The 56,041-nt window shown below is 67.1% G+C and carries 48 protein-coding genes and 1 pseudogene; 24 read left to right on the top strand and 25 right to left on the bottom strand.

Annotated features, from left to right (window positions below; genetic code table 11):
- The 9 genes from ACSFA5_RS00005 to ACSFA5_RS00045 all read left to right on the top strand — a co-directional run.
- A partial coding sequence (locus ACSFA5_RS00005; protein WP_435441947.1) for a ShlB/FhaC/HecB family hemolysin secretion/activation protein occupies positions 1–493 on the top strand: 493 nt, incomplete at its 5' end.
- A gap of 280 nt (positions 494–773) precedes the next feature.
- Positions 774–1,109, top strand: a complete 336-nt coding sequence (locus ACSFA5_RS00010; protein WP_435441948.1) for a hypothetical protein — start codon at positions 774–776, stop codon at positions 1,107–1,109.
- Between the two features lie 339 nt (positions 1,110–1,448).
- Positions 1,449–2,474, top strand: coding sequence for a glycosyltransferase family 2 protein (locus ACSFA5_RS00015; protein WP_435441949.1), 1,026 nt, complete (start codon positions 1,449–1,451; stop codon positions 2,472–2,474).
- Positions 2,471–3,316: a ChbG/HpnK family deacetylase gene (locus tag ACSFA5_RS00020; protein WP_435441950.1), complete on the top strand. Its 846-nt coding sequence runs from the start codon at positions 2,471–2,473 to the stop codon at positions 3,314–3,316. The genes ACSFA5_RS00015 and ACSFA5_RS00020 overlap by 4 nt, the downstream gene beginning before the upstream one ends.
- 56 nt (positions 3,317–3,372) lie before the next feature.
- On the top strand, positions 3,373–4,938 hold the full coding sequence (locus tag ACSFA5_RS00025) for an ArnT family glycosyltransferase (RefSeq protein ID WP_435441951.1): 1,566 nt from the start codon (positions 3,373–3,375) through the stop codon (positions 4,936–4,938).
- A gap of 160 nt (positions 4,939–5,098) precedes the next feature.
- Positions 5,099–5,542, top strand: coding sequence for a hypothetical protein (locus ACSFA5_RS00030; RefSeq protein WP_435441952.1), 444 nt, complete (start codon positions 5,099–5,101; stop codon positions 5,540–5,542).
- Positions 5,543–5,549: 7 nt separating this feature from the next.
- Positions 5,550–5,930 carry a hypothetical protein gene (locus ACSFA5_RS00035; RefSeq protein ID WP_435441953.1) on the top strand — a complete coding sequence of 127 codons (381 nt, stop codon included), beginning with the start codon at positions 5,550–5,552 and terminating at the stop codon, positions 5,928–5,930.
- Positions 5,923–6,402 (top strand): hypothetical protein, encoded by a 480-nt coding sequence (locus tag ACSFA5_RS00040; protein ID WP_435441954.1) that lies wholly within the window; start codon positions 5,923–5,925, stop codon positions 6,400–6,402. The genes ACSFA5_RS00035 and ACSFA5_RS00040 overlap by 8 nt, the downstream gene beginning before the upstream one ends.
- A complete protein-coding gene (locus ACSFA5_RS00045) occupies positions 6,402–6,719 on the top strand; it encodes a hypothetical protein (RefSeq protein WP_435441955.1) in 318 nt (105 codons plus the stop codon). The genes ACSFA5_RS00040 and ACSFA5_RS00045 overlap by 1 nt, the downstream gene beginning before the upstream one ends.
- A 47-nt stretch (positions 6,720–6,766) precedes the next feature.
- On the opposite strand, the gene ACSFA5_RS00050 is transcribed toward ACSFA5_RS00045, so the two are convergent.
- Entirely contained in the window at positions 6,767–8,629 is a 1,863-nt protein-coding gene (locus ACSFA5_RS00050; RefSeq protein WP_435441956.1) for a sensor histidine kinase, read from the bottom strand.
- Between the two features lie 122 nt (positions 8,630–8,751).
- Between ACSFA5_RS00050 and ACSFA5_RS00055 the strand changes: the two genes are divergently transcribed.
- Positions 8,752–9,771 (top strand): phosphotransferase enzyme family protein, encoded by a 1,020-nt coding sequence (locus tag ACSFA5_RS00055; RefSeq protein ID WP_435441957.1) that lies wholly within the window; start codon positions 8,752–8,754, stop codon positions 9,769–9,771.
- A gap of 137 nt (positions 9,772–9,908) precedes the next feature.
- Positions 9,909–10,883 (top strand): alkaline phosphatase D family protein, encoded by a 975-nt coding sequence (locus ACSFA5_RS00060; RefSeq protein ID WP_435441958.1) that lies wholly within the window; start codon positions 9,909–9,911, stop codon positions 10,881–10,883.
- Positions 10,884–10,946: 63 nt separating this feature from the next.
- On the opposite strand, the gene ACSFA5_RS00065 is transcribed toward ACSFA5_RS00060, so the two are convergent.
- Positions 10,947–14,501: an indolepyruvate ferredoxin oxidoreductase family protein gene (locus ACSFA5_RS00065; protein WP_435441959.1), complete on the bottom strand. Its 3,555-nt coding sequence runs from the start codon at positions 14,499–14,501 to the stop codon at positions 10,947–10,949.
- Between the two features lie 275 nt (positions 14,502–14,776).
- Between ACSFA5_RS00065 and ACSFA5_RS00070 the strand changes: the two genes are divergently transcribed.
- Both ACSFA5_RS00070 and ACSFA5_RS00075 read left to right on the top strand, forming a co-directional pair.
- Positions 14,777–15,664, top strand: a complete 888-nt coding sequence (locus tag ACSFA5_RS00070) for a LysR family transcriptional regulator (RefSeq protein WP_435441960.1) — start codon at positions 14,777–14,779, stop codon at positions 15,662–15,664.
- Between the two features lie 566 nt (positions 15,665–16,230).
- Entirely contained in the window at positions 16,231–16,500 is a 270-nt protein-coding gene (locus ACSFA5_RS00075; RefSeq protein ID WP_435441961.1) for a hypothetical protein, read from the top strand.
- 287 nt (positions 16,501–16,787) lie between these two features.
- On the opposite strand, the gene ACSFA5_RS00080 is transcribed toward ACSFA5_RS00075, so the two are convergent.
- The 11 genes from ACSFA5_RS00080 to ACSFA5_RS00130 form a co-directional block, all read right to left on the bottom strand.
- Positions 16,788–17,411: a tRNA-uridine aminocarboxypropyltransferase gene (locus ACSFA5_RS00080; protein ID WP_435441962.1), complete on the bottom strand. Its 624-nt coding sequence runs from the start codon at positions 17,409–17,411 to the stop codon at positions 16,788–16,790.
- Positions 17,412–17,600: 189 nt separating this feature from the next.
- On the bottom strand, positions 17,601–17,837 hold the full coding sequence (locus tag ACSFA5_RS00085; RefSeq protein ID WP_435441963.1) for a hypothetical protein: 237 nt from the start codon (positions 17,835–17,837) through the stop codon (positions 17,601–17,603).
- Positions 17,838–18,008: 171 nt separating this feature from the next.
- Complete coding sequence (locus tag ACSFA5_RS00090; RefSeq protein ID WP_435441964.1) at positions 18,009–18,905, bottom strand: NAD(P)-dependent oxidoreductase; 897 nt, start codon at positions 18,903–18,905, stop codon at positions 18,009–18,011.
- A 4-nt stretch (positions 18,906–18,909) separates the two neighbouring features.
- On the bottom strand, positions 18,910–20,358 hold the full coding sequence (locus ACSFA5_RS00095) for an aldehyde dehydrogenase family protein (RefSeq protein WP_435441965.1): 1,449 nt from the start codon (positions 20,356–20,358) through the stop codon (positions 18,910–18,912).
- A gap of 43 nt (positions 20,359–20,401) precedes the next feature.
- A complete protein-coding gene (locus ACSFA5_RS00100) occupies positions 20,402–21,802 on the bottom strand; it encodes an amidase (RefSeq protein ID WP_435441966.1) in 1,401 nt (466 codons plus the stop codon).
- Between the two features lie 4 nt (positions 21,803–21,806).
- Positions 21,807–23,300, bottom strand: coding sequence for an ABC transporter substrate-binding protein (locus ACSFA5_RS00105; RefSeq protein WP_435441967.1), 1,494 nt, complete (start codon positions 23,298–23,300; stop codon positions 21,807–21,809).
- Positions 23,301–23,360: 60 nt separating this feature from the next.
- The gene (locus tag ACSFA5_RS00110) at positions 23,361–24,179 is read right to left on the bottom strand and encodes an ATP-binding cassette domain-containing protein (RefSeq protein WP_435441968.1); all 819 of its coding nucleotides are present in this window, start codon (positions 24,177–24,179) and stop codon (positions 23,361–23,363) included.
- A complete protein-coding gene (locus tag ACSFA5_RS00115; RefSeq protein ID WP_435441969.1) occupies positions 24,176–25,192 on the bottom strand; it encodes an ABC transporter ATP-binding protein in 1,017 nt (338 codons plus the stop codon). The genes ACSFA5_RS00110 and ACSFA5_RS00115 overlap by 4 nt, the downstream gene beginning before the upstream one ends.
- 5 nt (positions 25,193–25,197) lie before the next feature.
- The gene (locus tag ACSFA5_RS00120; RefSeq protein ID WP_435441970.1) at positions 25,198–26,073 is read right to left on the bottom strand and encodes an ABC transporter permease; all 876 of its coding nucleotides are present in this window, start codon (positions 26,071–26,073) and stop codon (positions 25,198–25,200) included.
- Positions 26,070–27,020, bottom strand: coding sequence for an ABC transporter permease (locus tag ACSFA5_RS00125; protein WP_435441971.1), 951 nt, complete (start codon positions 27,018–27,020; stop codon positions 26,070–26,072). The genes ACSFA5_RS00120 and ACSFA5_RS00125 overlap by 4 nt, the downstream gene beginning before the upstream one ends.
- A gap of 39 nt (positions 27,021–27,059) precedes the next feature.
- Complete coding sequence (locus ACSFA5_RS00130; protein WP_435441972.1) at positions 27,060–28,154, bottom strand: tartrate dehydrogenase; 1,095 nt, start codon at positions 28,152–28,154, stop codon at positions 27,060–27,062.
- Between the two features lie 357 nt (positions 28,155–28,511).
- Between ACSFA5_RS00130 and ACSFA5_RS00135 the strand changes: the two genes are divergently transcribed.
- Positions 28,512–29,996 carry a sensor histidine kinase gene (locus ACSFA5_RS00135; RefSeq protein WP_435441973.1) on the top strand — a complete coding sequence of 495 codons (1,485 nt, stop codon included), beginning with the start codon at positions 28,512–28,514 and terminating at the stop codon, positions 29,994–29,996.
- Between the two features lie 31 nt (positions 29,997–30,027).
- Positions 30,028–30,885, top strand: a complete 858-nt coding sequence (locus tag ACSFA5_RS00140; protein ID WP_435441974.1) for an aldo/keto reductase — start codon at positions 30,028–30,030, stop codon at positions 30,883–30,885.
- A gap of 7 nt (positions 30,886–30,892) precedes the next feature.
- Here ACSFA5_RS00140 and ACSFA5_RS00145 read toward each other — a convergent pair whose 3' ends face one another.
- The 5 genes from ACSFA5_RS00145 to ACSFA5_RS00165 form a co-directional block, all read right to left on the bottom strand.
- Positions 30,893–32,389, bottom strand: coding sequence for a nucleobase:cation symporter-2 family protein (locus tag ACSFA5_RS00145; protein WP_435441975.1), 1,497 nt, complete (start codon positions 32,387–32,389; stop codon positions 30,893–30,895).
- Between the two features lie 170 nt (positions 32,390–32,559).
- Complete coding sequence (locus ACSFA5_RS00150) at positions 32,560–34,329, bottom strand: EAL domain-containing protein (RefSeq protein ID WP_435441976.1); 1,770 nt, start codon at positions 34,327–34,329, stop codon at positions 32,560–32,562.
- Positions 34,330–34,371: 42 nt separating this feature from the next.
- Positions 34,372–35,136, bottom strand: a complete 765-nt coding sequence (locus tag ACSFA5_RS00155; RefSeq protein ID WP_435441977.1) for a GntR family transcriptional regulator — start codon at positions 35,134–35,136, stop codon at positions 34,372–34,374.
- Positions 35,137–35,150: 14 nt separating this feature from the next.
- Complete coding sequence (locus tag ACSFA5_RS00160) at positions 35,151–35,888, bottom strand: aspartate/glutamate racemase family protein (protein ID WP_435441978.1); 738 nt, start codon at positions 35,886–35,888, stop codon at positions 35,151–35,153.
- A 26-nt stretch (positions 35,889–35,914) separates the two neighbouring features.
- A complete protein-coding gene (locus ACSFA5_RS00165) occupies positions 35,915–37,408 on the bottom strand; it encodes an NCS1 family nucleobase:cation symporter-1 (protein WP_435441979.1) in 1,494 nt (497 codons plus the stop codon).
- Positions 37,409–37,678: 270 nt separating this feature from the next.
- Between ACSFA5_RS00165 and ACSFA5_RS00170 the strand changes: the two are divergent.
- Positions 37,679–37,834, top strand: a pseudogene (locus ACSFA5_RS00170) (IS5/IS1182 family transposase); the annotation flags it as partial.
- 46 nt (positions 37,835–37,880) lie between these two features.
- Here the strand turns inward: ACSFA5_RS00170 and rho are convergent.
- Entirely contained in the window at positions 37,881–39,146 is a 1,266-nt protein-coding gene (gene rho / locus ACSFA5_RS00175) for a transcription termination factor Rho (RefSeq protein ID WP_435441980.1), read from the bottom strand.
- A 327-nt stretch (positions 39,147–39,473) separates the two neighbouring features.
- Here rho and ACSFA5_RS00180 point away from each other — a divergent pair, with 327 nt between their 5' ends.
- A complete protein-coding gene (locus ACSFA5_RS00180; protein WP_435441981.1) occupies positions 39,474–40,595 on the top strand; it encodes a sensor histidine kinase in 1,122 nt (373 codons plus the stop codon).
- A 48-nt stretch (positions 40,596–40,643) separates the two neighbouring features.
- Here ACSFA5_RS00180 and ACSFA5_RS00185 read toward each other — a convergent pair whose 3' ends face one another.
- Entirely contained in the window at positions 40,644–42,146 is a 1,503-nt protein-coding gene (locus ACSFA5_RS00185) for a GGDEF domain-containing protein (RefSeq protein ID WP_435441982.1), read from the bottom strand.
- A gap of 251 nt (positions 42,147–42,397) precedes the next feature.
- Here ACSFA5_RS00185 and ACSFA5_RS00190 point away from each other — a divergent pair, with 251 nt between their 5' ends.
- The 3 genes from ACSFA5_RS00190 (at position 42,398) to ACSFA5_RS00200 (ending at position 46,544) form a co-directional block, all read left to right on the top strand.
- Complete coding sequence (locus ACSFA5_RS00190; protein WP_435441983.1) at positions 42,398–43,966, top strand: methyl-accepting chemotaxis protein; 1,569 nt, start codon at positions 42,398–42,400, stop codon at positions 43,964–43,966.
- Positions 43,967–44,017: 51 nt separating this feature from the next.
- Positions 44,018–44,260, top strand: coding sequence for a hypothetical protein (locus tag ACSFA5_RS00195; protein WP_435441984.1), 243 nt, complete (start codon positions 44,018–44,020; stop codon positions 44,258–44,260).
- A 253-nt stretch (positions 44,261–44,513) separates the two neighbouring features.
- The gene (locus tag ACSFA5_RS00200; protein ID WP_435441985.1) at positions 44,514–46,544 is read left to right on the top strand and encodes a putative bifunctional diguanylate cyclase/phosphodiesterase; all 2,031 of its coding nucleotides are present in this window, start codon (positions 44,514–44,516) and stop codon (positions 46,542–46,544) included.
- Positions 46,545–46,598: 54 nt separating this feature from the next.
- On the opposite strand, the gene ACSFA5_RS00205 is transcribed toward ACSFA5_RS00200, so the two are convergent.
- From ACSFA5_RS00205 to ACSFA5_RS00220, 4 genes are read right to left on the bottom strand one after another with little or no spacing between them, the layout of a single operon-like run.
- Positions 46,599–47,825 carry a M20 family metallopeptidase gene (locus tag ACSFA5_RS00205; protein ID WP_435441986.1) on the bottom strand — a complete coding sequence of 409 codons (1,227 nt, stop codon included), beginning with the start codon at positions 47,823–47,825 and terminating at the stop codon, positions 46,599–46,601.
- 25 nt (positions 47,826–47,850) lie between these two features.
- On the bottom strand, positions 47,851–49,638 hold the full coding sequence (uraD, locus tag ACSFA5_RS00210; protein WP_435441987.1) for a 2-oxo-4-hydroxy-4-carboxy-5-ureidoimidazoline decarboxylase: 1,788 nt from the start codon (positions 49,636–49,638) through the stop codon (positions 47,851–47,853).
- Positions 49,635–50,597 carry an allantoinase PuuE gene (puuE, locus tag ACSFA5_RS00215; RefSeq protein ID WP_435441988.1) on the bottom strand — a complete coding sequence of 321 codons (963 nt, stop codon included), beginning with the start codon at positions 50,595–50,597 and terminating at the stop codon, positions 49,635–49,637. Before puuE ends, uraD begins: the two co-directional genes overlap by 4 nt.
- A gap of 6 nt (positions 50,598–50,603) precedes the next feature.
- Positions 50,604–51,278, bottom strand: a complete 675-nt coding sequence (locus ACSFA5_RS00220; RefSeq protein ID WP_435439488.1) for a GntR family transcriptional regulator — start codon at positions 51,276–51,278, stop codon at positions 50,604–50,606.
- 91 nt (positions 51,279–51,369) lie between these two features.
- Here ACSFA5_RS00220 and uraH point away from each other — a divergent pair, with 91 nt between their 5' ends.
- Positions 51,370–51,720, top strand: a complete 351-nt coding sequence (uraH, locus tag ACSFA5_RS00225) for a hydroxyisourate hydrolase (protein WP_435441989.1) — start codon at positions 51,370–51,372, stop codon at positions 51,718–51,720.
- A gap of 2 nt (positions 51,721–51,722) precedes the next feature.
- Here uraH and ACSFA5_RS00230 read toward each other — a convergent pair whose 3' ends face one another.
- Positions 51,723–52,232 carry a hypothetical protein gene (locus ACSFA5_RS00230; RefSeq protein ID WP_435441990.1) on the bottom strand — a complete coding sequence of 170 codons (510 nt, stop codon included), beginning with the start codon at positions 52,230–52,232 and terminating at the stop codon, positions 51,723–51,725.
- 53 nt (positions 52,233–52,285) lie between these two features.
- Between ACSFA5_RS00230 and xdhC the strand changes: the two genes are divergently transcribed.
- The 3 genes from xdhC (at position 52,286) to ACSFA5_RS00245 (ending at position 55,926) form a co-directional block, all read left to right on the top strand.
- On the top strand, positions 52,286–53,095 hold the full coding sequence (gene xdhC, locus ACSFA5_RS00235; protein WP_435441991.1) for a xanthine dehydrogenase accessory protein XdhC: 810 nt from the start codon (positions 52,286–52,288) through the stop codon (positions 53,093–53,095).
- A gap of 216 nt (positions 53,096–53,311) precedes the next feature.
- Complete coding sequence (locus tag ACSFA5_RS00240) at positions 53,312–54,520, top strand: urate hydroxylase PuuD (protein WP_435441992.1); 1,209 nt, start codon at positions 53,312–53,314, stop codon at positions 54,518–54,520.
- A gap of 65 nt (positions 54,521–54,585) precedes the next feature.
- A complete protein-coding gene (locus ACSFA5_RS00245; RefSeq protein WP_435441993.1) occupies positions 54,586–55,926 on the top strand; it encodes a glycerate kinase type-2 family protein in 1,341 nt (446 codons plus the stop codon).
- Positions 55,927–56,041: the final 115 nt, after the last annotated feature.

Raw genomic sequence — 56,041 nt, forward strand, 5'->3', positions numbered from 1 at the left:
GCGCATTGCGCCGGAAGAAGAGTTCGGCGAAGGCACCTCGCGCCTGAAGCTGTACACGGCCGACATCAGCCTCAATGCGCCGTTCAAGCTGGGCGAGCAGAAGCTGCGCTACTCCGGCCTGATACGCGCGCAGTGGAACCGCACGCCGCTGACGCCGCAAGACCGCTTCTCCATCGGTGGGCGCTACACGGTGCGTGGCTTCGATGGCGAGACAAGCCTGCTGGGCGAGCGCGGCTGGCTGCTCCGCAACGAGATCGGCTGGGCCATGGGGCAGAGCGGCGCGGAGCTCTATGCGGGCATGGACTACGGCCACGTTGGCGGCCGCTCCACGGTCGATCTTCTCGGCCGCAGCCTGGCGGGCGCCGTCATCGGCGTGCGCGGCCAGTGGACCCAGCTCAGCTACGACTTCTTCGTCGGCGCGCCCGTCAGCAAGCCCGAGGGCTATCGCACTGCGAAGGTCACGCTGGGCTTCAATCTGAACGCGAGCTTCTGAGTCTGTTGCTCCGACAGCCATTTCCTTCTAACCCCTGATGCGGACGCCCTAACCGCTGCTCGGTAAGCGTCTTGGCAACAAGGTTTGGCGCTCAGGGGATAGCGCACTGCAGTCCTGAGCGTCGGTACGATATGGAACTGATTTAAGGCGAGGCCAACGAATGGGAAGCTCTTTTGTGCACATCGGTGGCAACGGATTCTGGATGCGCGACGGAATGCTCTAACTCTGGCTGCGTCTTGCAGCTTTGCATCTTGAAGATCAGATCGATGATCACTCTGCCGTGCACACGATTCGCAATGAATGGCTGCTTGCATCGCGAGGATTTTTCGGTGGAGCCATCCCGTTTCATCTGGCGGACAACATCGCCACCTCAGAGGGGCGAAAGGCTGTGGTCAATGCCATTGAATCATTGCAGACCGAATTGAAAAAGAGTCCCATGCAGCTGGAGCCCTCCGTGCTGAACCTTTTGGGTATCTCCGGCAGCTTCAGGGGGAAATTGGAATCGGGACAGCTTGCCGAGGTCGGCGAATCGTTGTTGGCACTGATCAATGGTCGACAGTTCGGAAGCGCGGCTGACTCCGCCTTCATGCCCGGGCTCGGGCGCAGCGATTCATAGCGCGCCTGCCCATGATCAGGCACCACCTCGTCGATGCGCAGCACCCGCGTCTTCCAACGATGCTGACCGCCCACTGACCCCGCGAGATGCGTCTTTTGAGGCAAGGTCTTTGCGCTGTTTTCTATTACGAAAGTGATAATTTCCAGCTAAGTCTTGGGTGCTAGCAGCAGAGCGATTGCCCCCGCGACGAGCCGTGATGTCGGCTGTCCGTACATCGTATCTGGAGCATTCGCTGGTGATGACCGCTGCCTTTCCCACGCGTGCCTGCACGCCCCTCGTTGCATCCGCGATGCGCCTGCACGGCAAGCTCGCAACGGGGCGCCGGCCATGAGCGCGGTGATGCGCGAAGCACCCCAGCTGGTACAGGTGCAACACGTGCAGCAGTTGCATCAGGCAGAGGCGACCGCCCCATCGCCGCGCGCACGCAGCCTGTCGTGCGTGGTGCCCTGCTTCAACGAAGCGCTGAACCTGCGTCAGCTGCTGCCGCAACTGCAGGCGATGCTGCGCGCCACGCAGCTGCGTTGGGAAATCATCGTGGTCGACGACGGCAGCACCGACGACACGGAAAGCGTTGCGCGCGAGTGGTGCGCAATGTCGGGCTTTCGCTGCATTTCGCTGTCGCGCAATTTCGGCAAGGAGGCCGCCATCACGGCGGGCCTGGCCGCCGCCTCGGGCGACGCGGTGGTGCTGCTCGACGGCGACATGCAGCATTCGCCGGCGTTGGTGCGCGCCATGGTCGACCACTGGCTGGCAGGGGCCGAGGTGGTCTACGCGGTGCGCGACGACCGCAGCGGCGAAGGCCGCCTGAAGAAGCTCGGCACGCGCTTGTTCTACAAGCTGCTGAACGCGTCGGACCGTTTCGACGTGCCCGAGAACGCGGGCGACTTTCGCCTGATGGACCGCAAGGTGGTGGACGTGCTCACCAGCCTGCCCGAGCGCAGCCGTTTCATGAAGGGCCTGTATGCGTGGGTCGGTTTCCGGGCGGTGGCATTGCCGTACACGCCCGCTCCGCGCGCCCAGGGCCGCAGCCACTTCAACGGGCGGCGGCTCGTCAAGCTGGCGCTCGACGGACTGACCGCCTTCACGACCTGGCCGCTGCGCATGGTGAGCGTGGTGGGGCTCATGCTCGCATTGCCTGCCTTCGCCTACGGCACCTACGTGGTGATCGACCACATGGTCTTCGGCAACGAGGTGTCGGGCTGGGCCACCATCGTGGTGAGCCTGATGTTCTTCATCGGTGTGCAGATGATTTCCACCGGCATCGTCGGCGAGTACGTCGCGCGGATCTTCGAAGAGGTCAAGGGCCGTCCCGTGTACGTGGTCCGGGAGCGGCGCGGCACCGGGCTCGACGTGGAAGAGGCATGACGGCGCGCGCGCCCGGCACGCAGTACCTGTGCATCTGTGCCGACGATTTCGGAATGAGCCGCGGCATCAATGCCGCGGTGCTCGACCTGATCGAGCGGCGCAAGCTCACCGCCACCGGCTGCCTCGTGCAGCGCGAGGCGTGGGGGCTGGGGCTGCTGTCGCTGCGGCGCGTCGAGCCCGAGCGCGCGGATGTCGGCCTGCACCTGGACCTGACGCCGCCGCGCGTACCGGGCGGCGATGAGCCCGGGCTCGGCGCCTTGCTGCTGCGCACCTACACCCGCAGTGCATCCCGGCGGGGCCTGCAGCATGTCATTGCCGATCAGCTCTCGCGCTTCGAAGACGGCATGGGCCGGCCGCCGGCATTCGTCGACGGGCACCGGCATGTGCATCAGTTTCCGGTGGTGCGGCGCGCGCTGCTGGACGAACTGTCGAGCCGCTACGGCGCCGCGCTGCCGTGGCTGCGCGACACCAGGCCGCGCATGGCGCAAGGCAGCGGCGCGCTCAAGGCGCACGTCATCCACGCGCTGGGAGGCCGGGCGTTGGCCCGCGAGGCCGCGAGAAGATCAGCGCCGATGAGCCAAGCGCTCCTGGGTGTCTACGACTTCGCGGGCGATGCCGCCGGCTACCGCCGGCGCATGCTCGGATGGCTGGCTGCCGCGCGCAGCGGCGATGTGCTGATGTGCCACCCTTCCCTGGACGGCACACCCGCAACGCCGCACGGCGAGGCGCGAATCGCCGAATACACGGTGCTCGCCACCATGGATTTCCCGTGGACCTCGCCCACGGGCGACAGCGTGGCGCTCGCGCCGTGGTCCCGTCACGCGAGGCGCGCGCAGGCATGAAGTCGGTCTTGGAGAACATGGCGTCAGCGCGCGGTCTTTCAGGAACGCGTTCCGTCGTGCCTGCCTGTGCGCCGTCGAGCGACCAGCCACGCATCGTGCTGGCCTTGCTGGCGATGGCCCTCGTGTGGACCTTGTCCGTTGCGTTCTTCTGTCCGACGCCGCCGTGGGACAACGTCGAAGAACTGTTCTGGGCCGGCAGCTTCGAGTTCGGCTACTACAAGCACCCGCCGCTGCCGAGCTGGATCATGGGCGTGCTGGTGCGGCTCGCGGGCCGCCAGCCGTGGCTGACCTATGCCGCCGGCGTCGCGTGCGGCGTGGGGGCGCTGTTCATCGTGTGGAAGTGGGCGCGCGAAATGGTGACGCCCCAGCGCGCCGCGCTGGCGCTCGTGCTGGGCACGCTGGTGACCTATCACGTGCAGCGCGCCACCATCTACAACCACAACACCGTGCAGCTGGTGTCGCTGGCCGGCTATTGGTGGATGTTGTGGCGCGTGCTCCGGGCGCCGTCGTCCCGCTACAGGGACTGGGTGTGCCTGGGGTGCTTTGCGGCCCTGGCGTTCCTGACCAAGTACAGCGCGGTGGTGCAGTTCGCGGTGGGCTTCGTGTTCATCGTTCGGCACGGCCTGTGGCGCGCCAGGCAGGTGCAGGCCGGCATGGCGCTCGCCGGCGCCGTGGCCCTGTTGCTGCTGGCGCCGCACTTCGTGTGGATGTTGCGCCATCCGGATCTTTCGGTCGCCTACGCGCTGCACTCGGTTCATTCGAAGACGCCCGATGTCTACAGCTACCGCAGCCTGCTTCATGTAGTGACGCAGCAGGTCGGCCGGTTGTTGCCCATGGTGCTGCTCGCCGCCTGCCTGTGGCGCACGCGTTCGAATGTAAGCCCTGATAACCGGCGTGCAGCGGTGGCTGCGGGCAACGCCTTCGACAGGCGCTTTCTGGCCTGGGCGACGTTCGGCCCCGTGTGCGCTGTGCTGCCGCTGGCGGCCGTTCTGCAGATCACGCTGCTGCCTTCGTGGCTCACCACGTTCTTCCTGCCGGCCGCGTTGTGGGCCGTGGTGCACGTGCCGGGCCTGGACGCGGAAAACTGGCCGCGCCGGCGCTGGCGCATCGTCGTTGCCGCAACGGTTTGCGTGCATGTCGCCGCGGCGCTGGGGCAGGGTTGGGTCGAAGGTGTGTGGAGCAAAAGGCTCGGCTACATGACCCGCGCCAATCTCCCTGCGCAGGAAGTCGCGCTGGCCCTGGACAACATCTGGCAAAGCCGCGTCGGCCGTGTCAGCGGTGTGCCCTTCAAGCTGCTGGTCGGCGACACCTGGTTCGCTGGCGCGGTGGCGCTGAAGATGGACCCGTCCATGCAGCTCCTTGTCGACGCGCAGGAGCGCGATTCTCCCTGGTTGCGCCCGGGGGCCCTGGCACGCGAAGGCGGCATGGTGGTGATTCTCGACAACCCCGATTTCCTGTCGGAAGGCGTGATGCTGGAGCCGCTGCTCGGCACAGCCGACTGCCGCGGGTCGCTGCAGGTTCCCTGGACGGGGACTGGCGAAGGGCAGAGCGTGCGCCTGCGCTGGGGCATCCTGCTGCCGCGCGACCACGCGGTGCGCCAGTGCGCCCCCTTGGTTCCCTAGCCGGTCAGCGCTTGCAGGAAAGCATGTGCGCCCCCGCGGCCTCGCGCCGCAGGCGTTGCTTTCGCCTACACGCGCTGCCAGCCCAACCCGACACCGCAGGCGCCGGGGTTTTGCACAAATAACGTCTTCGCAATTTGTTGCTCACTCTCGAAAGACCGCCATGGCAGAAGACGCAAAGACCCCCTCCCAACTGGCCGACGAAGCCAGGCAGACCGGCCAGGACGCCGCCAAGGCCGCCAGCGGGCTGGCCGGCGAGGCCAGGGCTATCGGCAGCGACGCTGTGCATACGCTGCGCGCTACCGCCGCCGATGCCAAGTCTGCCGCCGGTGAAGCACTGGACACGGCGCGCGGTGTCGCCGCCGACGCGAAGGACGTGGCTGCGGACGCCGTGGACACCGGCAAGGCCTATGCCCGCAACGCAGTGAACGAATCGGGCAAGAAGATCGCCAGCTTCAAGGAGCATGCGGCGCAGTGGCAGGAGTCTTGTTCGAAGCAGATCGCCGCCGAGCCCGTGAAGTCGGTGCTGGTGGCTGCGGCCGGTGGCGCGCTGCTGGCCGGACTGCTGCTGGCGTTCGACCGTTCACCGCGCCGCTATTTCAACTGACGGGCCGATGATCCACCCCCTCTTCATGGCCGTGCTGCGGCGGCCGGGTTTGCTGGTCAGCCATGTCGCCAACTACGTGGCGCTTCTCAGGGAGAGCACGACCGACGTGGTTCGCGGCCTGGTTGCGAAAGCGGTGGCATGGGTGGTGGTCGGCGTATGCCTTGTTTTCGGCCTTGGGTTCACCGGCGTCGCGGCCATGCTGGGCGTTCTTGGCGGGCGTTTTCATTGGGTGCTGGCGGCCGTGCCGGGCGTCGCTTTTCTGCTGGCCTTGATCTCGGCCATGTTTGCGATGCGTTCGGTGGTGAAGAAGGAGATCCACGACGTGGCCGTGGAACTCGAGGCCGACCGGCGTGCCATGAATCTTGTGCGAGACAACCGAAATGACTGAAGTGCTCACCCCTAAAGAAAAACTGGCCTTGTCCCGCGCCAGCCTGCTGGCTGCGATGGGCTACCGAAATGTGCCCACCGACGCCGGTGAGCAAATGGTTCGCGTGGCCGAGGAGCCCGCCGAGTCCGCCGCTACATGGGCCGGGCGCGTCGAGGACAAGATCGAGCGCAGCGTGGTCGGGCGCTGGTGGCGCCGGAGCCATCTGAGCACGGTGACCGAGTTGGGCCGGCCGTTTCTTCAGGACTACGCCGCCAGGCACCCTGCCAAGCTGATGGCCTGTGCGGCGGGCGCCGGCTCGCTGGTGGTGCTGGTCAAGCCGTGGCGCCTGCTGTCTCTCGGCATGATCGTGGGGCTGGTGGTGCGAAGCACCGACATCGCCGGCATGGTGACCGACTACCTGGTTCCGCAGTTGGGCGACACCGACCAGCCCCGAGACGATTTTCTCGACCAGGCCCCGAACAGAAGCGCGTGATGGAACCGATGAAGCCCATGAAGCCGATGCAGGAAATGGCGCCGATGAAGCCGATGGCTGCACCCGACGACACCTGGTGGCCCGAAGGCTTGTGCAACCCGTCCAGCACTGGCGGGCAGAACGGCGTTCGCTATGCGTTCTTCCCTGAACAGCGCCGACTCGTGGTGGAGCAGAACGGCCGCGTCAGGCAGTACGACACCCAGAGCCATCGCATTTCGGGCGTTAGCCAGCAGCAGCAAAACGCCGAGGGTGGGGCACCTACCTTCGCCAGCCAGGACGGGCCGGTGTATCTGAGTTCCTTGAAAGAAGTCAGCTAGAGCTGGCCAGCAGCCGAGCGAGGCGCTGTCGCTCCACTGGTCTTTCTTCACTCCACGAACGACGCCGTGGCACGCACCGGCAGGTGCAAATGCATCGACGATGCGCCGGCAGCAGATCGCAAAGTCAGTGTGCCGCCCAGCGCCACGGCGCGCGCGCGCATGTTCGTCAGCCCCCGTCCCGCGGACTTTGCGCTCACGTCGAAGCCCTTGCCGTTGTCGCACAGCATGACTTCGATCGTCTCTTCCACCGGCTCGGCAGTGCCACCGAGATGCATGCGTCGCGCGCTCAGGCTGGCCCGCGTCGCGCCGGAGTGCGCCGTCATGTTGGCGAACGCCTCGAACAGCAGCATCTGAAGCTGGTGCGACTCGCGCGCGCTCCATCCGGCCATGGGCGGCAGGCGGCCGACATCCCAGCGCAGATCGATGCCGGCGGCCTGCAGGCGCGGTCCCAGCCGGTAGCGCACGCTGCCCAGGGTCGATGCCACGTCGCCCTCGTCGGCATGCATGGCGTCCACCGTGAGCTTGAGCTGGTCGACCGCGTCGCGCAGGTGCAGCGTGACGTCGTCGCGTGCCGCCCCCGGCTGCTGGGCCATCCGCAGCAGCCCCACGAGTTGTCCCCCCAGGCCGTCGTGCAGGTCCTGCACCAGGCGCTGGCGTTCCTCGAGCGCGCCGCGCGCCTTTTCTCCCTCGCGTTCGCGTGCGAAGGCGGCCTCCAGGGCGGCGTTGCGCCCGGCGAGTTCGGTCTCCAGCGAGGCGTTCATCTGCAGCATGGAGCGGGCGTCCTTGCGCATGCGCTCGGCGATGACCCAGGCCAGCGTGACGGCGAACCCGACCCAGGCGAAGCGGATCCAGGGCACCATCGCGTAGGCCTGCGGCGAGGTGCGCATGACCCACACGTCGCGCACGCCGCACAGCACGATCAGCACCACGGCCAGGCCCAGCACGCGATGTTCCAGCACGGCGCTGCGCAGCGCCACGCGCAGCACGACGACCATCATCGCCAGCGCGGCCAGCAGGCCCAGGCCCCGCCACAGCGGCATCAGCCACAGCCAGGGCACCATGATGCCCAGCACCGCCGCCACCGGCGCCAGCCAGGCCATGACGCCCAGCAGCCGCGCCAGCCGGCTGTCGCCGCGACCCACCACCGTCAGGGCGAAGCGGCACAGCAGCGGTATCGCGGCCTGGAACGCCGCCAGCGGCAGCACGCCCCACCAGGGCCAGGGCAGCGGTGCATGCGTGAACAGCACCCGTGCCGTCTGCAGCGACCACAGCAACTCCCCGAGGCCGTAGTAGAGATAGATCGATTCGCGCTGGCGCACCCACACCAGCAGCGACAGCGCGCCCAGCACGCCACTCACGATGGCGATGAAGCGCCCACCGCTGACCTGCCAGAACAAAGCGCTTTCGTACAAAGGAAGAATCTCGGCCTCGCTGCCCGCCACCACCGGCGACAGCCCGCCCTGGCGCGCGATCTGCGCTGCAATGGCAATTTCCACGCGCCGCGGGGCCGTGGCGCCGGTGGCCGGCAGCACGAAGTACTGCGGCGTGGTGGAGGCATCGTCGTAGGGCCCGGGCGGAAAGGCGCCGAAGCGCGCCAGCTCGCGGCCGTCCACCGACAGACGAAAGCTGTTGCCTACGCGCGGCACGAACAGCGCCATGGGCGCGGCGGGGTCGGCCACCGGGAGCTCGAAGGTGAAGTGCGCCTCGCCGTCGACCGCGTCCCGATGATCCCAGTCATAGGGCAAGGCCACGGTCTGCGGGGCTTGGGCCTGTGCGCGCACGGTCAGCGTGAGCCGGGCCTGGTCCACCACCGTCAACGCCTGGGTGGAAACGTGCCACCCCAGTCCCACCACCGCGATGAGGATCATCAACAGCAGGCGCCCGCCGAGCGCTTCATTTCGTGGATCCATGACGCGGGCAACTGTAGCAACATTTGTTTGCAAATGGCTGTCGCGAAGGGCCCTGTGACCGGCGGCCGGGGCACTGTTGGTTCTACCACTGCATAATCGCGCCCTTTTCCCTTGGAAGCCGGATGCAAATCGAGATCGCGCAATCCACGCCCACGGCCGCCAGCATTGCGATGCTCGTGCAGGCGGGCTATGACTTGGGCGAGGTCGTCGAGAGTGAATTTCTGCGGCGCAGCTTCAATCAGGTCTACCGACTGAGTTTCGCGAGCGGGCAACGCGTGGTGGCGCGGCTGTGCGCCGACCGGCCCCGGGGTGCGCCCAACGGGTTGTTCGAGTCGGCCGCGCTGCGGCATTGGGCCGGGGCGGGATGCCGCGTCTCGCGCTGCCTGCCGGCGGCCAACGGCGAGGTGGCCATCCAGGTGAAGCTGCCAGAGGGCTCGCGCGCGCTCATGCTGTTCGAGCATCTGGACGGCGAGTTCACCAGCGAAGCGGGTGAGGACATCGAGGCCTTCGCGCGCGGGCTGGCCGCCCTGCACATCGCCGGCGAGAGCTACCAGGGCCCGAGCAGCGCCTATTGCCTGGACCTGGACTACCTGCTGCTGCATCCGCTCGAAGGCCTGCTGCGCGCCCCGACCATGACGGCCGAGTTGCGCCCCCAGTTCGAGGCCCTGGCGCGGCGCCTGCAGGACGACATCCTGTCGCTGGGCGAGCTCAGCCGCGTGCTGTGCCACGGCGATGCGCACGGCAGCAACAACTTCGTGGTGGACGGCATCGGCGCGCAGAAGGGCCGACGCGAGGCGGTGTTCTTCGACTTCGACGAGGCCGGCCCCGGCTACCTGGCCTATGAACTGGCGGTGTACCCGTGGAGCCTGCATCCGCACACGCCCGACGGTGTGGCGAGCGACAAGGCCAAGGCCAAGTGGCTGCACTTCATCTCGGCGTATCGCGAGGTGAGGCCCGTGGCCGATGTCGATCTCGCGGCCATCGCACGCTTCATGTCGATCCGGCAGTTCTGGCTGCTGGGCGAGTATTCGGGGCGCATCGACGTCTGGGGTTCGCAGGCCATTCCCACGGACTACCTGCGCCGCCAGATCACCATGCTGCGCAATTGGCAGACGCTGGCGCTGCCGCTGCAACAGAGCTAGCTGGCCGATGCGGTCGACCCGCACCGGCGCGCCATGAACACCGCGAGCGTCAGGCACTGCCTCCCATGAATCAGGGAGGCCGAATGCCGCGTTGGGGCCCTAGCATTCGCTCCCCCCACCGATCAGGTTGACTCATCATGCGAATTGCCTTCACGTCATGCTTCAGCGCCCAGAGTTTCAAGGTGCAGCCCGTATGGGATCAGATCGGCGCGGTCGACCCCCAGCACCTTCTGTTGCTCGGCGACTCGGCCTACTACGACGCCGACGGCGCGAGCATGTCGCAGGTCAAGGACATGGGCGCCGACGCCTTCGCGCGGCATGCCATGGGGCGGCTGCGCGATCAGCTGAATCAGCCGCAGTTCGCCAAGCTGGTCAGGCGCGCCGACGTGAGGGTGCACCCGATCTGGGACGACCACGACTTTCTGTGGAACGGCGCTTGCGGTGCCGAGATTGCAGGGCAGAACTCGCTGAAGCACCTCATCCCGCCGACCCGTGCGGCGTTTCAAGCCTATAGGGAGGCCTTGGATGCGCATGATCCCGCAGTCTTTCCCAAGGCCGCCGACCCGTGGGCCTCGAACATCGCCGAGCCCGGCTATCGTGTGATGGACATCGGCGACACCGACAACCCGGTGCGGCTGCATCTCACCGACGGGAGGAGCTACAAGACGCGTGGAGGCAACGATGCGGTGCTGGGCGCCGCGCAGATGGACCAGCTGGCGTCCGCCATCTCGACTTCGTCGAAAGACACCGTGCACCTGGTGACCAGCGGGCTGGTCTTCGAAGCCCGCCACGGCGAAACCTGGATGGCGTGCCAGGCAGAGCACGACAGGATGCTCGGGTTGGCCGAGGACCGCCGCATCCTCATCCTGAGCGGCGACGTTCACGAGAACCGCTTCGCGGCGCCGTACCCGGCCGGCGAATGGAGCCTGTTCGAGGCGACGTCTTCAGGGGCCGCCCTGCGCACGGCGGTCACCATCGGCGCACTTCAGTGCAACTGGGGGCTCGTGGACATCACACAGCAGACGGTGACGGTACAGCTGTCGCAGTTGAACCTGCCGCCGCGGGTCCGCGTGATCGATCGCAAGACCTGGCAACTGGTGCCGAATCCTTGAGCGAACCGGCATCCTCCCGTGCACGGGAGCGAGGTTGCGAGGCTCCGGTTCACTGCGCGCGCTTCATGCCGCGATGGCGGATGGGCGCGGGGCGGGCGACGGCTTGACGGCAACGGGCACATCCAGCTGCTGCGCCAGCGCGCTCCACCGCACCCGGGCCGACACCACGCTTTCTTCCTTCACGTGCCCGAACCCGCGAATCTGCTCGGGCAAGCGTGCCAGCGCGAGCGCGGTGTCGAAGTCGACGCGGTCGAAGCGGGTCAGCACGTCTTCGACCATCGCGCGGTAGTCGGCGATCAGCTGTCGCTCCATGCGCCGCTCGGCCGTGCGACCGAACACGTCGAGTGCGGTGCCACGCAGCCCGCGCAACTTCGCGAGCACGCGAAACGCAGTCATCATCCACGGCCCGAAGCTCGTCTTCACCGCATGGCCCTGCGCATCGCGGCGGCCCAGCACCGGCGGTGCCAGGTGAAAGCGCAGCACGGACTTGCCTTCGAACTGTTCGTTGAGCTGTTCCATGAAGCGCTTGTCGGTGTACAGGCGCGCGACCTCGTACTCGTCCTTGCAGGCCATGAGCTTGAAGAGGCCCGATGCCACCGCCTTTGCGAGCAACGTGGTGCCGCGCTCGCGCTGCTCCAGCACGCGCACGCGCTCCACCAGCTCGGCATAGCGTTGTGCATAAGCCGCGTTCTGGTACGCGGTGAGGAACGCGGTGCGGTCTTTCACCAGCGCCTCGAAGCTCTGCGGCCGCTGCAGCGCCACCACCTTCTGCGGCGCGGCCTCGCGCGTCACCGCCGCAAGGTCCAGCGCCGCCTTGCGGCCCCAGCGGAAGGCCGACTGGTTTGCCTTAACCGCCACGCCGTTGATCTCGATGGCCTTGTTCAGCGCCTCGGCGGACAGTGGCACACAACCCTTCTGGAACGCGAAACCCAGCAGGAACAGGTTGGCCGCGATGGCGTCGCCCATGAGGCGCGTCGCCAGCTGCGTCGCGTCGATGAAGTCCGCGTGGCCTTCCACCGATTCGTCGATCAGCGTGCGCACCTGCGCCGACGGAAATTCCCAGTCGGGCTGCTGCGCGAAATGGCCGGTCGGCTGCTCGAAGGTATTGACCAGCGCATAGGTGCGCCCCGGCCGCATGCGCGAAATGGCGTCAGGCGCGCCGGCCGTGAGCATGTCGCAGCCGAGGACCAGGTCGGCCTCGCCCGTGGGAATGCGCTGGGCCTTCAGCTGCGCTGCGTCGCGTGCGATGCGCACGTGCGAAGTGACGGAGCCGTTCTTCTGCGACATGCCCGTCATGTCGAGCACGCTCACGCCCTTGCCCTCGAGGTGCGCCGCCATGCCGATCAGCGCGCCGATGGTGATGACGCCCGTGCCGCCGATGCCGGTGATCAGGATGTTGTGCATGCCCTCCAGCGCTAGCGTGGGCGGCACGGGCAAGAGCGGCTCTTCGGCCGCCGTCTGGGCCGCGACCGGCGCCTGCTTGCGCGGCTTCACGCCTTCCACCGTCACGAAGCTCGGGCAGAAGCCCTTGATGCACGACTCGTCCGCGTTGCATGCGCTCTGGTCCACGCTGCGCTTCAGGCCCAGGTCGGTCTGCTTGGGCAACAGTGCGGTGCAGTTCGACTGCTCGCCGCAATCGCCGCAGCCCTCGCACACCGCGTCGTTGATGAACACGCGCCGCGCGGCCTGCGGGAACTCGCCCTTCTTGCGGCGGCGGCGCTTCTCGGCCGCGCAGACCTGGTCGTAGACGAGCACCGACACGCCCTCGAACTCGCGCAGCTCGCGCTGCACCGCGTCCATGTCGTCGCGGTGGTGCACGGTGAGCACGAAGCCGTCGCGGTCGGCGGGCAGGGGGCCGCGGTCGGCCCAGCGCGTCGGGTCCTCGGCCACCAGCGCCAGGCGCTTCACGCCCTCGGCGGCCATCTGGTGCGCGATGCGCGGCACGTCGATCGGCCCGTCGACCGGCTGTCCGCCGGTCATCGCGACCGCGTCGTTGTAGAGGATCTTGTAGGTGATGTTCACGCCCGCCGCCACCGCCGCGCGGATCGCCATCGAACCCGAGTGGTAGTACGTGCCGTCGCCCAGGTTCGCGAACACATGCTTGCGCCTGGAGAACCACGCCTGGCCGAGCCACGGCGCGCCTTCGCCGCCCATGTGCGTGGTCGTCTTGTTGTGCTCGGGGTAGATGGCCGTGGCCATCACGTGGCAGCCGATGCCCGCGAGCGCCAGGCTGCCTTCGGGCACCTTGGTCGAGGTGTTGTGCGGGCAGCCGGCGCAGTACCACGCTGGCCGAGACGGCGTGGCCACGGCCTTGCCGAGCACCACGTCCTTCGCGTCGAGGATCGCCAGCCGCATGCGGATGCGGTCGCTGGTGTGAAAGCGTGCCACGCGCCCGGCAATCACGCGTGCGATCTGCGCCACCGAGAAGTCCGCCGTGGCCGGCAGCAGCCATTTGCCGCGTGGATGCGCGCCCCACTCACCCTGCTCGTCGAACTTGCCGATCACGCGCGGGCGCACGTTTTCACGCCAGTTGTACAGGTGCTCCTTGAGCTGGTACTCGACGATCTGGCGCTTTTCCTCGACCACCAGAATCTCTTCGAGCCCTTCGGCGAACTCGCGAATCGAGTCCGGCTCCAGCGGCCAGGGCATCGACACCTTGAAGAGGCGAATGCCGATGCGCGCGGCCTCGTCGGCGTCGATGCCCAGTTCTTCCAGCGCCTCCAGCACGTCGCGGTACGACTTGCCCGAGGCCACGATGCCCAGCCGTGCCTTGGGCGAGTCGATGGTCACGCGGTTGAGCTTGTTGGCGCGCGCGTAGGCGATGGCGGCGTAGATCTTGTAGTCCTGCATCAGCGCCTCCTGCTTGCGCGCCTGCACGCCGAGCGTGTCGCTCGACAGGCGCGCATGCACGCCGCCGGGCGGAAACACGAAGTCGGCGGGCAGGCGCGTGTGCACGTCGAGCGCGCCGGCCGCGATGGAGCCCGACGACTCCACCGTGTCGGCCAGCGCCTTGAAGCCGACCGGCAGGCCGGCAAAGCGCGACATCGCAAAGCCGTGCAGGCCGAGTTCGATGTACTCCTCCACGCTCTGCGGGTAGAGCATCGGGATCATCGAGGCCGCGAACAGGTGGTCGCTCTGGTTGGGCAGCGTGGAAGAAGACGCGCCGTGGTCGTCGCCCGCCACGAGCAGGATGCCGCCGTTCGGCGAGGTACCCGCATGACTCATGTGCTTGAACACGTCGCCGCAGCGGTCCACGCCTGGCGCCTTGCCGTACCACATGGCGAACACGCCGTCGACCGCGCTTTCGCCGGTCAGGTGCACCTGCTGCGTGCCCCACACGGCGGTGGCGGCCAGCTCCTCGTTCACGCCGGGCAGGAACTTGACGGCGTTGGCCTCCAGCTGCGGCTGGGCCTTCCACAGCGCTTCGTCGAGCCCGCCGAGCGGCGAGCCGCGGTAGCCCGAGACGAAGCCCGCGGTGTTGAGCCCCGCCTGCTGGTCGCGCCATTTCTGCACGAGCATGAGGCGCACCAGCGCCTGGATGCCGCTGAGGTAGATCCGGCCTTCGGTGGCCGTGTATTTGTCGTCCAGCGCAACGCTGGCCAGTTCGTGGAATGCCATGGTGTCAAAAGACTGGTAGGACTCGTGGGATGCGGGCGTGGCCTCGGTAGAGGGCCGGCCTGCCTTGTGCCGCGCCGGGGTAGACGGCGGGGCAGCAACGATTCTTCAGTGTTGTGGGCGGAAAGTGCTTCTTCTTTTTGGCGAAGCGGGCGGCGTTACGGAAGATCTGTCTTTTGAAGGCGCCATCTGCCGAAAGGATTTCGGCGATGGCCGGCCAGCTTGGTGGCCCGACAATGGCGACCCCCGCCGACCGACCGGAACCCGACCCCACACCGATGAGACCCGACCTCGATTCGCTCGCCCTGTTCCTGCGCGCCATTGAGCACGGCAGCCTGTCGAAGGCCGCCGCCGAGAGCCACATGGTGCTGTCGGCCGCGAGCCGGCGCTTGTCCATCCTCGAAGGCCACCTGGGCGTGGCGCTGCTCAACCGCAGCTCGAAGGGCGTGACGCCCACGGGCGCCGGCGAGTCGCTGGCCATGCATGCGCGCCAGATCCTGCGCGACGTCGACCGCATGCGCGCCGACCTGTCCGACTACGCGCAGGGCGCCACAGGCCGCGTGCGCCTGCATGCCAATGCATCGGCCATGGGCCAGTTTTTGCCCGACGACGTGGCCAGCTTTCGCCAGCGCTACCCCGAGATCCGCGTGAGCGTGGAGGAGCACCGCAGCGTCTACATCGTGCAGGCCATTCGCGACCGCCAGGCCGACGTGGGCGTGATCACCAGCGAGGCGGCAGACCCCGCGCTGCACTTCATTCCGTACCGCACCGACCGGCTGGTGGCCATCGTGCGGCAGAAGCACCCGTGGCGCGGGCGCGAGGTGTCGTTCGAAGAGTTGCTCGACTTCGATTTCGTGGGGCTCGAGGACGACTCAGCGATTTCGCGCACCATGGAAGACGCCGCGATGAGCGCGCGCAAGGTGCTGCGCTTGCGTGCGCGGGTGAAGAGCTTCGAGGCGGTGTGCCGGATGATCGAAGCGGGCATGGGAGTGGGCATATTGCCCGAGGGGGCGGCGGTGACTTACCGCAAGGAAATGAAGCTGCGCTTCATCAACCTCACCGACGCATGGGCTTCGCGCCGCATGTACCTGTGCACGCGGCAGGAGGCTTTGAGCTTTCCGCAGCGGCGGCTGGTCGATCATTTGCTGGCGCGGGGGATGCCTTAGGGATCGGGTTCGGTATCGGGTCCGGGATCGGGATCGGGTTCATTCAGGGCGATGCTCACGCCGACGGGGTGCCTTGCTCCGCGAATGTCCCCCGGGGCTCCGCCCCTCCTCCTTTATTTCGCTGCGCAAGGCACCCCATCGGCATGAGCGTTCAACGCCGTCGTTGAACTCCGGTCGCGTGTCGGGTCAAGACTTTTGAGTCTTGCGTGCAAGCAAATGTGGCCTTGCGTGACACGCCGGCACCGCGCCCATGAAGCCCGCACGCGGCGCGTTGCGGAAGCTGCATTTGTTCGCGGTTGCCGAGACTTCACGCCGTAGGGAAACGGCTACTTTGCCGGGCTCTTCACTAAAGTGGATGCCCCTGTCACTCAACACCCAACAAGGGAACACGGAAGGCGCAACACACACAGCCACTGAATGTTTGAAGGCTGCTTGCCTCGCGGCAGGTTGTCGGTGCGAAAGCAGCGATGCGAATGCGAGGTATCAAAAGGCGACGGTCGGGGTGTAACGAGCACCCCGACCGTCTAACCAGATCAGTGCAACTACCTCTAAAGGAACGCACAAAAATGGCTACCAAGACTATAGCCCGGCCACCCACGCCCGGCACTTCCGAAGACAACGCCCAAGACCCGGCGGATCGTCTCGAAAACACCCTCTCTCAACTCGAAGCCCTCCTGTGGGTCTGCCACGGGGAAGGCATCGATTGGTGCAGCGGCAGCGGGCCTCGACAACTGGACAACCTGTTTTGGCTTGCGGCTGAGCTTGCGCGCAAGGCTGGAGAACTATTTCAGGTGAGCGAGAAGGCGCGGCGCGGAACGCCTGAGACCGGCAGTTAGCGGCTGGTCCGCGGGCCGCGGATTTCGCGGCCCGCCTGGAGAGAGGGGCGCGATGGCTGGGGCTTTCTCGATGAACCGATTTCGACTCCGTCGAGGTTGTTTGTCAGGGAGGTTTCAGTGGCAGCCATGCGCTGCACTGGTGATCGTCGACAGACGATGCGAGCGTCTGCTTTGCCAGCGGATGCGGGCTGTCGTTGGTCGAGGCTGGACTTCCGGGTTCGGCCACAACCAGCCGTACAGCGGGTCACTTGCATGAACCCCGCAACCCTTGGTCGAGGGCAGGACTGTCAGTTTGCGCAGCTTCGCTGCCCGCCAGCCTGCTCCAGGTACGCCACAAACCCGTCGAAGGCATCCAACACGGGCTGGAACCGCTTCGCATCGTCTTCCAGTTGGCCCAAGGCGTAGCAGGTCGCCTCCAGCGTGGACAGTTGGTCGGGCCGATGGGCTTTGCGGATACGGTAGTGCGAAGGCGGCAGGTTGTGCAGGGCCAAGCGGGGCAACTGTTGCAGTGGCGGGCTTTGGTAGAGCATCTTTCGGCTTTTGCGCCAGGTGCCGTCCAGCACGACCAGGCGCAGGCGCGACGGGGCTTGCGGCCACTCGGGCGGTAGCGGCGCTAGGACCCGCAGGTCCGGGGCGGTATCTTGCAGACTGTCCGGGTACAGCAGCAGCGTGTGCTTGCCGTCCACCGGCCAGACTGGCACGGCAAATGCCTCACCCACCACCCAGCGGCAGTGCGCCAGGCTGAGGTGCAGCAGGCGGGCACTGCCTTTGGCCTGTTGTACCTCCAGCGGGTGCTGCAGCACCAGGACCTCCACCGCGTGGGCGGTGGGCACGACCCAGCGGCAAATGCAGGCGCTGAGCGGGCGCAGGCAAGCGGTGCACTGTGGGCGTGAGACGGAAGCGGCGGACATGGCCGGATTTTATTCAGCGTGCCTGGTCAGACAATGCGCGGAAGTAGATGTCTCTTGGCTTTGGCGCGACGACCGGCAGCTTTGGACAATGTCGGAAGACCGCGCCGTCAGACGCCGAGGCGACGCGAAGGACTGCTTCGCAGCGAACGGCTGCCGCACAACTGCATATCGGCCGACTATTTTTTGCCGTCAGGGAAAGGTCAAATCCAAACCGAGCATGCTGCCAAGGCCGAAGGTGAGGAGCGCGAGTCCCAGGAGCGATAGCACGAAGACTGCGGCCACCTTGCCGCCCGCGCGCAGCACCGCGCTCTGCTTCTCCTTGTCCTTCTTCCCTTTCTCATAGTGCCACTTGATGGCGAAGAACATGCCCGTGCCGAACACAAGAACCTTGAACGCAATGAAAACTACAGGGACCCAATCCATCATTTAGAGCATTTCCAGGCGATTACTTGACACTGTCCATCGTGAGGAGAACTGGTTTGCAACCAGTCTGAAGCAGACATTTGAACGCAGCCCCGGGGGACATTCGCGATGGGGATTACCCGGCATCCCGTGCACACGCCCTGAACAGCGACGCGTGCAACGACTCAAAAAAGATCAGCGCAGCGCTTCGACCAGGTCCAGCACCATCCGGTCGCCACCGAATTTCTCGACACCCTGGGTCAACAGCGCGTCGACAGCCAGCGCAATGCCGTGGCCGGAAGCAGACTGCTCCGCCATGTCGTTGTAGTACCCCAGGTCCTTCTTCGCATTGGCCATCGAGAACTTCAGCGAATCGGTGCTGCCCGTCAGCAGCTTGGGCTTGACGCGTTCCAGCGCCACGCCGTTGCCACCGCCCTTGGCCAGCACGTCCACGAACACATCGGGCTTCACGCCCGCGCGCTCGGCACAAGCAGCTGCTTCGCACAGCAACGCCACCGTGCCCAGCGACACGAAGTTGTGCAGCAGCTTCATCGCATGGCCCGCACCCGTGCCGCCCACGTGCGTGATGTTCTCGGCAAAGCAGCGCAGCAGCGGCAGGCACGAGTCGAGCACGTCGGCGTCGCCACCCACCAGCAGGTTCAACCGGCCTTCGGCCGCTTCCTTGGCGGTGCGCGTCATCGGCGCATCGAGAAACTTGCCGCCCCTGGCGCTCACCGCTTCGGCCACCTTGGCGGTGGAGGCAGGCACGGCGGTGGAGCAGTCGATCACCACGGTGCCCGGGCGCAGCGCGCTCAAGGCGCCCTTGTCGCCCAGCATCACCGCCTCGACCTGCGGCGTGCCCGTGACGCACAGGATCAGCACGTCGACCTGCGCGGCCAGCGCGGCCACGTCCTTCACCGACGTGGCGCCGGCCTTCAGCAGGCCGTCGATGGGCTGGTTGCCCGCGTGCTCCAGCACTGTCAGCTGGTGGCCGTGCTTGACGATGTTGCTGGCGATGCCGTGGCCCATCAGGCCGACGCCGACGAGGCCGACGCGGCGTGGCGTTTGTTGTTGTTCAGTGGTGGTGGTCATGGTGTCATCCGTGCTTGATTGCAATCGTCTTGAGGGTCGTGAAGCCGAGCAGGGCCTCGAAGCCCTTCTCGCGGCCGAAACCGCTGGATTTCACGCCGCCGAAGGGCAGTTCTACACCACCCGCCGCACCGTAATTGTTCACGAAGACCTGGCCGCAGTGCAGCTTGTGCGCCATGCGCAGCTGGCGCGCGCCGTCGCGCGTCCACACGCCGGCCACCAGGCCGAAGTCCGTGCCGTTGGCCAGGCGCACCGCCTCGGCCTCGTCCTTGAACGGCATCACCGCCAGCACCGGGCCGAAGACCTCGCGCTGCGCAAGGTCGCTGTCGTGCGGCACGTCGCGAAAAAGCACCGCCTCCTGGTAGTACCCGGTGGCCGATGCGTTCGGCGACACAGTGCCGCGCGCCGCCACCTTCAGGCCGCTGGCCTCGGCCGTCGCGACCATGTCGCGCACCTGGCGGAACTGCTTTTCGTTGATGAGCGGGCCCATGTCCAGGTCTTCCGCCGGCGTGCCCGCGCGCACGGCCGCGAAGCGCCTGGCCAGGCGCTGCACCACTTCTTCGTAAATCGACTGCTCCACCAGCACGCGGCTGCCCGCCGAGCAGGTCTGGCCCGCGTTCTGGACGATGGCGTTCACCAGCACCGGCTCGGCCGCGTCCAGGTCGGCATCGGCGAACACGATCTGCGGCGACTTGCCGCCCAGCTCCAGCGTCACCGGGCAGTGGCGCTCGGCGGCGGCCAGGCCCACGCTGCGGCCGGTCAGGGTCGAGCCGGTGAACGAGATGTGGTCGATGCCGGGGTGCGCGCACAGCGCCGCGCCGGTTTCCTTGCCGTAGCCCGTCACCACGTTGAGCGCACCGGCCGGAAAACCCACCTCGGTCGCGATCTCTGCCAACCGCAGCAGCGAGAGGCTCGCGTCCTCGGCCGGCTTCACCACGCAGGCATTGCCTGCGGCCAGCGCCGCGCCCACGCTGCGCCCCGCAATCTGCATCGGGTAGTTCCAGGGCACGATGTGGCCCGTCACGCCGTGCGGGTTGCGCACCGTCAGCACGGTGTAGCCGCGCTCATAGGGCAGGGTGTCGCCGTGCAGCTTGTCGCAGGCGCCGGCGTAGTACTCCATGTAGCGGGCCAGCGCGGTCGCGTCGTTGCGCGCCACGCGCAGCGCCTTGCCGGTGTCGCGGGCTTCGAGCTGCGCGAGCTCTTCGTGGTGCTGCAGCACGGCGGCGCCGAGCTTGGCGAGCAGGCGGCCGCGCTCCAGCGCGGTCGTCGCGCCCCAGGGGCCGTCGAAGTTCTCGCCCATGGCCCGGCGCGCGGCGCGCACGGCGGTGTCGACGTCGGCGGCGGTGCCGCGCGCGATCTCGCCGAATTTCTGGCCGTCGCTCGGGTCGATCACGTCGATGGTGGCCTGGCCTTCGGACGGCGCGCGGCGCCCGTCGATGTAGTGGGTTGCGGTCATGTGTGTTGTCTCCTTGCGGTCGGCGTCGTTGGACGCCGCGATGTCACTTCGGTTCCGGCCAGGCGCGCTGTGCTTCGCGGATCTGCTCGAACGCGCGGCTGAACTGCAGCACGCCCAGGTCGTCGAAGCGGCGCCCTGCAACCTGCAGGCCGATGGGCAGGCCCTCGGCCGAGTAGCCGCAGTTGATCGACGCGGCCGGCTGCTCCGACATGTTGTACGGCACCGTGAAGCCGATGTGCTCCAGCGGGCGCATCGGGTCGTTGGTTGGCGAGGCGTGGTCCGCGGGCGCGGGCAGGTTCGGCGACACCGGCGAGAGCACGAAGTCGTAGGCCTTGGTGGCCGCGACCGTGGCCGCGCGCGTGGCGATGAACTGGCTGTAGGCGTCGAAGATGTGCGCGCCCGAAAAGCCGGCCGCGCTCTCTGCCCATGCGCTGATGTACGGCAGGATCTTCGCGCGCTTGTCGGCCGGCATCGCCTGCATGTCCAGGCACGAGCGCATGCGCCAGAAGTGGTCCATGCCCTGCAGCATCTCGGGCGTCATGAAGGCCGGGATCTCTTCGATGTGCGCGCCCGCGGCCTCGATGCGCTGGGCCGCGCGGCGAACGGCTTCGGCGATCTGCGGGTCGAGCGGAAGGCCGCAGCCCGCGTCCATGTGCAGCGCCACGCGCTTGCCCTTCAGGAACGACGGATCGACCTCGAAGGCGTTCCAGTCGATGGTGGGCGCGGGCAGCTCCGAGTAGTCGCGGTCGTCGGGCTGCGCGACCGAGGCCATCATCAGCGCCGAGTCGGCCACGGTGCGCGTCATCGGGCCGGCGCATCGGCCCATGTACGGCGTGCTCAGTGGAATGCGTCCGAAGCTGGGCTTGAGCGTGTAGATGCCGCACCAGCTCGCCGGCAGGCGCAGCGACCCGCCGATGTCGGTGCCCACGTGCAGCGGCCCGTAGCCGGCCGCCGCCGCCGCACCGGCGCCCGCGCTGGAGCCGCCGGGTGTGCGCGACAGGTCCCACGGGTTGCGCGAGAGCGCATGAAAACTCGACAAGCCCGACGACAGCATGCCCAGGTCGGGCATGGTGGTCTTGGCGACCAGCACGGTGCCGTCTGCCTTCAGGCGCGCGGCAGGAGGCGAGTCTTGCGGCATCGGCACGAGGTCGTAGGCGGCGGTGCCCAGCGGCATCGGGTCGCCCTCTGTCGCGAGGTTGTCCTTGATGGTGACGGGTACGCCGTCGAGCGTGCCGCGCGGCGTGCCGGCCAGCCAGCGTGCTTCGGACGCGCGTGCTTGCGCGAGCGCGAGCTCGGGGCGGAACAGCCAGGTCGCGTGCAGCTCGGGCTCATAGGCCGCGATGCGCTCGTTGACCGAACGCGTCACCTCCACCGGAGACAGTTCGCGGGCGGCGTAGGCTGCGTGCAGTTCCTGCACGCCGAGGGCATAGAGGGGTCGGGTCATTTCATCAGCTCCAGGAGATCGCGGCCAGGTCGTTCACCACGATCGGCATGCTCGGCCACAGGCCCTTCACTTCCTTGCGCGCGATGGTCGGAAACACGGCTTGGTACAGGAAGCCGTTCACCGCATCGTTCGCCAGCTGGCGCTGGGCCTCGGCCAGCAGGTCGGCGCGGCGCTTCTTGTTCTCTTCGTTCTGGATGGACACGAACAGGTCGCGGAACTTCTTCGAGTCGTAGCCCCAGTAGTAGTCGGGCTCGGTGTACTTCACCAGGTCGAAGGGCTCGACGTGGGCCACCATGGTCAGGTCGAAATCGTGTGCGCCGCCGAAGGTGCCGCTGAGCCATTGGGCCCACTCCACGTTCTGGATCTTCACCACGATGCCGATCTGCGCCAACTGCGCCGCGATCATCTCGCCGCCTTGCCGCGCATACGAAGGCGGGGGCAGCTGCAGGCGCAGTTCGAGCGGCGTTTTCACGCCGGCCTCGGCCAGCAGCTTCTTCGCCTTCTCGATGTCGAAAGGGTTGATTGCCGTGGTGTCGATGAAGCCCGGCGCGCCCATGGCGTAGTGGCTGCCCAGGGGCTTGCCGAAGCCGTCCGCCGCGCCCTGGACGATCGCGTTGCGGTCGATGGCCGCCAGAATGGCGCGGCGCACGCGCACGTCGTCCAGCGGCTTCTTGCGGTTGTTGATCGTCAGGATCACCTTGCCGCGCGTGCCCACCTCGATCACCTGGAAGCGCGGGTTGCCCTTGAACTGCGCCACCGAGCGCGTGCCCGCGCGCGGGAAGATGTCGATGTCGTTGGCCATCAGCGCGGCGGTCTGCGCCGCGGTGTCCGACATGAAGCGGAACACGAAGCGCTCGGTCTTCGCCAGGTTCGGGTCGCGGTAGGTCGGCGACTTCACCAGCGTGCACGAGGCGCCGCGTTGCCAGGCCGCGAGCTTGTAGGGGCCCGTGCCCACCGGCGCGGTGGCGTTGGTGTCGGCGCTCCTGGGCTCGACCAGGCAGGCGGTCGACTGACCCAGCATGAAGGGCAGGTCGGGGTTGGGCAGCGTGCTGTTCACGCCCACCGTGTGCTCGTCGAGCACCACGGTGCCGATTTCGCTGAAGAAGCGCTTGTCCTTGTTGGTGCTCTTGGCGCCGCCCGCGCGGTCGAAAGAGAACTTCACCACCGACGCGTTGAAGGGCTGCCCGTTTTCAAAGCGCACACCCTTGCGCAGCTTGAACACGAAGGTCTTCATGTCGGGCGACGACGACCAGCTCTCGGCCAGCATCGGCGTGACGGAGCCGTCGGCGTTCACCTTGGTGAGCGTCTCGAAGATGTTGTATTGCGTGATCTCCGCGATGGCCGACGCGGCGCCGGTGGTCGGGTCCAGACCCGGCGGTTCGAGCGGCATGCCGATCGTCAGCGTGTTCTTGCCCGCCTGCGCGCGCGCCTGGGGCAGGAAGACACCCGGAATCGCCGCGGCCATGGCGGAAGTCATGAGTGTGCGTCGCTTCAACATGCGGTAGCTCCTGGAGGTGGGGTGAAAGAAGAACGGGAAGAACGAAGAGAGCCCGTCCGCCTAGCGGGACGGCGTGTGCAGCACGGCGGACAGCAGGGTGCGCGTGTACTCGTGCTGCGCATGGGCGAACAGGTCGGCGGGCCGGCCGCGCTCCACGATGCGCCCCTTGAAGACCACGCAGACCTCGTCGCACAGGTGGTTGACCACCGCAAGGTCGTGGCTGATGAGCAGGTAGCTGACGCCGAACTGCTGCTGCAGGTCTTGCATCAGGTTGAGTACCTGGGCTTGCACCGACACGTCGAGCGCGCTCACCGGCTCGTCGGCCACGATGAGCTTGGGCCGCGTGATCAGCGCACGCGCGATGGCGATGCGCTGGCGCTGGCCGCCCGAGAACTCGTGCGGGTACTTGTCCATGTCGGTGGTGCGCAAACCCACGGCGGCAAGCGCTTCGGAGGCGCGCTCGCGCTGCTCGGCGCGGCGAGTCTCGGCCAGCGCCTCGAGCGGCTCGGCCACGATGCGCGCCACGGTCTGGCGCGGGTCGAGCGAACCGTAGGGGTCCTGGAACACCATCTGGAAGTCGCGGCGCGCGGTGCGCAGCGCGTCTTTCGACAGCGTGTGCAGGTTGCGGCCTTCGAGCGAGACGGTGCCCGATGTCGGCGTATCGAGCGCCATCACCAGCCGCGCGATGGTCGACTTGCCCGAGCCCGATTCGCCGACGATGCCCACGCTCTGGCCGGCCTTCACGTCGAAGCTCACGCCGTTGAGCGCCTTCACGGTGGGCGGCGGGCCGAAGAGCTTTTCGCGCGGCAGCGCGTAGTGGCGGTAGAGGTTGTTCACGGACAGCAGGGGCTGGCCGGGCTTGATCGTGGGCTGGCTCATGCGGAGAGAACCGTGGTGGCGGCCTGGGCGGTCCTGGCCTCCATGGCTGCAATTTCACCCAGACGCAGGCAGCGCACCGTGTGGTCGTTCGGCAGCAGCGTGGGCTGCGGCCGCGTGCTGTGGCACAGGTCGATGGTGTGGGCGCAGCGCCCCGCGAAGGCGCAGCCGCGCGGCATGTCGACCAGCTCGGGCACGCTGCCGCGGATGGTCGGCAGCCGCCCGGCGCGCACGGCGCCCAGGGCAGGGCGTGCCGCGAACAGGCCGCGCGTGTAGGGGTGAGCCCGGCCGGCGAACACGGTGTCGGTCGGCCCGCTTTCCACGGCGCTGCCGCCGTACATCACGAGCATGCGTTGCACGCTGTTGGCGATCACGCCCAGGTCGTGCGAGATCAGGATCAGCGCCATGCCCATTTCCTTGACCAGGCCCTGGATCAGGTCGAGCACCTGCTTCTGGATGGTGACGTCGAGCGCCGTCGTCGGCTCGTCGGCAATCAGCAGGTCGGGCCCGCAGGCCAGCGCCATCGCGATGCCGATGCGCTGGCGTTGTCCGCCGGAGAACTGGTGCGGGTAGGCGTCGAGCCGCGAAGCCGCATCGGGAATGCCCACGCGGTCGAGCAGGCCCAGCGCTTCCTTGCGCGCCTGCGCCTTCGTCAGCCCACGGTGCAGCTGCAGCGGCTCGCCGACCTGGCGCGCGATGGTGTGCACCGGGTTCAGCGCCGTCATCGGCTCCTGGAAGATCATGCCGATGCGGTTGCCGCGCACCTGGCACATCTGCTTTTCGGGCAGGCCGACAAGCTCCTGCCCGTCGAGCTTGATGCTGCCCGTGACGTTGGCGCTGGAGGGCAGCAGGCCCATGAGCGACATCACGGTGATCGACTTGCCGCAGCCCGATTCACCCACGATGCCCAGCGTGTCGCCACGCTCCAGCGAGAACGAGATGCCGCGCACGGCCTGCGCCGGCCCGCGCTGGGTCTGCAGGCCGATCTGGAGGTTGTTGACTTCGAGAAGTGGCATGGTGCTTACCTGGCGCGAGCGAGGCGGGGGTCGAGCAGGTCGCGCAACCCGTCGCCGAGCAGGTTCAGCCCCAGCACCGCGAGGGCGATCGCCATGCCGGGGAAAACGGCCAGCAGCGGCTGCTGGAACATGAGGGTCTGCGCCTCGCTGAGCATGCGGCCCCACGAAGGCTGCGGCGGCTGCGTCCCCAGGCCCAGGTAAGACAGCGCGGCCTCGGCCAGGATGGCGATGGCGAAGCGGATCGTGATCTGCACGATCAGCACCGCCGAGATGTTCGGCAGCACGTGCTGCACGGTGATGGCGAACGGCCCCTTGCCGCAGGCACGCGCCGCGGCCACGTACTCGCGCGACCAGATCGCGTTGGCCGAGGCGCGCGTGATGCGTGCGAAGGTCGGGATGTTGTAGATGCCGATGGCCACGATGGCGTTCACGATGCCCGCGCCGAACACGGCCGTCATCATGATGGCCGATAGGATCGCCGGGAAGGCGAGCGTGAAGTCCGACAGGCGCATCACCGCTTCCTCGACCCAGCCGCGCTTGGCGGCTGCGAGCAAGCCCAGCGCGGTGCCGACGACCAGGCCGATGCCGACCGCGATCACACCCACGAGGATGGATGCGCGTGCGCCCACCAGCAGCAGCGAAGCGACGTCGCGACCGAATGCATCGGTGCCCAGCCAGTGCGACGCCGAGGGCGCCTGCATCTTGTTGGGCATGTCCATCGCATAGGGCGACCACGGCGTCCACACGAAGGAGACGAGCGCGGCAAGCAGCAGCAGGGCGGCGAGCACGCCGCCGATGACGAAGCTGCGGTGCTGCAGCGCACGGCGCCAGAAGCCCGGCACCTTGAGCGCGGCGGCGCTCGGAGCTGTGATGCTGCTCATATGTCGCTGGCCTTGATGCGCGGGTCGATCACGGCGTACAGCACGTCGACCACGAAATTCACGATGACCACCATGGCCGCGAGCAGCATCACGCAGTTGCGCACCACGATCAGGTCGCGGTTGCTGATGGCCTGGAAGATGAGACGGCCAAGACCGGGAAGGTAGAACACGTTCTCCACCACGATGGTGCCCGCGAGCAGCTCGGAGAATTGCATGCCCATGACGGTGATGACCGGGATCATCGCGTTGCGCAGCACGTGGGTCCACAGCACCATGCGCTGCGACACGCCCTTGGCGCGTGCGGTGCGCACGAAGTCTTCTCGCATCACCTCGAGCACCGCCGAGCGCGTGATGCGCGCAAGGATCGCGGCCTGCACCACGGCCAGCGACAGGGCCGGCAGCAACAACGACTTCAGCCCAGCGAAGAAGCCTTCGCCCCAGCCCTCGAAGCCGCCCGCGGAGAACCACTGCAGCTGCACCGAGAACACGAGGATCAGAAGAATCGCGAACCAGAAGTTCGGAATGGCGATGCCGACCTGGGCCATGCCCATCAGTCCGACGTCGCCCAGCTTGTTGTGGCGCGCGGCGGCCGTGACGCCGACCAGCAGCGCGATCACGATCGTGAGCGCCATTGCCATCATGGCGAGCGGCACGGTGAGCGCCAGGCGCTCGAGGATGAGGTCGAGCACGGGCGAGCTGTAGGCGTAGCTGTCACCGAGGTTGCCGGTGAGCAGGCCGGCGATCCAGTGCCAGTAGCGGGTCCACGCGGGTTGGTCCAGACCCAGCTTGGTGGCAAGGGCCGCCACGGCTTCGGGTGCGGCATCGGGCCCCATCAACATCTGCGCGGCGTTGCCCGGAAGAATCTCCAGCACCAGGAACACGATGATCGATGCGCCGACCAACGTGCCGAACAGCGTCAGCGTGCGCTTCAGCAGGAACAGGCCCATCTCAGTCTCCTCGGCCGCGAAGGGATGAGGGGCGTCGCGTCATGCGGGGTTGCCGGCGGAAATGCAGTCGGCGATCGCCCGGCCCACGTCCACTGTGTTGGCCGTGCCGCCCATGTCACGCGTACGCGGACCCTCGCTCAGCACCGTCTCGATGGCCGAGATGACGGCGGCCGAGGCTTGGGCGTACACAGGGTCGTTGTTGCCCAGGTGGTCCAGCATCAGCGCGGCCGACCAGATCTGGCCGATGGGGTTGGCGATGCCTTTGCCTGCGATATCGGGCGCCGAGCCGTGCACGGGCTCGAACAGCGACGGGAACTTGCGCTCCGGGTTCAGGTTGGCCGACGGCGCAATGCCGATGGTGCCCGTGCAGGCCGGGCCCAGGTCGGACAGGATGTCGCCGAACAGGTTGGAGGCCACCACCACGTCGAACCAGTCCGGGTGCTGCACGAAGTGCGCGCACAAGATGTCGATGTGGTACTTGCTCGTCTTGATGTCCGGGTGGCGCTTGGCAATTTCGGCCAGGCGCTCGTCCCAGTAGGGCATGGTCACCGAAATGCCGTTCGACTTGGTGGCCGCCACCAGGTTCTTGCGCGGGCGGCGGCTGGCGAGCTCGAACGCGTATTCGATGATGCGGTCCACGCCCACGCGCGTGAACACCGACTCCTGGATCGCCATTTCGCGCGGCGTGCCTTCGAACAGGCGCCCGCCCACCGAGGTGTATTCGCCCTCGGTGTTCTCGCGCACCACCAGAAAGTCGATGTCGCCCGGCTTGCGGTGCGCCAGCGGGCCGGGCACGCCGGGCATCAGGCGCACGGGGCGCAGGTTGACGTACTGGTCGAAGTCGCGGCGGATCTTGATCAGCAGGCCCCACACCGCAATGTGGTCGGGCACCTTGTCGGGGTCGCCCACCGCGCCGAAGTAGATGGCGTCGTGGCCCTGAATCTTCTCGGCCCAGTCGGCCGGCATCATCAGGCCGGTGCGCAGGTAGTGGTCGGAGCCCCAGTCGAAATGGTCGTACGAAAAGTCGATGCCGAAGCGCCGGCCGACCGCGTCGAGCACGCGCAAACCTTCGGGCATGACCTCGACGCCGATGCCGTCTCCGGGAATGACGGCAATCCTGTGCTTTTTCTGCATTGACTCAACCTGTTCCAAATTCGTTGCATGACCGTTGCGAGCGGCGCCCGCGCTCGTGGCACGGGGCTGGTGAAAAATTCTAGGAGCGGGCAGTGAGCGGACCGATGGGGTTGGCACCCAAACCGCATTGACAAAATCAGAAGGCCTGAAAGGCGATCTTCACTTTAGCGATCGACCATCTGTTGTCACAAAACTGACTTCGACTTCGCAAAATGAGAAGGCAAACAACGGGTCGAAGCGATGAAGCACACCGGCCGCATGCGCGATTCATGAAGGTTTTCTGAAGCTCGCGTCCGGCCGCGGCAGATACTCCACCCGCTCGCGGCGTGCTCCGAAGAGTCCCCCGCCAGGAGACCCATGACCCTTTTGCCTGCCTTCACGAAGTTCACGAAGGCGTTCGCCCTGCGCCTGAAGCGCTGGCGCCAGCCCTCGCTGCTGCGCCGCCTGCTGCTGGCGCAGATCGCCGTGATCGCGCTGCTGTGGTGTGCCACGGTGGGGTTGCTGCTGCAAGGCGCGGCCGACGTGCCGGACCTGGTGCGCTTCGACAAGGTCTTCGGTCTCGTCATGTCGGCCACGCAGAACCTTGCCGACGAACCGCAGCGCCAGCAGGAAAGCCTGAAGGCCTTCGACATGGCGCTGTTCGAGTCGGCCAGCGACTTTCGCGCCAAGGAAGACACGGCGCATGTCATGCAGGTGTGGCAGCGGGGCCGGCTCATCTACAACTCCACGCCGGGCGTGCCCGCGCTGCACACCTCGGCGTCTGGCCAGGTGGAGAACGTGCGGGTCGGCGAACGCGTGTGGCGCGCGCGCACCGTGAGGTCGCAGACGCGGGACACCCGCGTGATGCTGGCCGAGCCCGACTTCCTGCGGCTGAACTTCACCGTGGACAACCGCAGCTACTACTTGCTGCCGCTGGCGATCAGCCTGCCGTTCCTGGTGTTTCCCGCATGGCTGTCGGTGCTGCTCGCGCTGCGGCCCTGGCGGCAGGTGACGCATGAGACGGCCACGCGCGGCCCGGCCGACCTGAGGCCGCTGTCCTTCGCGCCGCGGCACAAGGAGCTGCAGCCGCTGGTGAGCAGCATCAACGGCCTGCTGCGCAGCCTGCGCGAGCGCAGCGCGCGCGAGCGCGGACTCATTGCCGATGCGGCGAGCGAACTGCGCACACCGCTCGACGCGATGCGTGCGAACGTGGAGGCACTGAAGGCGCAGACCGACGACGCAGGCCAGCGCGAGCTCATGGCCAACCTGCTGCGCAGCAACCACCGCGCGATGCGGCTGGTGGGGCAATTGCAGCAGCTCATGCGCAGCGACGAGATGCCGCAGGACGCGTTGCCCGTGGTACTGGAATTCGGCGCGCTGGTGCGCGGGCGCATCACGCTGGTCGACAGCCTGGCGCGCGCACGCGGCATCACGATAGCTTTCGCCTGCGATGGCGCGGTGCCGGTGCGGGGCGAGCGCGAGAGCCTGATTTCGATGGTGAGCAATGTGGTGGAGAACGCCGTCAAGTACAGCCCGGACGGCGGCACGGTGACGGTGCGCGTTGCGCGGGAACAGGGCAAGCCGGGCGAACCCGACAAGGCCGTGCTGCGCGTGACGGACCAGGGGCCGGGCATTCCACCAGCCCTTCGCGAGCGCGTGTTCGACCGCTTCTTTCGCAACCCGGACCAGACGCAGTCGGGCAGCGGGCTCGGTCTGGCCATCGTGCGGGCGGTGCTGCAGAAGCACGGCGGACAGATTGCGCTGGAAGACGGCGAGGGAGGCGGGGAGGAAGGCGGCGAGAACCACGGGGAGGGCGGGCGCGGGCTGCGCGCGACCGTGTGGCTGGCGTTGTCGACCGGCTGACACGGTCTTGCGCTGCCCGTACCATGGGCCGATGCGAACACTTCCACTCCCCACCGGCGGCGAGATGCCGGTTCTCGGTCTAGGCACCTGGCGCATGGGCGAAGACGCGGGCCAGCGCGCGGCCGAGGTGAAGGCGGTGCGCGAGGCCGTCGCGCTGGGCTACCGCCTGATCGACACCGCCGAGATGTACGGCGAAGGCGGCGCCGAAAGCGTGGTCGGCCAGGCCATCGCCGAGGCGCTGCGCGCGGGCGACGTGCGGCGCGACGAGCTCTTCGTCGTGAGCAAGGTCTACCCGCACAACGCCAGCCGGCGCGGCACACGCGAGGCTTGCGAGCGCAGCCTGAAGCGGCTGGGGCTCGACGCCATCGACCTGTACCTGCTGCACTGGCGCGGCAACCATCCGCTGCGCGACACCGTCGCGGCCATGCACGCGCTGGTGGCCGACGGGCGCGTCGCGCATTGGGGCGTGAGCAACTTCGACACCGACGACATGCAGGAGCTGGCACAGCTGGCCGGCGACGGGCCGGCCTGCGCGGCCAACCAGGTGTACCTGTCGCTGGGCGAGCGCGGGCCGGAGTTCAGCCTGCTGCCATGGCAGCGCGAGCGCGGCATGCCGCTGATGGCCTACAGCCCGATCGACCAGGGCGCGCTGGCCGAAGACGACGGGCTGGGCGAACTGGCCGAGCGGCTGGGCGTGACGGCGGCACAACTGGCGCTGGCCGCGGTGATGGCGCGGCCCGGTGTCGCCGCGATTCCAAAGGCGGTGCGCAGTGCGCACTTGAAGGAGAACCTGGCCGCCGCCGAACTGCAGCTCGATGCGGCGACCCTGGCTGAACTGGACCGCCTGCACCCACCGCCGCGGCGCAAGACGCCCCTGGCGATGATCTAGCAAAAAATCAGTGCGCCTCGGCCTGCCTGGCCGCCGCAATGACCGCCTGCTCGTCGTGCTTAGCACCGTTCAAGAAAAGGTTCAGCAGCACCGCCGCAATCGACGCCAGCAAGATGCCCGACTCGATCAGCGAATGGATTGCGTGCGGCATCCACTGCTTGAAGTTGGGTGCAATCAGCGGAATCATGCCCACGCCGATGGACACGGCCACGATCATCGCGTTGTGGCGGTTGGTCTTGAAGTCCACGCCCGACAAGATGCGGATGCCGGTGGCGGCCACCATGCCGAACATCACGAGGCCCGCGCCGCCCAGCACCACGGTGGGCAGCGACTCGATGAGCGCAGCCATCTTCGGCAGCAGACCCAGCACGATGAGAATTGCGCCGCCGGCCACGCACACATAGCGGCTCTTGATGCCGGTGACGGCCACCAAGCCCACGTTCTGCGAGAAGCTGGTGTACGGAAAGGTGTTGAAGATGCCGCCGATGAGCGTGCCCAGGCCGTCGGTGCGCAGGCCGCGGGCCAGGTCTTTTTGCGTGATCTTGCGATCGGTCATGTCGCCGAGCGCGAGGAACATGCCGGTCGATTCGATCATCACCACGATCATGATCAGCGTCATGGTGAGGATCAGGATCGGGTCGAACTGCGGCATGCCGAAGTGAAAGGGCAGCACGATGTCGACCCACGCGGCCTTGCCTACTTTCTCGTAGGTCATGAGGCCGGTCACCGAGGCCACCACCGCGCCGATCACGATGCCCAGCAGCACCGAGATGTTGGCGATGAAGCCCTTCGCGTACTTGACGATCAACAGGATCGACACCAGCACCAGCGCGGCCACGCCGAAGCCCGAGAGGTCCGCGTACTTGGGGTTGGGCACGGTGGGCATGATGGCGAAGCCCTTGGGCACCGCGGGAATGGAGCTGCCGGGCGAGGTGACCTCGGCCAGCCACTTCGCATACACCGGGTCGACCAGCGCCGGCGCCGTGGGGCCCACCGGGTTGCCGAAGATCCAGTTGATGCCCACGCGCATCAGGCTGATGCCGATGACCGCGATGATGGTGCCGGTCACCACCGGCGGAAAGAAGCGCAGCATGCGGCTCACCAGCGGCGCGATGAGGATGGACACCACCCCCGCGCCGATGATGGCGCCGAACAGCAACTGCGCCCCGTTCTGCCCGGGGTTGGCATTGGCGATGGCCACCATGGGCGCGACCGACGCGAAGGTCACGCCCATCATCACCGGCAGCTTGATGCCGAAGAACTGCGTGGCGCCCAGCGCCTGGATGAGCGTGGCGATGCCGCAGCAGAACAGGTCGGCCGAGATCAGCAGCGCGACCTCGTCGGGCGAGAGCTTGAGCGCGCGCCCGACGATGAGCGGCACCGCGACGGCCCCCGCATACATCACCAGCACGTGCTGCAGGCCCAGCGCCGCGAGCTTGCCCGCCGGGAGCCGCTGGTCCACCGGATGCACCGTGTGGAGGGGGGAAGAAGTGTCGGCCGTCATCGTGTATCTCCAGTGAGAGAGAAGACATGGACGGCGCGTTCAGCGGCGGCGTCCACACATCGTGTACGCGAAACTGTATACAGTTTATGGTCACAACCGCTTCAGGAAAACCCGAGGGGACGGGGTTCCGACGAGCGCCGTGGCCGGTGCATGCCGCACCGATGCAAGGATCAGGCCGGCCGCGCTTGCGCCTCTTGCACCTCTTTCGCCTGTCGCGCCTCTCTCACCGTGAGGCCCGACGGTGCCTGCTTGGCCTCGTGCTTCGCGATGGCCGCCTCGCCGGCCACGTCTTCGGCGTGCCGGAACATGCCCGGCGGTATGCGCACCGCGCCGATGGCCAGCGTGGCGAATGGCGTGAAGCGGACCACGCCCTGGCGGTCCTCGCCCTCGATACCGCCGGCCTGGCGAGCCGCCTCGTCATAGAGGTCGCGCGCCTGGCGGTTGAAGTCTTCGATCACGGCGGTGCAGCGCCGCAGCCAGTCGGGGCTCTGGAACAGCACCAGGAAGTCGTCGCCGCCGATGTGTCCGACGAAGTCGCGGTGCGGGTCGGCGTGTTGCGTTGCCACGCGCGCAAGCAGCAGGATCATTTCGTCGCCGCGCCAGTAGCCGTAGTGGTCGTTGAACACCTTGAAGTTGTTCAGGTCGGCATAGCAGGCGGTGAAGTCGGCGCCGCTGTCCAGCAGGCGGGCGATATGGATGTTGAGGGGGATGTTGCCCGGCAGGAAGGTCAGTGGGTTGGCATGCCGCGCGGCCTCGATTCGCGCCTCGGTCACCGCGCGCACGAGCTGGTCGCCCCTGCCCAGGCCGATGTAGCGCTTCTTCTGCGTGACGATGAAGCCCTCGCTCAGGTAGCGCTGGTCTTCCGACATCAGGATGCCCAGCAGGCTCTCGACGTTGTCCTCCCGCTCCACGATGCGCGGCGACTGGCTGCCGTAGGACAGGCAAGGCCGGCGCCCGTGCACCTCGCGGAAGTACATGCGCGCATAGTCGTTCATGAACGACTGGCGGTTGATCAGCGCCACGGGGCGGCCCCTGTCGACCACCGCGAGGGCATGCAGCTCGGGGTGCTTCTGGAAGAGGGCCGAGACTTCGTCGATGGGCGTCTGCGGGCTGAGTGCCGGTGCCTGGATGACCGACAGGCTTCGCAGCACGTGGGGCTGCGAGGGCTGGGCGGCGTGCGGCATCACCGCGATGCGGGTGTCGCGCACGATCTGCGCCACGGCCGCGGGCAGCACCGGTTGCAGGGCCGGCGCCGGCTGGCCCAGCAGGAAGCCCTGGCCGTAGGCAATGCCCAGGTCGCGCAGCACGCGCAGGTCCTTGGCGTCTTCCACGCCCTCGGCGATGAGCTCGGAGCCCATGGCGTTGCCGAAGGCGACGATGGCGCGCACCAGCTCCACGCTCTGCGGGGAGCTCGCGATGCCGCGCGTGAGCTGCTTGTCGAGCTTCACGAGATCGGGGTGCAGGTCTTTCCAGCGCCGAAGGTTGGAGTGGCCTTCGCCGAAGTCGTCGAGCGCGATGCGCGCACCCATCGCGTGCAGCGCCTGCACGGCGCGCTGCAGCGTCTCGGCGCTGACGGTGGCGTGCTGCTCGGTGAGCTCGACCGTGACGTCGCGCGCGGAGATGTCGCAGCGCGCGAGCATGCGTTCGAGCCAGCATGCCGAGCCCACGCCGCCCATCGCCGCGGTCAGCGCATCGGGGCTCAGGTTCACGAAGAGCCGGCCGGGGTTGTCCAGGCGGCCCCACGCGGTGAGGACGATCTCCACGCAATGCAGCTCGAATTCGGTCAGCCGCGACTCGCTGGCGGCCAGCGCAAGGAGCGCCTCGGGGCTGTGCAGCGCGGTGTCGGCGGGGCCGCGCACCAGGGCTTCGTGGCCGAAGATCGTGCCCTGCCGCAGGTCCACGATGGGCTGGAAGAAGGGCAGGATCGCGGGGTGCAGCATGCGGCGTTGTGTGACGGTCGGGGGCGGCCTGCCAGTGGCCGATCAGGCCAGCAGCGCCTTGACCAGGTCGAGCTGGCGGTCCGGCTTGCCGGTGCCGAGCTCCAGGCTGGCCTCGATGCGCAGCAGATGCCCGTTCATGTGGGTCACCGCGCCTTCCACCTCGCCCTTGCGGCACAGGCGCAGGAACTCGGCGTGTTCGTCCGACGAGCAGTGCGGGTCGTTCGACGAGTGATACAGCATGGCGATCAGCGAGCTGCGCGCCACCAGTTCGCGCACCAGTTCGGCCAACGTGTGGTTGCCGGTGGCTTCGGCCAGCGCCACATGAAAGTCGCCGAGCAGTTTTTCGCGCACGGTGCCCGTGGTGGTGGTCTGGCGCAGCGCGGTGCGCTCGAACTTGATGTGCTGCTCCAGCACCTGGTAGTCACGCGGCCGCGCCGCGGCGATGAACAGGCGCACCACTTCGCTCTCGAGGATGCGGCGCACCGCGAACACCTCGCGCGCCTCTTCGACGGAGGGCTGGCAGACGAAGGCGCCCTTGTCGGGAATCATCTCGATGAGCTTGTCCTTCGACAGCATCAGCAGCGCGGCGCGCACCTTGGTGCGGCTCACCGAATACACCCGGCCCAGCGCCTCTTCGCGCAGCCAGGTGCCGGGCGGCAGGCGCTTTTCGACGATCGCGGTGGCGATGTCGTTGGCGATGCTTTCGATGGAGCTGGTCTTGTCGGCAACGACCGCCCCGGTGTCGGCCGGAACGGGGGCGGCGGGCTCGGCAGGAGAAGCGGAAGATTTGGAACTGGCGCGGGGCATGCGCGGATTGTGGCCTAGCGCGGCAGGGTAAAGCCCTCGAGCGCGCCGATCATTCGCTTGGGCAGGGGTGTTGCGAGCTCGCCGCGCTTGCTGGTGCGCAGCTTCAGCGTGACCAGCGATTCGATGAGCTTGGTGCCCGCGGCCACGCCGTCGATCACCGGCACGCCCAGCACGCGCTCGATGTGTTCGCACAGGTCGGTCATGCCGGCGCAGCCCAGCACGATGCAGTCGGAGCCGTCTTCTTCGAGCGCGCGCCGACATTCCTCGACGATGCGCTCGCGCGCGTTGGAGCCCGGCTCTTCCAGTTCGAGCACCGGCAGTTCGCAGGCGCGCACGTTGGCGCAGAAGCGCTCCATGCCGTAGATCTCTGCCAGGTGCCAGGCCTGCCCCATGGTGCGGCCCAGCGTGGTCACCACGCTGAAGCGGCTGCCGATCATGCTGGCCAGGTGCATGGCTGCTTCGGCGATGCCCACCACGGGGCCGCGTGCCAGTTCGCGCGCCGCCTTCAGGCCCGGGTCGCCGAAGCAGGCGATCACGTAGCCGTCGATGCCGTCACGCTCGCCCGCCGCGATTTCCTGCAGCAGCCCCGGCACGGCCAGCGCTTCGTCGTAGTGGCTCTCGATGGAGACCGGTCCCATGGCTGGGCTCACGGCCACGATCTCGGTGCCGGCACTCGCCACCGCGCGGGCGCAGGCACCGATCTTCTCGGTCATGCTCCAGGTGGTGTTGGGGTTGATGAGCTTGATGCGCACGGGGCGGCCCTTTCTCTTTCAGTGTGTCAAAGCTTGTTGTTGCGGTTCGCCAGCACGTAGAGCACGAAGCCCAGGCCCATGCCGATGAACCACGCATAGTTGGCGGCGCCGCGCAGCGTCGGCACCATCACGCACAGGATCGGCATCAGGGCCGAGGGCACCAGCGCCATGATCGCCCTCGGGTTGTAGCCGCCGCTGTACCAGTACTCGCCCTTCGGGCTCATGGAGTACAGCGCGTCCACGTCGATGCGCTGCTTGCGCACGATGTAGTAGTCGGCAATCAGAATGCCGAACAGCGGGCCGATGAACGAGCCCAGCACGTCGAGCGTGTAGTGAATGACCTCGGGGCTGTTGTACAGGTTCCAGGGCGTCAGAAAGATCGAGCCCACCGCGGCGATCATGCCGCCGGTGCGCCAGCTGATGTGCTGCGGCGCCACGTTCGAGAAGTCGAAGGCCGGCGAGACGAAGTTGGCCACGATGTTGATGCCGATGGTGGCGATCATGAAGGTCAGCGCGCCCAGCACCACGGCGGTGGTGCTGTCGATCTTCCCCACCGTGTGCACCGGGTCGGTGATGAGTTCACCGAACACGGGCAACGTGGCCGCCGTGGTGATCACGGTCAGCAGCGAGAAGAACACGAAGTTCACCGGCAGGCCCCAGAAGTTGCCCTTCTTCACCGCGTCGAAGCTCTTGCCGTAGCGCGAGAAGTCGCCGAAGTTGAGCATCGGGCCGCTGAAGTAGCTCACCACCAGCGCAATGGCCGAGAGCATCACCGGCAGCGCGTCCCAGCCCTGGAACTTGATGCCGCCCAGGTTCAGGTCGATCTTGCTCCAGCCCGCCTTCCACACCAGCCAGCCGCACAGCACGGCCATGACGATGTACACGGCCGGCCCGGCCCAGTCGATGAACTTGCGGATGGCTTCCATGCCGTGCCAGAACACGAAGGCCTGCAGCACCCACATGACCATGAAGGCGACCCAGCCCAGCGTCGACAGGCCCACGAAGCCGTGCAACGCCACGTCGGCATACGGCGCCAGGCCGGGGAACATGTGCAGCGCCAGCACCATGAAGGCGGCCGACGCCAGGTAGGTCTGCACGCCGTACCAGGCCACCGCGATCAGCCCGCGGATGATGGCCGGGATGTTGGCGCCCAGCACGCCGAAGGGCGCGCGGCACACCACGGGGTAGGGCACGCCCGTCATCTGGCTGGGCTTGGCCACCAGGTTGCAGAAGAACTGCACGATCACGATGCCCACCAGCAGCGACACCAGCACCTGCCAGCTCGACAGGCCCAGCGCGAACAGGCTGCCGGCCGTGATGTAGCCGCCCACGCTGTGCACGTCTGACATCCAGAACGCGAAGATGTTGTATTGGCCCCAGGTCTGCTTTTTCAGCGGCGCGAGATCCTCGTTGGTCAGGCGCGGGTGGTACCCCGGCTTGATGAGGGCGTTCGAGTCCGCGTGCGGCGCAATGCCGGCTTCGCTTGCCCCGGCGGGGGCCTGGCTGACGACTGTGCTCATGGTCTTTCCTCGTGCGAGTGAGTGGGTTTTGAGAGCCCGTTTGACGCAAATTTCGCGCCGGATTGTCGGATGCGATATTTGTATACAAAAACTGCACGCAATCAAGACCATTCGGGGAATCATATATCCGTAGATTCCCTGATGCACGAATGCAACTGCTCCCGCCTCACCTTGGAAGTCGGTGCTCGATTGACTCTGAACGGAAGTGCGCGGGAATCGAAAAGTCCGATCCGCAAAGATGGACAAGGTGGTTCCGAGGAGCGCGCTGGGGCCAAGACGGGTCACCCGCCTTTTGCCATCGAGGCGTTCGGGTTCGCGAAGCTTCGCTATCGAGGCTCGGCCAGGAACACGGCACAGATCGTCACGCTGCTTGCGCTGTCGAACCTGCGAATGGCGTGCAGGCGACTGTTGCAGGCCGATGGATGAGTGCCTCGACCCAAACATCGCTGGCCATGCACGGCCCCGGCGGGGCTCAGCCGCCGCGACGCATCATGTCGAAGAACTCGACATTGGTCTTGGTCGCCTTCATGTTCTTGAGCATCAGCTCCATCGACTCGATCTCGTCCATGTTGTACATGAGCTGGCGAAGGATGCGGGTCTTTTGCAGGATCTCGGGCGCCAGCAGCAGCTCTTCGCGGCGCGTGCCGCTGCGGTTGAGCTGGATCGAGGGGAACACGCGCTTTTCGTACAGGCGGCGGTCCAGGTGGATTTCGGAGTTGCCGGTGCCCTTGAACTCTTCGAAGATCACTTCGTCCATGCGGCTGCCCGTGTCGATCAGCGCGGTGCCGATGATGGTCAGCGAGCCGCCTTCTTCCACGTTGCGCGCGGCGCCCAGGAAGCGCTTGGGGCGCTGCAGTGCGTTCGAATCGACACCGCCGGTAAGCACCTTGCCCGAAGAGGGCACAACGTTGTTGTAGGCGCGCGCCAGACGCGTGATCGAGTCCAGCAGGATCACCACGTCCTTCTTGAGTTCGACCAGGCGCTTGGCGCGCTCGATCACCATTTCGGCCACGTGCACGTGGCGCGCTGCGGGCTCGTCGAAGGTCGAAGCAATGACTTCGCCCTTCACGGTGCGCTGCATTTCGGTCACTTCTTCAGGGCGCTCGTCCACGAGCAGCACCATCATGTGCACGTCGGGGTAGTTGGCGCTGATCGCGTGGGCGATGTGCTGCATCATCACCGTCTTGCCGCTCTTGGGCGGCGCCACGAGCAGGGCGCGCTGGCCTTTGCCGATGGGGGCGATGATGTCGATGATGCGGCCGGTGATGTTCTCTTCGCTCTTGACACCGTCGCGTTCCAGCTTCATCTGTTCCCTGGGGAACAGCGGCGTCAGGTTCTCGAACATGTTCTTGTGCTGGTTCTGCTCGGGCGGACCGTCGTTGATCTTGTCGAGCCGATGCAAAGCGAAGTAGCGTTCGCCATCCTTCGGCGTCTTCACCTCCCCTTCGATCATGTCGCCGGTGTGCAGGTTGTACTTTCGTACCTGCGCTGGCGAAATGTAGATGTCGTCCGTGCTGGCCGTGAAGCTGGTGTCCGGGCTGCGCAGGAAGCCGAAGCCGTCGGGCAGGATTTCGAGCACACCGTCGGCAAAGATCTGTTCGCCGGCCCTTGCGCGTTTCTTGATGATCGCGAACATCAGCTCCTGCTTGCGCAGGCGCGCGGCGTTCTCGATTTCAAGGGTGTCAGCTTGCCCGAGCAGGTCCGAGACGTGCAGGGCTTTGAGTTCGTTCAGGTGCATGAAATGACCCGCAATGGGTGATTGAAGCGAATAGGGGGGAGAGGCATGGAGGCAAAGCAAGAGGAGCTTCACCAGCCTGGTCATCGAGCCGAAAAGCGCAAGGATTCGGAGACGCCTTGCATTGTAACGCGCATGCCATTTTCGCTGGCTGTCGGCATCCGGCATGACGACTCCTTCGTGCGCGGTTCGCGGGTAAATCGGTACACCGTCTGTCCGTTGCCGCACAGACGGTGCCTGCTTGCACGGGTAACGATGGAGCGATGCACTGCCGGCGTACAGGCGGCGGTGTCCATTTGATGAAACGGCGAAAGCCATCGAGGTTCGAGCATGCGCAACTTTTTGACCAACAACCGGGACGAGCTGATTTCACGGTGCAAGTCAAAGGTTGCGCGCAGGCCGCGGCGCGCCGCGACGGAGCAACAACTGGCCAACGGCATCCCGTTGTTTCTCGACCAGCTGATCAGGACATTTGCCGCGGAAGAAAACGACAAGCCGGCGGACAGCATCAGGATCTCGGGGCCCGCAGGTGGAGATTCGCAGGCCTTGTCGGAGATGGGGGTGACGGCCACCGCCCATGGCAAGGAACTGCTCAAGCTGGAATACACCGTCGACCAGGTCGTGCACGACTACGGCGACCTTTGTCAGGCGATCACGGACATGGCTTTCGAGCGCGACGCCGCCTTCGCCGTCGGCGAGTTCCGCACGCTGAATCGATGTCTGGACAACGCCATTGCCGATGCTGTCACCGAGTTCAGCTACCAGCGCGACGCAAAAATTGCTCGGCAGCAGGACTTCGACGCAAACGAGCGCCTCGGCTTCCTCGTTCACGAGTTGCGCAATTCCCTGGGGACGGCAACCCTTGCCATTCACGCCCTCGAGCTCGGCAACATGACAGTGGGCGGCGCCACCGGGGCCGTACTGAAACGCAGCCTGTCGGCCATGGGCACCCTGATCAGCCGAGCGCTCGCCGAGGTGCGCAGCGGCACGGCGGAACAGCGGCAGACATTTTCCGTCGCCTCATTCATCAAGGACGCTGAAACCACGGCCCAGCTCGTTGCGAGCGCCGCTGGCTGTGCCTTCGAGGTGTCCCCGGTCGATGCTTTGTTGGGCGTCCGTGGAAATCGCGAACTGCTGCTTGCCGCTTTGGCGAATCTCTTGCAGAACGCGTTCAAGTTCACCCACCCTCGCACGGCGGTCGCGTTGAAGGCTTACGTGCTCGACGAGCACGTGCTGATCGAAGTCGAAGATCACTGTGGAGGGCTGCCAGCGGGAAGCGCCGCCAAGATGTTCGCCCCTTTCAATCAGCACAGCCATGACAAATCCGGTCTGGGCCTGGGGCTCTCCATCGCGCGCCAAAGCATCGAGGCCGACCTTGGCACGCTGACGGTTCGGGATGTGCCGGGCACGGGCTGTGTTTTCACCATTCGCTTGCAACGCCACGCCCTCTGACGACAAGAGTGCATGCGGTTGCAGCGGGTTCCGGCCCGCCGAGATGGCTCAGACCATCGAGCGATTTCGTCCGCTCTTCTTGGCCTTGTAGAGCGCGCGATCGGCGGCTTCGATGAGCTTCAGTTCGGCCCCGAGTGCCTGCGCGCCCTGCAGCGTTGCCGCACCGACGCTGCAGGTGACGCGTCCGTGGGGGCTGGCGCGGTGCGGAATGTTCAGCGCATGGATGCGCTCGAGCAGCAGGTCGGCGACGTTGCGCGCACCCTGCAGGTCGGTGTTGGGCAGGATGACCGCCAGTTCCTCGCCGCCATACCGCGCCACCAGGTCGCCCGGGCGCATGGCGCGATGCCTCAACGCCTCGCAGACAGCCTTCAGGCAGCGGTCGCCGGCCACATGGCCGTATGTATCGTTGAATCGCTTGAAGTAGTCCAGGTCGAAGAACAGCAGCGAAAGGGCGCTGCCTTCCCGCGCCGCCCGTCGGGATTCGAGCGTCAGCGCCTCGTCGAAGCTGCGCCGATTGGCCAGTCCGGTGAGCTGGTCCTGGGTTGCGAGCACCTCCAGCCGGCGGTTGGCCTTCAGAAGTGCCTCTCGGGTGGCCATCAACGTCGACTCCGCACTGACGCGCCGCTGGATGTTGATGATCAGCCGCCGGCCCACCGCCGCCACCGCTACCAGCAAGACGCCCACGACGACCAGCGTCAGCAGGGCCTGGTGCCGCCAGGCCAGCAGCGCCTCGTCCCTGCCGAGCGCCACCGTGGTCACCACCGGGTAGCGGTCGCTTTTGCGAAAGGCGTACAGCCGCGGCGTTCCGTCCAGCTCGGAGCGAAAGCTCGCCGTGCCCGATGTGGAAGCGTCCATGAAGTGGCGCAGGAAGTTGGGCGACCTGGAGAAGTCGCGACCCACATCCTGTTCTCGGTAGGGATAGCGCACCAGCAACTGCCCGGCGGTGGTGCTCAGGCTGATGGCGCCGCTGTTTCCGATGTCGATGGTGCCGAACGGGCGCAGGAAGTTCTCGATGCCCAGCGTCACGACCACCACCCCTGCGAACTTGGCGTCGCCGTCCTCCAGGCGCCGGCTCACCGTGATCACCCATTCGCCGGTGGCGCGGCTGCGGATCGGCGAGCCGATGAAGATTTCGCGCGACGGGTTGCCGCGGTGATGGGCGAAGTAGGCACGTTCCACGCTGTCGGTGCCCGTCAGCAGGCCCACCGTGGACTGCATCACCCAGTCGCCGTGGGCGTCGAGGATGGACAGGCCGTTCAGCTGGTCGAGCAGCTGCTCCTGGCGGCCTACCAGCAGTTGCATGCGCCGCAGGTTCTCCGGCCCTCGGCCATCGTTCTCCAGCCGCTCGACCACCCCCAGCAGCAGCAGGGCGCTCTGGGCAAAGATGCCCTCGGCGTAGGTATTCAAGGCTTTTGCCAGGTTGAGGTTGTTGGTGTCGATCTCGCTCAGCGTGCGCTTGCGCGTTTCCCATACCTGCCACAGGGTGGCCGACAACACCGAAATCAGGACAGCCAGCAGCAGAAACCTGGCAAGGCGAACATCGCGCTTCATTGGCGCAACCCCTCGGACGAACTTGTTCTCATGACTTCCTGCCGCGCCCGTGGCGGGCAGCGTCTGGCTCGCGCTGCGCCTTGCCGGGCAAATGAACCCCGGACTCTATCCGACCGGACAGTTTGAAAAATTTCATTCTTTCGTACTAAACATTCGCTTCCCCCTGTCGATATCTCAGAAAGCCTTGAAGACCCACCCCTTTCGAACCCCCCCCGCTTTTCAGTCCGCCTTCCTTTCTCATGGAGAACGCAATGAAACAGTTCAAGGATTTCAGGATCGGCACCCGCATGGGGGCAGGGTTCGCAGTCGTCATCGTGCTGCTGATGGCCATGGTCGCGGTCGGCATCAGCCGCATTCGTGCGGTCGACCACAACACCGAGGTGATCGCGCACGACCGCTATGCCAAGGTGGCGCTGGCCCAGACCATCGAGAACGAGGTGAACAGGCAGGCCCGGGCCTTGCGCACGGCGCTGATTGCGCGGGATCCGGCGGCGGTGAAAGGGGAACTCGCAAAGATCGAGGAATCCGCGCCCCGGATCGCGGCGGCCACCGATCGCCTGAAGCTCGTGATTCACACCGAAGCCGGCAAGGAAGCGCTGCGTGTGCTGCTGGAGGCGCGCAGCAATTTTGGCGTGCATGAAGCGCGCCTGGTCGCGCACATCCAGGCGGGCCGTATCGACGAGGGACGCGACTACCTGGTCAAGGAGATGCTCGCGCCGCAAACAGCCTACCTGTCGGCCATCGAGGCGTTCTCCCGGACCCAGGTGCAAGGCATGGAACAGTTCACCGCCGAGGCGGCCGATATCGCCCGCGGCGCGACGGTGCTGATGCTGGGCATCGGCGCCCTGGCCACGGTGTTGGCGGGCGCGATCGCGGTGCTGTTGACCCGCTCGATCACGCGCCCGGTCGGCGAGGCCGTGCGGGTCGCCCAGACGGTGGCCGCGGGCGACCTGACTTCGCGCATCGACGTGCGCAGCGACGACCAGACCGGCCAGCTGATGCGCGCGCTCAAGACCATGAACGAGAGCTTGTCCCAGGTGGTGGGCGGTGTGCGAAGCAGCACGGACACCATCGCCATGGCGTCCAGCCAGATCGCGGCGGGCAACCAGGACCTGTCGTCGCGCACGGAAGAGCAGGCCAGTTCGCTGGAGCAGACGGCGGCGGCGATGGAGGAGCTCACCGGCACGGTCAAACAGAATGCCGACAACGCGCGCCAGGCCAATCAGTTGGCGGTGCTGGCGTCCGAGGTGGCCGTCAGGGGCGGCGCGGTGGTCGGCCAGGTGGTGCAGACCATGGACTCGATCCACTCGTCGTCGCGCAAGGTGGCCAACATCATCGGCGTGATCGACGGCATTGCGTTCCAGACGAACATCCTGGCGCTGAACGCGGCGGTCGAGGCGGCGCGGGCGGGCGACCAGGGCCGGGGCTTCGCAGTGGTGGCGGCCGAGGTGCGCAACCTGGCGCAGCGCTCGGCGGCGGCGGCCAAGGAGATCAAGGGCCTGATCGACGAGTCCGTGCAAAAGGTGGGCGAAGGCAGCGAGCTGGTCGGCGAAGCCGGCCGGACGATGCAGGAGATCGTGGGCAGCGTGCGGCGCGTGACGGACATCATGGGCGAGATATCGGCCGCCAGCCACGAGCAGACCACGGGCATCGAGCAGATCAGCCACGCCATCGGCCAGATGGACCAGGTGACGCAGCAGAACGCGGCGCTGGTGGAAGAAGCGGCCAGTGCCGCCCAGTCGATGCAGGAGCAGGCCGCCAGCCTGGTGCAGTCGGTGAGCCTGTTCAGACTTGCCGACGCGGGGCGAGCCATGGTCTAGTGCAAGGGTTGCCCAGCGTGCAGGGCCTTTGTTTTCAACCCAACAAGCAAGATGAACCGGACAGAAATACTGGCGACAACGATCGACATGGCGCGCGCGGGCCTGGGCTTCACGCCGGCCGACGCGCTCGACTGCATCGCGGCCATGATCGGCGAGGCGGACCCGCAGAGCGCCATGCACGACGCCGAGGTCGAGAAGTTGCTGCGCCTGGCCGCATGCATCTGGAAACTGAAGCACGGGATGCTCGCGCCGGCCGTTGCTTCACCGGCGAAGGCACCGCCAATCGGCGAATGAGCGCGTGCGTCGGGATTCGAGTGCCGGCAATGGGGTGGGTTGCAAGGGTGGGGTCGAGCGGCAGTGCCGGCGTGGCGGGTGCCGCGGGGGTGGGTGTCCCTGGAAAACGGGCGCTTGAGAGACAAGGCAAGGCATTCGTGACGTGCAGATGAAAGCGAAACGAAAGTCCCCTGTCGGTGCCTTCTATATTTGGTCGCCAAAGCCCCGAAACGAGCCGTGTGCCGATGCGCGCTCTATAAACTGTGGCCCTTCCATGAATTCCAGCGCGCCCACCCCTTCGCTCCCTGCTTCCGTCGACGGCGGTGTGCTGTCCCGCATGGTGCGCACCGATCAACTCGTGGCGGTGCGCCGCAGCGTGCTCTCGGCCATTCCGATCAACGTGGTGCTGAGCTTCACCGCGGCGCTGGTGGCCCTCAATTCGAACCGCGCGTTCGAAGGGTTGATCTGGCTGCTGCTGGCGCTCGTGGCAAACGGCGTGCGCAGCTACATCTGCCGCTGGGCGTTCGCGCCTTCCCCTGGCGTGGTGCCCGAAAACGGCGTGGCGGTCTCGGCCACCGGCCGCCCGGTCGCGTGGCACCTGCGGCTGGCGGCGGTCATGGCCGCGGTGTCCGGCGGCGTCTGGGCGCTCATTCCGCTGCTGTGCAACGGCTACTCGTCGCCGCAGGCCGTGTTCTATCTGACAGTGGTGTGCGGCATCAGCGCGGGGGCGGTCACCTACGGCAGTGCCTACGCGCTCGTGCCCATCAGCTTCATCACGCCTGCACTGTTGTCGGTGGTGGGTTGCCTGGTTTATGCGGGCGGATTCGACAACCTGGCCCTGGCCGCCATGGTGTTGCTGTACCTCGGTGCGCTGGCGCGCGGGGCGCTGCAGAGCGAGAAGGCGTTTCGCGAAGGCAGCCGCCTGAGGAACGAAGCGACCGTCCTGGCCGCGCAATTGCGCCAGGTGCATGCGCTGTCGCTCGACGCCACGCAGCAACTGGCCTTCCGCGCCTCGCACGACTCGCTCACCGGCCTGCTCAACCGCGAAGGTTTCACCGAGGCCGCCACGCTGCACATCGCCGCGCCGGACGGCCGCCAGCACGGCCTGCTGCTGCTCGACCTCGACGGCTTCAAGGCGGTGAACGATGCCTTCGGGCACAAGGTGGGCGACCGCGTGCTGCAGGACGTGGCCGGCTGGCTGCGGCGCGAGACCGCCGACATGCAGGCCATCCTCGGGCGCTGGGGCGGCGACGAGTTCGCCGTGCTCTACACCCTGAAGGGCGAACGCGAAGCGCCCACCGCCATCGCCCAGGCGCTCATCCGTTCGATTTCATTCGCCACGGCGCACTACGGCGGCCACCTGGGCGTGAGCATCGGCATCGCGGTGACGGACGACGCCGACATCGCCGACATGATCAGCTTCGCCGACGAAGCGCTGTACGAAGCCAAGCGCACCGGGCGCAACCGCTTCCAGGTGTTCGACACGGCCCTCAACCAGCGGCTGGCCACGCGGCGGGACGTCGAGCGCGACCTGCTGCACGCCATCGAGGCGCGCGCCATCGGCGTGTGGTACCAGCCGATCATGAGCTGCGACGCCCGCGAGGTGCACAGCCTGGAAGCGCTGATGCGCTGGCACCACCCGCGCCACGGCCAGATCGCGCCCGAGGAAGTCATCTTCGCGGCCGCCAACACCGGCCTGGCCGAACCGCTGCTTCGCCACCTGGTGGACGAGGTCTGCCGAGGCATGCGCCAGCTGGAAGCGGCGGGTTCGGGCCTGGCCGGCGTGCCGATTGCCATCAACGTGTCGCCGCGCGAAATGGCGCAGCTGGCGGTCGACGACATCGTGCTCGGCCTGCTGAAGTCGCGCGGCATCGCGCCGCGTCGGCTGCAGATCGAGATCACCGAGGAGGTGGCGCTCGACACGCACGCCACGCGCAGCCGCCTCAGCGCGCTGTCGGCCGCGGGCGTGGCCATCGTGGTGGACGACTTCGGCGTGGGCTATTCGTCGCTGGCGTCGCTGCGCAGTGAGTACGTGCGGCAGGTCAAGATCGACCGCAGCTTCATCCTGGGGCTGTCGTCCTCGCCGGGCAACGTGGTGCTGGTCGATGCCATCGTGCAGCTCGGCCGGTCATTGAACATCCAGGTCGTGGCCGAGGGCGTGGAAACGCAGGACGAGCTCGACGCGCTGCGCGCGCTGGGCTGCAAGCTGGTGCAGGGCTACCACCTGGCGCGCCCGGCCCCGCTGGTCGACGTGACGGCGTGGGACGCGGCGCGAGAGCCGCTGGCACCCGCAAGCGCGGCCTGAGCCTGACCCGCTGACCCGCTGACCCGCTGACCCGCAGCCAGGCCAGGCGAGCGATCAGGCCAGCAGGTCGCTGAGCGTGCGCGCAATCACCTTGGTGGCGCGGCGCAGGTCTTCGAGCACCACGCGTTCGTCGCTGCGCTTGGCGTGCGACTCGAGCACGGTGCGCGGGCCGGCACCGTAGATCACGCCTGGAACGCCGGCTTCGCCATACAGGCGCACGTCGGTGTACAGCGGCGTGCCCATGGCCTTGATCGGCTCGCCGAACAGCTCGCCGCCATGCTTCTGGATGGCATCGACCAGCGGCTTGTTGCCGGCGAGCGGCTTCATCGAGTTGGCCAGCAGCAGGCGCTTGATGTCCACCGTGATGCCCGCGCTTTCGGAGGCGGCGTCGGCAATCACTTGGCGGATGTTCGCTTCGACCTCGACCGGGTTTTCTTCCGGGATCATGCGGCGGTCCAGCTTGAACACCACCTTGCCCGGAACCACGTTGGTGTTGGTGCCGCCTTCGATGCGGCCCACGTTCAGGTAGGGGTGCGTGATGCCCTCGACCTTCGACGTCACCTGCTGGTAGAGCGTGTTCTGCGCATAGAGCGCATTGAGGATCTTGACTGCGCCCTGAAGCGCATCGATGCCGGAGGTCGGAATGGCGGCGTGGGCCATCTTGCCGTGCACCGTCACCTCCATCTGCAGGCAGCCGTTGTGGGCTGTGACCACTTCGTAGCTGAAGCCGGCCGCGATCATCAGGTCGGGCTTGGTCAGGCCGTTCTTCAGCAGCCAGCCCGGGCCGAGGATGCCGCCGAACTCTTCGTCGTATGTGAAGTGCAGCTCGACGCTGCCCTTGGTCGGCCTGGCCACGGCTTCGAGCGCGCGCAGCGCGAAGGTGAAGCTCGCGAAGTCGCTCTTGCTGACCGCGGCGGCGCGCCCGTACAGGCTGCCGTCGGCAATCTCGCCGCCGTAGGGGTCGTGCGTCCAGCCTTCGCCCGGGGGCACCACGTCGCCGTGGGCGTTGAGCGCGACCGTCAGGCCACCGTTGCCGTATTTGCGACGCACGATCAGGTTGGTGATCGATTCGAGGCCGTAGTCCCGCACATCTTGCGCGGGCACGGCGTGCTTCTCTGCGTCGAGACCGAAGTCCTTCAGCAACTCTGCGGTGCGCTCGGCGTGCGGCGCGTTGTTGCCGGGCGGCGTGTCGGTGGGCACGCGCACCAGCTGCTGCAGAAATTGCACTTCGTCGTCGAAGTGGGCGTCGATCCAGGCGTCGAGCTTCGTGTAGTCGGTCATGGTTGTTCTTCGGTCGGTCGATCGTTCAGTGGGCATGTTCGGCGGCGAGGTTGTCGAGCAAAAGCTGAAACGCCTGCACCGCCAGTTGGATGTCGTCGTTGGTGCTCGACTCGAGCGGGTTGTGGCTGATGCCCGAGTTGATGCCGCGTACGAACAGCATGGCCTGCGGCATCACCTCGTGCAGCTTCATGGCATCGTGGCCGGCGCCGCTGGGCATGCGGAACAGCGGAATGCCCAGCGCGTCGACGGCCTTTTCCCAGCGCTGTTGCCACGCGGGCGCGCTGGGCGCGGCGGCGGCGCGCATCGTCTCTTCGAGCTCATGGCGCACGCCGCGGCGCTCGCAGATGTCCTTCAGCGCAGCGACCACGTCGGTGGCCAGCGCGTCGCGCTGCGCGTTGTTCGGCGCGCGCAGGTCCAGGCTGAACTTGCAGCGCCCGGGCACCACGTTGATGGAGCCGCTGGGCACTTCGAGCATGCCGACGGTGCCGACCGAGTCGCCGTCTTTCGCGGCGCGCTGCTCGGTGTAGAGGATGAGCTCGGCCACCGCGGCGGCCGCGTCGCGGCGGCGGTCCATGGGTGTGGTGCCGGCGTGGCTGGCCATGCCGATGACCTCGCCCACGTAGCGCACGCTGCCGTTGATGGAGGTGACGATGCCCAGCGGCAGGTCGAGCTCGGTGAGCACCGGGCCCTGCTCGATGTGCACTTCCACGAAGCCGAGGTAGCGCGACGGGTCGCGCTGGATCTTGGGAATGTCTTCTTCCTTCAGGCCCGCGTGGCGCATGGCCTCGCGCATGGTGACGCCGTCGGCGTCCTTTTGCTCGAGCCAGCGCGTGTCGAAGTGGCCGATGAGCGCGCCCGAGCCCAGGAAGGTGGCCTTGTAGCGCTGGCCTTCCTCCTCTGCGAAGCCCACCACCTCGAAGGCGAAGGGCAGGCGCCGGCCCTGGCGCGCGAGTTCGCGCACGCAGGCCATCGGCACGAAGATGCCCAGGCGCCCGTCGTACTTGCCGCCGTTGCGCACGGTGTCGTAGTGCGAGCCGGTGAGCAGCGTGCGCGCGCCCGGTTGCGTGGCCTCGTAGCGGCCGACCACGTTGCCGACCGCATCGATGTGCACCGAGTCGAAACCGCAGTCGCGCATCAGTGCAGAAATTTGCGCGGCGCATGCGCGGTGCGCGTCCGTCAGGTAGGTGACGGTGAGCTGGCCCTTCTCGGCATAGCCCGGGTCTGTGTGCACCGAGAGCTGCTCCTGCCAGTCCCACACGTCGTTGCCCAGCGTGAGGTCGGCGCCGAACTTGTCGTCCAGGCGAATCTCGGCAATGCGGTGGATGTTGCGCAGCGCTTCACCCAGCTCGAAGGCGGGGTGGTGGTGCAGCCGTCGCGCGAAGGTGTCGATGATCTCGCGCTTGGCCAGGCCCGTGCCGCGCGGCCCGCGCACGGCCAGGATGAACGGAAAGCCGAACTTCGCGTTGTAGTCGGCGTTGAGCTGCTGGATGCGCGCGAGCTCCTCGGGCGTGCAGTCGGTCAGGCCGGCCTTGCTCTGCTCGTTGGTCGACTCGGCCGTCAGCGTCTTGCTGACCATGGCCTTGCCGGCGAGCTCGGGGTGGGCGCGGATCAGGCCGATCTTCTCGTCGGTGGACGAGGCCGCCAGCGCCTGCACCATCGCGTGCTTGAGGTGGGTGAGCGAGCGGAAGGGCCGCGCGGCCAGCGCGCGCTGGGCGATCCACGGCGAATGCTCGTAGATGCCGTCGAGCAGCGCGACGGCTGCGGCGGGCACCGCGGCGTTGAGTTGGGCAATGGTGAGGACGTTCAGGCTCATGGGGCGGCTCCGGCTTCGAAGGGATGCGCCTGCTTCCAGTGGCGCGCGATGTCCAGGCGCCGGCAGACCCACACGCGGTCGTGCTGCGCGATGTGATCGAGAAAGCGCTGCAGCGCAGTGATGCGCCCGGGCCGTCCGAGCAGGCGGCAGTGCATGCCGATGCTCATCATCTTCGGGCTGTCGTCGCCGTCGGGGTCGCCTTCGGCGTACAGCGCATCGAAGGTGTCCTTCATGTACTGGAAGAACGGGTCGGCGTGCGAGTAGCCCTGCGGCAGCGCGAAGCGCATGTCGTTCACGTCGAGCGTGTAGGGCACGATGAGCTGCGGCGCTACCGTGCCGTCGGTCTTGCGCACCTTCATCCAGAAGGGCAGGTCGTCGCCGTAGTAGTCGCTGTCGTATTCGAAGCCGCCGTAGTCGGCCACGAGGCGGCGCGTGCGCGGGCTGTCGCGCCCGGTGTACCAGCCCAGGGCGCGTTCACCGGTGAGCTGTTCGATGGCTTCCATGCCCAGGCGCATGTGCTCGCGCTCGGTGGCTTCGTCCAGGTTCTGGTAATGAATCCAGCGCCAGCCGTGGCAGGCGATTTCGTGGCCCAGTTCCTTGAAGGCGGCGGTCAGCTCGGGATAGCGTTGCAGCGCCATGCCCACGCCGAACACGGTCAGCGGCAGGCCGCGCTTCTCGAACTCGCGCAGGATGCGCCACACGCCGGCACGCGAGCCGTACTCGTAGATGCCTTCCATGCTGATGTGCCGGTCGGGGTAGCTCGCCGGGTTGAACATCTCGGACAGGAACTGCTCGGAGCCCGCGTCGCCGTGCAGCGTGGCGTTCTCGCCGCCTTCTTCGTAGTTCAGCACGAACTGCACCGCGATGCGCGCGCCGCCGGGCCATTGGGCGTGAGGAGGGTTGCGGCCATAGCCGACGAGGTCGCGCGGGTAGGGCAGGGTGGTGTCGTAGGCAGTCATTGCGGGTCAGGCCAGTGCGAGCGAGATGTCGTTGGTGGGCACCTTGCGGTCGAACGTGAGGTTGGCCTCGACGTGTTCCAGGTGTTCGGTCATGAGGCGCACCGCGCGCTCCTCGTCGCGGGCGGCCAGCGCCTTCACGATGTCGGCGTGCTCGTCGTTGGAGTGTTCGGCGGCGCTGGTGCTCTGGTACATCAGCGTGATGAGGGCGCAGCGCGAGATCAGCTCGCCCAATATCTGCGCCAGCACCGTGTTGCCCATGAGCTCGGCCATGCGCACGTGGAAGTCGCCGAGCAGCTCGGTGCGGCCCGAGATGTCTTCGCCCGACACGGCGGATTTTTCGAGCGCCACGTGCTCTTTCAGCGCCTTGATCTTGGCCGGCGTGACGGTGCGCACGAACTCGCGCGTCATTTCGGCTTCGAGCATGCGGCGCACCTTGAACACCTGCTTGGCCTCGTCGACCGCTGGCGCCGCCACGAAGGCGCCGCGCGCGGGCTCCAGGCGAATGAGCTTGTTCTGCGACAGCTGGAACAGGGCTTGGCGTACCAGCGTGCGCGACACACCGAAGTGGTCGGCCAGCTTCTGCTCGGCCAGCTTGGTGCCGGGCTGCAGCCGGTGCTCGACGATGGCCTTGGTCAGCGCGTCGACGATCGAACGTGTGGTGGAGGACTCCATGTTTTTCATGATAGACCCAAAGGCGCGAACTGTATACACTTTTGTCCACTGGAATATCCCGCACCTCGCGATCCGACTTCGCACTTTCAAGGAGCGCCCCATGGGCTTGAGCACTCACGTACTGGACACGATGCACGGCGGCCCCGCCGCAGGCATGGACGTGGCGCTGTACACCACCGACGGCGACGCCGCGACACTGGTGAAGCGCTTCGCGCTGAACGCGGACGGCCGCAGCGACGGGCCGCTCTATGACAACCACTCGCTGAAGGCCGGCACCTACCGCCTGGTGTTCGACGTGGCGAGTTACTTCAAGGCCCGCAACGTGGCGTTGCCGCAGCCGAACTTCCTGAACAAGGTGTCGCTGGACTTCGGCGTGGCGCACACCGACCAGCACTACCACGTGCCCTTGCTGGTGAGCCCGTGGAGTTACTCCACCTACCGCGGCTCCTGAGGTCAGTCGCCTTGCTGCTGCCCTTCGGTCAGCGTGTCCAGCTGGAAGCGCCCGCTCTTGTCCCACAGCCAGGTGTCGGTCCACGTGACCGCGCCGAGGCGGGTGGCGGCGGGAAACGGCGCGGCCTGCAGCACGGCGCGCTCGATGTCGGCAATGACCTCGGGCGCATGCTGCGGCGCGCGCAGCCAGTGCATCGACAGCACCTTGCCGCCCGCGTCCAGGTTCACCTGCAAGGTGCCGACCGCATAAAGAATGGGCGGCAGCTGGCCGCCATAGATGCGCGAACGGTTGATCTCGTAGATGTGGCGCGCCGCATCGCGGCGGTATTCGCGCGCGGTGGCTGCGCTCGAAGCGCGCGGCACGCGGCCGGCGGCGGATGCGCCCGGCGCGGACGCACTGCTCAGCTGGCCGGGAACGGCCCCCGGGCCGGTGCTGCCGCAGCCGGCGAGCCACAACGCGGAAAGAACGGAAGCAGCGAGTGCAAGGCGGCGGGGGGTAAGCTGGCGATTCATCGCCGGGTTTATACCGTGAGTCTTCATGGCCCGGGCAACCGAAGGTATCGGTCATGAGCGGCGCAGTCGACCAGTTGCTCGCACGTCTTCGCCACGAAGACGCGGTGCTGGTGCGCGTCGAATCGACACAGGGCTCGGCGCCGCGCGAGGCCGGCACCTGGATGGCGGTGTGGGCCGACGGCCTCACGGCCACCATCGGCGGCGGGCAGCTCGAGTTCCAGGCCACGAAGGAAGCGCGCGACCTGCTGGCCGGCACGCGCGCACCGTTCGACGGCATCCAGCGCTACCCGCTCGGCCCTAGCCTGGGGCAGTGCTGCGGCGGCGTGATGTTTCTCTCTTACCAGCGCGTCACCGCATCCGATGCGCCGGCGCTGCAGCGCGAGCTGGTCGCTCAGCTCCGGCCCGTGGCGCTGTTCGGCGGCGGCCACGTGGGCGCCGCGCTGGCGCGGCTGCTGGCCGCGCTGCCGTTCGCGGTGCGCTGGGTCGACAGCCGCGACGGCGTGTTCCCCGACGAACTCCCCGCGCAGATCGACACCGAGCACTCCGAGCCGGTGCAGGACGCCGTGGCGGCGCTGGCGCCCGGCAGCCGCGTGCTGATCATGAGCTTCAGCCATGCCGAAGACCTCGACATCGTCATCGCCTGCCTGAAGCGCCTGCGCGAGCGCAACGACCTGCCGTACATCGGCCTGATCGGCAGCAAGACCAAGTGGGCCACCTTCAGCCACCGGCTCGAGGCGCGCGGCTTCGGTGCCGACGAACTCGCCCGCATCACCTGCCCGATCGGCGTGCCCGGCATCACCGGCAAGGAGCCCGAGGTGATCGCCGTGGCGGTGGCGGCACAGTTGTTGCAGTCGCTAGCTTGAACAGGGTTTTCCCGGCGGCGACGCTTTACAAAAACCATCCCGTCCCTTGCCAAAACTGTATACACTTTCGGTCCACAACAAGCCGCAGCGGAGCGAGGCCCATTTCATGGAGCCTGCGTTCGCGGCACTTTCTCTGCTTACAGTGCCCGCGGTGGTGAGCAGGCTGAAACCCCTTCCCGGCGCCCCCACGCGCCGGCTGGGTTGAGAGAGCGCTATATGGAAAGCTATTACCTCGACTGGGCGAACCTGCTGCTGCGCTGGGTCCACGTCATCACCGCCATCGCATGGATCGGCGCCTCCTTCTACTTCGTGATGCTGGACAACAGCCTCGAGAAGCCGCAGGACCCCGAATCGCTCGACAAGGGCGTGGGCGGCGAGCAATGGGCCGTGCACGGCGGCGGCTTCTACAACATGCAGAAGTACGCGCTGGCGCCCAAGAAGCTGCCGGACCACCTGCACTGGTCGTACTGGGAAAGCTACAGCACCTGGATCACCGGGTTCTCGCTGTTCACCATGTCGTACCTGTGGAACGCGAGCACGTACCTCATCGACAAGTCCAAGATGGACTGGCAACCCGGCGCCGCCATTGCCGTGGCGCTGGCCTTCTTCGTCGTCTTCTGGATGGTGTACGACGGCATCTGCCAGATCTTCGGGCGCCGCAAGAACGGCGACACCATCGTCGGCGTGCTGATTGCCATCTTCATCGTCTTCGCGACCTGGCTGGCCTGCCAGTGGTTCGCGGGCCGCGCGGCCTTCCTGCTGGTGGGCGCCATGATGGCCACGACCATGAGCGGCAACGTGTTCTTCTGGATCATTCCCGGCCAGCGCAAGAACGTGCAGGCACTGCGCGAGGGACGCCCGGTCGACCCGGTGCACGGCCAGCGCGGCAAGCAGCGCAGCGTGCACAACACCTACTTCACGCTGCCGGTGCTGTTCGCGATGCTGAGCAACCACTACAGCTTCACCTACACGCACAAGTACAACTGGATCGTGTTGCTGCTGATCATGCTCGGCGGCGCGGCCATTCGGCAGTTCTTCGTGGTGCGCCACCGCTTCAAGCTGGGCAATGCGGGCAACCCGCTGCCTTATGCGCTGGTCGGCATCGTGGTGCTGGGCCTGACCATCGTGTGGATGAAGCCCGAGCCCGTGGCGGCACCTGTGGCATCGGCTGCCGCGCCGGCTGTACCGTTCTCGCAGGTGCAGAAGGTGCTCGAGCAGCGCTGCTTCATGTGCCACGGCCCGGCCGTGCAGATGAAGAACGTGCGCGTCGACTCGCCCGAGCAGGTGGCCGCGCATGCGCAGGCGATCTACCAGCAGGTGGTGGTCACGAAGATCATGCCGATGAACAACGCGACCGGCATCACCGATGAAGAGCGAGCGCTCATCAGCCGCTGGTTCCAGGCCGGGGCCAAGACGACAAACTAGATCGCGGTCAAGAGAGCGGTGCACCGCTCCCCGCACAATTGCCGGATGGAGACAAGAAGCAAGCCATGACCGCATCGAACCCGTCCCTGGGGCCAGCCCCCGATCCGCGCGAAGCCCCCCGCGCCTTCCTCGAACACCTCTACCGCGTGGCGGTGGACCGGGCGCTGCCGCTGTCCACGCTGGGCGCGCATCTGCCCAAGCCACCCAAGGGGCGCACCTTGGTGCTCGGCGCCGGCAAGGCCGGCGGCTCGATGGTGCAGGCGCTCGAAGCCCTGTGGCCGGCCGATGCGCCGCTCTCGGGCCTCGTCGTCACCCGCTACGACCACATTCCGCCGCGCCCCGAAGGCGTGCCGCAGCGCATCGAGATCGTCGAGGCCGCGCACCCTGTGCCCGACGCCGCGGGGCAGCAGGCCGCCGAGCGCATGCTGGCGCTCACGCAGGGCCTGACGGCCGACGACCTCGTGCTGTGCCTGATTTCGGGCGGCGGCTCGTCGTTGCTGGTGCTGCCGGCCGAAGGCCTGACGCTGGCCGACAAGCAGCGCATCAACAAGCAACTGCTCGACAGCGGCGCCGGCATCGGCGAGATGAACTGCGTGCGCAAGCACCTGTCGCGCATCAAGGGCGGCCGGCTGGCCGCGGCCTGTGCGCCGGCGCGTGTGGTCACGCTGACCATCAGCGACGTGCCGGGCGACGACGCCGCCGTCATCGCCAGCGGCCCGACGGTGCCTGACGCCACCACCTGTGCAGACGCGCTCGCCATCCTCGACCGCTACGGCATCGAGGTGCCCGCGCCGGTGCGCGCCCGATTGACAAGCGGCGAACTCGAAACGCCCAAGCCGGGCGACGCGGCTTTCGACGGCCACCAGACGCACATGATCGCCACGCCCCGGCAGTCGCTGGAAGCGGCCGCCAAGGCCGCACGCGAGGCAGGCATCGAGGCGCACATCCTCAGCGACGAGATCGAAGGCGAATCGCGCGAAGTCGGCAAGGTGCATGCCGCGCTGGCGCGCGCCGTGGCACACCGCGGCGAGCCCTTCGCGCGCCCCTGCGTGATTCTTTCGGGCGGCGAGACCACGGTCACCATTCGGGCTCGCCAGCTAGGCCAGGCCAAGGGCCGGGGCGGGCGGGCCGGCGAGTTCTGCATGGGGCTGGCGGGTGCCCTCATGGGCCAGCCGCAGGTGTGGGCGCTGGCGGCGGACACCGACGGCATCGACGGCGTGGAAGACAACGCCGGCGCCTTCGTCACGCCAGACACGCTGGCGCGCGCCACCGCGGCGGGCCGCAAGCTGTCGGACCACCTCGACCGCAACGACGCGTACGGCTATTTCGACGCCGTCGGCGACCTGTTCGTGACCGGCCCGACCCACACCAACGTCAACGACTTCCGCGCATTGCTGATCCTGTAGGCGACAGGGGGGCTTGGCCCCAGCCGGGCGGGCGTCGCGAACTCGGGTTAATCTACACACCCGGCGGCCCCGGGGCCGTCTTTGCCGCCGTCGTCGCCAGCGCACCCTTGCCGGG

It is taken from the genome of Variovorax monticola, from assembly GCF_051216855.1.
Lineage (GTDB): Bacteria > Pseudomonadota > Gammaproteobacteria > Burkholderiales > Burkholderiaceae_C > Variovorax.

Bases quoted from the DNA above. Each gene is read 5' to 3' on its own strand.
- ACSFA5_RS00015 (WP_435441949.1), top strand. From the start codon at position 1,449: ATGCGCGAAGCACCCCAGCTGGTACAGGTGCAACACGTGCAGCAGTTG.
- ACSFA5_RS00020 (WP_435441950.1), top strand. From the start codon at position 2,471: ATGACGGCGCGCGCGCCCGGCACGCAGTACCTGTGCATCTGTGCCGAC.
- ACSFA5_RS00030 (WP_435441952.1), top strand. From the start codon at position 5,099: ATGGCAGAAGACGCAAAGACCCCCTCCCAACTGGCCGACGAAGCCAGG.
- ACSFA5_RS00035 (WP_435441953.1), top strand. From the start codon at position 5,550: ATGATCCACCCCCTCTTCATGGCCGTGCTGCGGCGGCCGGGTTTGCTG.
- ACSFA5_RS00040 (WP_435441954.1), top strand. From the start codon at position 5,923: ATGACTGAAGTGCTCACCCCTAAAGAAAAACTGGCCTTGTCCCGCGCC.
- ACSFA5_RS00045 (WP_435441955.1), top strand. From the start codon at position 6,402: ATGGAACCGATGAAGCCCATGAAGCCGATGCAGGAAATGGCGCCGATG.
- ACSFA5_RS00050 (WP_435441956.1), bottom strand. From the start codon at position 8,629: ATGGATCCACGAAATGAAGCGCTCGGCGGGCGCCTGCTGTTGATGATC.
- ACSFA5_RS00055 (WP_435441957.1), top strand. From the start codon at position 8,752: ATGCAAATCGAGATCGCGCAATCCACGCCCACGGCCGCCAGCATTGCG.
- ACSFA5_RS00060 (WP_435441958.1), top strand. From the start codon at position 9,909: ATGCGAATTGCCTTCACGTCATGCTTCAGCGCCCAGAGTTTCAAGGTG.
- ACSFA5_RS00065 (WP_435441959.1), bottom strand. From the start codon at position 14,501: ATGGCATTCCACGAACTGGCCAGCGTTGCGCTGGACGACAAATACACG.
- ACSFA5_RS00070 (WP_435441960.1), top strand. From the start codon at position 14,777: ATGAGACCCGACCTCGATTCGCTCGCCCTGTTCCTGCGCGCCATTGAG.
- ACSFA5_RS00075 (WP_435441961.1), top strand. From the start codon at position 16,231: ATGGCTACCAAGACTATAGCCCGGCCACCCACGCCCGGCACTTCCGAA.
- ACSFA5_RS00080 (WP_435441962.1), bottom strand. From the start codon at position 17,411: ATGTCCGCCGCTTCCGTCTCACGCCCACAGTGCACCGCTTGCCTGCGC.
- ACSFA5_RS00085 (WP_435441963.1), bottom strand. From the start codon at position 17,837: ATGATGGATTGGGTCCCTGTAGTTTTCATTGCGTTCAAGGTTCTTGTG.
- ACSFA5_RS00090 (WP_435441964.1), bottom strand. From the start codon at position 18,905: ATGACCACCACCACTGAACAACAACAAACGCCACGCCGCGTCGGCCTC.
- ACSFA5_RS00095 (WP_435441965.1), bottom strand. From the start codon at position 20,358: ATGACCGCAACCCACTACATCGACGGGCGCCGCGCGCCGTCCGAAGGC.
- ACSFA5_RS00100 (WP_435441966.1), bottom strand. From the start codon at position 21,802: ATGACCCGACCCCTCTATGCCCTCGGCGTGCAGGAACTGCACGCAGCC.
- ACSFA5_RS00105 (WP_435441967.1), bottom strand. From the start codon at position 23,300: ATGTTGAAGCGACGCACACTCATGACTTCCGCCATGGCCGCGGCGATT.
- ACSFA5_RS00110 (WP_435441968.1), bottom strand. From the start codon at position 24,179: ATGAGCCAGCCCACGATCAAGCCCGGCCAGCCCCTGCTGTCCGTGAAC.
- ACSFA5_RS00115 (WP_435441969.1), bottom strand. From the start codon at position 25,192: ATGCCACTTCTCGAAGTCAACAACCTCCAGATCGGCCTGCAGACCCAG.
- ACSFA5_RS00120 (WP_435441970.1), bottom strand. From the start codon at position 26,073: ATGAGCAGCATCACAGCTCCGAGCGCCGCCGCGCTCAAGGTGCCGGGC.
- ACSFA5_RS00125 (WP_435441971.1), bottom strand. From the start codon at position 27,020: ATGGGCCTGTTCCTGCTGAAGCGCACGCTGACGCTGTTCGGCACGTTG.
- ACSFA5_RS00130 (WP_435441972.1), bottom strand. From the start codon at position 28,154: ATGCAGAAAAAGCACAGGATTGCCGTCATTCCCGGAGACGGCATCGGC.
- ACSFA5_RS00135 (WP_435441973.1), top strand. From the start codon at position 28,512: ATGACCCTTTTGCCTGCCTTCACGAAGTTCACGAAGGCGTTCGCCCTG.
- ACSFA5_RS00140 (WP_435441974.1), top strand. From the start codon at position 30,028: ATGCGAACACTTCCACTCCCCACCGGCGGCGAGATGCCGGTTCTCGGT.
- ACSFA5_RS00145 (WP_435441975.1), bottom strand. From the start codon at position 32,389: ATGACGGCCGACACTTCTTCCCCCCTCCACACGGTGCATCCGGTGGAC.
- ACSFA5_RS00150 (WP_435441976.1), bottom strand. From the start codon at position 34,329: ATGCTGCACCCCGCGATCCTGCCCTTCTTCCAGCCCATCGTGGACCTG.
- ACSFA5_RS00155 (WP_435441977.1), bottom strand. From the start codon at position 35,136: ATGCCCCGCGCCAGTTCCAAATCTTCCGCTTCTCCTGCCGAGCCCGCC.
- ACSFA5_RS00165 (WP_435441979.1), bottom strand. From the start codon at position 37,408: ATGAGCACAGTCGTCAGCCAGGCCCCCGCCGGGGCAAGCGAAGCCGGC.
- rho (WP_435441980.1), bottom strand. From the start codon at position 39,146: ATGCACCTGAACGAACTCAAAGCCCTGCACGTCTCGGACCTGCTCGGG.
- ACSFA5_RS00180 (WP_435441981.1), top strand. From the start codon at position 39,474: ATGCGCAACTTTTTGACCAACAACCGGGACGAGCTGATTTCACGGTGC.
- ACSFA5_RS00185 (WP_435441982.1), bottom strand. From the start codon at position 42,146: ATGAAGCGCGATGTTCGCCTTGCCAGGTTTCTGCTGCTGGCTGTCCTG.
- ACSFA5_RS00190 (WP_435441983.1), top strand. From the start codon at position 42,398: ATGAAACAGTTCAAGGATTTCAGGATCGGCACCCGCATGGGGGCAGGG.
- ACSFA5_RS00195 (WP_435441984.1), top strand. From the start codon at position 44,018: ATGAACCGGACAGAAATACTGGCGACAACGATCGACATGGCGCGCGCG.
- ACSFA5_RS00200 (WP_435441985.1), top strand. From the start codon at position 44,514: ATGAATTCCAGCGCGCCCACCCCTTCGCTCCCTGCTTCCGTCGACGGC.
- ACSFA5_RS00205 (WP_435441986.1), bottom strand. From the start codon at position 47,825: ATGACCGACTACACGAAGCTCGACGCCTGGATCGACGCCCACTTCGAC.
- uraD (WP_435441987.1), bottom strand. From the start codon at position 49,638: ATGAGCCTGAACGTCCTCACCATTGCCCAACTCAACGCCGCGGTGCCC.
- puuE (WP_435441988.1), bottom strand. From the start codon at position 50,597: ATGACTGCCTACGACACCACCCTGCCCTACCCGCGCGACCTCGTCGGC.
- ACSFA5_RS00220 (WP_435439488.1), bottom strand. From the start codon at position 51,278: ATGAAAAACATGGAGTCCTCCACCACACGTTCGATCGTCGACGCGCTG.
- uraH (WP_435441989.1), top strand. From the start codon at position 51,370: ATGGGCTTGAGCACTCACGTACTGGACACGATGCACGGCGGCCCCGCC.
- ACSFA5_RS00230 (WP_435441990.1), bottom strand. From the start codon at position 52,232: ATGAATCGCCAGCTTACCCCCCGCCGCCTTGCACTCGCTGCTTCCGTT.
- xdhC (WP_435441991.1), top strand. From the start codon at position 52,286: ATGAGCGGCGCAGTCGACCAGTTGCTCGCACGTCTTCGCCACGAAGAC.
- ACSFA5_RS00240 (WP_435441992.1), top strand. From the start codon at position 53,312: ATGGAAAGCTATTACCTCGACTGGGCGAACCTGCTGCTGCGCTGGGTC.
- ACSFA5_RS00245 (WP_435441993.1), top strand. From the start codon at position 54,586: ATGACCGCATCGAACCCGTCCCTGGGGCCAGCCCCCGATCCGCGCGAA.